Source organism: Alkalispirochaeta americana (genome assembly GCF_900156105.1).
GTDB lineage: Bacteria > Spirochaetota > Spirochaetia > DSM-27196 > Alkalispirochaetaceae > Alkalispirochaeta > Alkalispirochaeta americana.
The window spans coordinates 113,443-162,526 of record NZ_FTMS01000008.1 but is presented as its reverse complement, the minus strand read 5'-3'; the positions used below and the strand labels follow the sequence as shown (position 1 = coordinate 162,526).

General features: G+C 57.2%; 44 protein-coding genes and 1 riboswitch. Of the genes, 20 read left to right on the top strand and 24 right to left on the bottom strand.

Annotated features, from left to right (window positions below; translation table 11 throughout):
- Together BW950_RS07705 and BW950_RS07700 are read right to left on the bottom strand one after the other, a co-directional pair.
- Nucleotides 1–276 (bottom strand): PD-(D/E)XK nuclease family transposase (locus BW950_RS07705; RefSeq protein WP_200796803.1); only part of this gene is annotated, 276 nt, incomplete at its 3' end.
- Between the two features lie 224 nt (nt 277–500).
- Entirely contained in the window at nt 501–1,508 is a 1,008-nt protein-coding gene (locus BW950_RS07700) for an Rpn family recombination-promoting nuclease/putative transposase (RefSeq protein ID WP_076488702.1), read from the bottom strand.
- A 50-nt stretch (nt 1,509–1,558) separates the two neighbouring features.
- On the opposite strand from BW950_RS07700, the gene BW950_RS15510 reads away from it, so the two are divergent.
- Nucleotides 1,559–1,810 (top strand): putative PEP-binding protein, encoded by a 252-nt coding sequence (locus tag BW950_RS15510; protein WP_076488701.1) that lies wholly within the window; start codon nt 1,559–1,561, stop codon nt 1,808–1,810.
- 321 nt (nt 1,811–2,131) lie between these two features.
- Here the strand turns inward: BW950_RS15510 and BW950_RS07690 are convergent, their stop codons facing one another.
- Entirely contained in the window at nt 2,132–2,755 is a 624-nt protein-coding gene (locus BW950_RS07690; RefSeq protein ID WP_076488700.1) for a lactate utilization protein, read from the bottom strand.
- A 163-nt stretch (nt 2,756–2,918) separates the two neighbouring features.
- On the opposite strand from BW950_RS07690, the gene BW950_RS07685 reads away from it, so the two are divergent.
- The 4 genes from BW950_RS07685 to BW950_RS07670 all read left to right on the top strand — a co-directional run bounded on the left by BW950_RS07685 (nt 2,919) and on the right by BW950_RS07670 (nt 6,792).
- Entirely contained in the window at nt 2,919–3,530 is a 612-nt protein-coding gene (locus BW950_RS07685; RefSeq protein WP_076488725.1) for an NAD(P)H-dependent oxidoreductase, read from the top strand.
- A 167-nt stretch (nt 3,531–3,697) separates the two neighbouring features.
- Entirely contained in the window at nt 3,698–4,285 is a 588-nt protein-coding gene (locus BW950_RS07680; protein WP_076488699.1) for a PadR family transcriptional regulator, read from the top strand.
- Complete coding sequence (locus BW950_RS07675) at nt 4,282–6,009, top strand: NAD(P)H-dependent oxidoreductase (protein WP_076488698.1); 1,728 nt, start codon at nt 4,282–4,284, stop codon at nt 6,007–6,009. The genes BW950_RS07680 and BW950_RS07675 overlap by 4 nt, the downstream gene beginning before the upstream one ends.
- Before the next feature lie 108 nt (nt 6,010–6,117).
- Nucleotides 6,118–6,792: an OmpH family outer membrane protein gene (locus BW950_RS07670; RefSeq protein ID WP_076488697.1), complete on the top strand. Its 675-nt coding sequence runs from the start codon at nt 6,118–6,120 to the stop codon at nt 6,790–6,792.
- 93 nt (nt 6,793–6,885) lie between these two features.
- On the opposite strand, the gene BW950_RS07665 is transcribed toward BW950_RS07670, so the two are convergent.
- The gene (locus tag BW950_RS07665; protein WP_143559171.1) at nt 6,886–7,143 is read right to left on the bottom strand and encodes a type 2 periplasmic-binding domain-containing protein; all 258 of its coding nucleotides are present in this window, start codon (nt 7,141–7,143) and stop codon (nt 6,886–6,888) included.
- A gap of 173 nt (nt 7,144–7,316) precedes the next feature.
- On the opposite strand from BW950_RS07665, the gene BW950_RS07660 reads away from it, so the two are divergent.
- From BW950_RS07660 to BW950_RS07625, 8 genes are all read left to right on the top strand, one after another.
- Complete coding sequence (locus BW950_RS07660) at nt 7,317–8,819, top strand: cryptochrome/photolyase family protein (RefSeq protein WP_076488724.1); 1,503 nt, start codon at nt 7,317–7,319, stop codon at nt 8,817–8,819.
- Between the two features lie 172 nt (nt 8,820–8,991).
- Complete coding sequence (locus BW950_RS07655; RefSeq protein WP_159438756.1) at nt 8,992–10,023, top strand: alpha/beta hydrolase; 1,032 nt, start codon at nt 8,992–8,994, stop codon at nt 10,021–10,023.
- A gap of 83 nt (nt 10,024–10,106) precedes the next feature.
- Nucleotides 10,107–12,407 (top strand): histidine kinase dimerization/phosphoacceptor domain -containing protein, encoded by a 2,301-nt coding sequence (locus BW950_RS07650; RefSeq protein WP_234969056.1) that lies wholly within the window; start codon nt 10,107–10,109, stop codon nt 12,405–12,407.
- A 30-nt stretch (nt 12,408–12,437) separates the two neighbouring features.
- On the top strand, nt 12,438–13,085 hold the full coding sequence (locus BW950_RS07645) for an ankyrin repeat domain-containing protein (protein WP_076488694.1): 648 nt from the start codon (nt 12,438–12,440) through the stop codon (nt 13,083–13,085).
- 182 nt (nt 13,086–13,267) lie between these two features.
- On the top strand, nt 13,268–14,584 hold the full coding sequence (locus BW950_RS07640; RefSeq protein ID WP_143559170.1) for a hypothetical protein: 1,317 nt from the start codon (nt 13,268–13,270) through the stop codon (nt 14,582–14,584).
- Nucleotides 14,585–14,655: 71 nt separating this feature from the next.
- Nucleotides 14,656–14,874, top strand: a complete 219-nt coding sequence (locus tag BW950_RS15360) for a tripartite tricarboxylate transporter permease (RefSeq protein WP_076488692.1) — start codon at nt 14,656–14,658, stop codon at nt 14,872–14,874.
- Between the two features lie 290 nt (nt 14,875–15,164).
- The gene (locus BW950_RS07630; RefSeq protein WP_083943837.1) at nt 15,165–17,168 is read left to right on the top strand and encodes a methyl-accepting chemotaxis protein; all 2,004 of its coding nucleotides are present in this window, start codon (nt 15,165–15,167) and stop codon (nt 17,166–17,168) included.
- Nucleotides 17,169–17,199: 31 nt separating this feature from the next.
- On the top strand, nt 17,200–18,198 hold the full coding sequence (locus tag BW950_RS07625) for an aldo/keto reductase (protein ID WP_076488691.1): 999 nt from the start codon (nt 17,200–17,202) through the stop codon (nt 18,196–18,198).
- A 32-nt stretch (nt 18,199–18,230) separates the two neighbouring features.
- Here BW950_RS07625 and BW950_RS07620 read toward each other — a convergent pair whose 3' ends face one another.
- The 4 genes from BW950_RS07620 to BW950_RS07605 all read right to left on the bottom strand — a co-directional run bounded on the left by BW950_RS07620 (nt 18,231) and on the right by BW950_RS07605 (nt 25,867).
- Nucleotides 18,231–18,998, bottom strand: coding sequence for an EFR1 family ferrodoxin (locus BW950_RS07620; protein ID WP_076488690.1), 768 nt, complete (start codon nt 18,996–18,998; stop codon nt 18,231–18,233).
- Nucleotides 18,999–19,039: 41 nt separating this feature from the next.
- On the bottom strand, nt 19,040–20,851 hold the full coding sequence (locus BW950_RS07615) for a hypothetical protein (protein ID WP_076488689.1): 1,812 nt from the start codon (nt 20,849–20,851) through the stop codon (nt 19,040–19,042).
- A gap of 3 nt (nt 20,852–20,854) precedes the next feature.
- The gene (locus BW950_RS07610) at nt 20,855–23,611 is read right to left on the bottom strand and encodes a DEAD/DEAH box helicase (RefSeq protein ID WP_076488688.1); all 2,757 of its coding nucleotides are present in this window, start codon (nt 23,609–23,611) and stop codon (nt 20,855–20,857) included.
- Between the two features lie 138 nt (nt 23,612–23,749).
- Nucleotides 23,750–25,867 carry a methyl-accepting chemotaxis protein gene (locus tag BW950_RS07605; protein ID WP_143559169.1) on the bottom strand — a complete coding sequence of 706 codons (2,118 nt, stop codon included), beginning with the start codon at nt 25,865–25,867 and terminating at the stop codon, nt 23,750–23,752.
- 274 nt (nt 25,868–26,141) lie between these two features.
- Between BW950_RS07605 and BW950_RS07600 the strand changes: the two genes are divergently transcribed.
- A complete protein-coding gene (locus BW950_RS07600; protein WP_159438755.1) occupies nt 26,142–26,864 on the top strand; it encodes an AraC family transcriptional regulator in 723 nt (240 codons plus the stop codon).
- Here the strand turns inward: BW950_RS07600 and BW950_RS07595 are convergent.
- Nucleotides 26,804–27,256, bottom strand: a complete 453-nt coding sequence (locus BW950_RS07595) for a VOC family protein (RefSeq protein WP_234969055.1) — start codon at nt 27,254–27,256, stop codon at nt 26,804–26,806. The two genes, BW950_RS07600 and BW950_RS07595, sit on opposite strands and share 61 nt — an antisense overlap.
- Before the next feature lie 124 nt (nt 27,257–27,380).
- Here BW950_RS07595 and BW950_RS07590 point away from each other — a divergent pair, with 124 nt between their 5' ends.
- The 3 genes from BW950_RS07590 (at nt 27,381) to BW950_RS07580 (ending at nt 30,100) form a co-directional block, all read left to right on the top strand.
- Complete coding sequence (locus tag BW950_RS07590) at nt 27,381–29,105, top strand: M30 family zinc metallopeptidase (RefSeq protein WP_076488686.1); 1,725 nt, start codon at nt 27,381–27,383, stop codon at nt 29,103–29,105.
- 21 nt (nt 29,106–29,126) lie between these two features.
- A complete protein-coding gene (locus BW950_RS07585) occupies nt 29,127–29,507 on the top strand; it encodes a hypothetical protein (RefSeq protein ID WP_143559168.1) in 381 nt (126 codons plus the stop codon).
- Nucleotides 29,508–29,620: 113 nt separating this feature from the next.
- Complete coding sequence (locus BW950_RS07580; protein WP_076488684.1) at nt 29,621–30,100, top strand: GNAT family N-acetyltransferase; 480 nt, start codon at nt 29,621–29,623, stop codon at nt 30,098–30,100.
- On the opposite strand, the gene BW950_RS07575 is transcribed toward BW950_RS07580, so the two are convergent.
- The 6 genes from BW950_RS07575 to BW950_RS07550 form a co-directional block, all read right to left on the bottom strand.
- Nucleotides 30,097–31,140 carry a LacI family DNA-binding transcriptional regulator gene (locus tag BW950_RS07575; RefSeq protein WP_076488683.1) on the bottom strand — a complete coding sequence of 348 codons (1,044 nt, stop codon included), beginning with the start codon at nt 31,138–31,140 and terminating at the stop codon, nt 30,097–30,099. The two genes, BW950_RS07580 and BW950_RS07575, sit on opposite strands and share 4 nt — an antisense overlap.
- Before the next feature lie 55 nt (nt 31,141–31,195).
- Nucleotides 31,196–32,056 (bottom strand): carbohydrate ABC transporter permease, encoded by an 861-nt coding sequence (locus BW950_RS07570; protein ID WP_076488682.1) that lies wholly within the window; start codon nt 32,054–32,056, stop codon nt 31,196–31,198.
- A complete protein-coding gene (locus BW950_RS07565; protein ID WP_076488681.1) occupies nt 32,053–32,970 on the bottom strand; it encodes a carbohydrate ABC transporter permease in 918 nt (305 codons plus the stop codon). The genes BW950_RS07570 and BW950_RS07565 overlap by 4 nt, the downstream gene beginning before the upstream one ends.
- Nucleotides 32,971–33,097: 127 nt before the next feature.
- Complete coding sequence (locus tag BW950_RS07560) at nt 33,098–34,369, bottom strand: ABC transporter substrate-binding protein (RefSeq protein ID WP_076488680.1); 1,272 nt, start codon at nt 34,367–34,369, stop codon at nt 33,098–33,100.
- A gap of 215 nt (nt 34,370–34,584) precedes the next feature.
- Nucleotides 34,585–35,025 carry a hypothetical protein gene (locus BW950_RS07555; protein ID WP_076488679.1) on the bottom strand — a complete coding sequence of 147 codons (441 nt, stop codon included), beginning with the start codon at nt 35,023–35,025 and terminating at the stop codon, nt 34,585–34,587.
- Nucleotides 35,012–35,287, bottom strand: coding sequence for a helix-turn-helix transcriptional regulator (locus BW950_RS07550; protein ID WP_076488678.1), 276 nt, complete (start codon nt 35,285–35,287; stop codon nt 35,012–35,014). The genes BW950_RS07555 and BW950_RS07550 overlap by 14 nt, the downstream gene beginning before the upstream one ends.
- Nucleotides 35,288–35,413: 126 nt before the next feature.
- Here BW950_RS07550 and BW950_RS07545 point away from each other — a divergent pair, with 126 nt between their 5' ends.
- Together BW950_RS07545 and BW950_RS07540 are read left to right on the top strand one after the other, a co-directional pair.
- Nucleotides 35,414–35,896 (top strand): MarR family winged helix-turn-helix transcriptional regulator, encoded by a 483-nt coding sequence (locus BW950_RS07545; RefSeq protein WP_076488677.1) that lies wholly within the window; start codon nt 35,414–35,416, stop codon nt 35,894–35,896.
- The gene (locus tag BW950_RS07540; RefSeq protein ID WP_076488676.1) at nt 35,880–37,292 is read left to right on the top strand and encodes an MATE family efflux transporter; all 1,413 of its coding nucleotides are present in this window, start codon (nt 35,880–35,882) and stop codon (nt 37,290–37,292) included. Before BW950_RS07545 ends, BW950_RS07540 begins: the two co-directional genes overlap by 17 nt.
- Here BW950_RS07540 and BW950_RS07535 read toward each other — a convergent pair.
- The 7 genes from BW950_RS07535 to BW950_RS15470 form a co-directional block, all read right to left on the bottom strand.
- Nucleotides 37,263–38,162, bottom strand: coding sequence for an amino acid ABC transporter permease (locus tag BW950_RS07535; protein ID WP_076488675.1), 900 nt, complete (start codon nt 38,160–38,162; stop codon nt 37,263–37,265). The two genes, BW950_RS07540 and BW950_RS07535, sit on opposite strands and share 30 nt — an antisense overlap.
- Nucleotides 38,159–39,025 carry a transporter substrate-binding domain-containing protein gene (locus BW950_RS07530; RefSeq protein ID WP_076488674.1) on the bottom strand — a complete coding sequence of 289 codons (867 nt, stop codon included), beginning with the start codon at nt 39,023–39,025 and terminating at the stop codon, nt 38,159–38,161. The genes BW950_RS07535 and BW950_RS07530 overlap by 4 nt, the downstream gene beginning before the upstream one ends.
- A 67-nt stretch (nt 39,026–39,092) precedes the next feature.
- The gene (locus BW950_RS07525) at nt 39,093–39,869 is read right to left on the bottom strand and encodes an amino acid ABC transporter ATP-binding protein (RefSeq protein WP_094336491.1); all 777 of its coding nucleotides are present in this window, start codon (nt 39,867–39,869) and stop codon (nt 39,093–39,095) included.
- Nucleotides 39,853–40,695 (bottom strand): amino acid ABC transporter permease, encoded by an 843-nt coding sequence (locus BW950_RS07520; RefSeq protein WP_076488719.1) that lies wholly within the window; start codon nt 40,693–40,695, stop codon nt 39,853–39,855. Before BW950_RS07520 ends, BW950_RS07525 begins: the two co-directional genes overlap by 17 nt.
- A 107-nt stretch (nt 40,696–40,802) precedes the next feature.
- Nucleotides 40,803–43,871: an efflux RND transporter permease subunit gene (locus tag BW950_RS07515; protein ID WP_076488673.1), complete on the bottom strand. Its 3,069-nt coding sequence runs from the start codon at nt 43,869–43,871 to the stop codon at nt 40,803–40,805.
- Nucleotides 43,868–44,995 carry an efflux RND transporter periplasmic adaptor subunit gene (locus BW950_RS07510; protein ID WP_076488672.1) on the bottom strand — a complete coding sequence of 376 codons (1,128 nt, stop codon included), beginning with the start codon at nt 44,993–44,995 and terminating at the stop codon, nt 43,868–43,870. Before BW950_RS07510 ends, BW950_RS07515 begins: the two co-directional genes overlap by 4 nt.
- Before the next feature lie 147 nt (nt 44,996–45,142).
- Nucleotides 45,143–45,553 carry an energy transducer TonB gene (locus tag BW950_RS15470; RefSeq protein ID WP_076488671.1) on the bottom strand — a complete coding sequence of 137 codons (411 nt, stop codon included), beginning with the start codon at nt 45,551–45,553 and terminating at the stop codon, nt 45,143–45,145.
- 56 nt (nt 45,554–45,609) lie between these two features.
- Here BW950_RS15470 and BW950_RS15350 point away from each other — a divergent pair, with 56 nt between their 5' ends.
- Nucleotides 45,610–45,774: a hypothetical protein gene (locus tag BW950_RS15350; protein WP_234969053.1), complete on the top strand. Its 165-nt coding sequence runs from the start codon at nt 45,610–45,612 to the stop codon at nt 45,772–45,774.
- A gap of 205 nt (nt 45,775–45,979) precedes the next feature.
- Here BW950_RS15350 and BW950_RS15465 read toward each other — a convergent pair whose 3' ends face one another.
- Both BW950_RS15465 and BW950_RS07490 read right to left on the bottom strand, forming a co-directional pair.
- Nucleotides 45,980–48,001, bottom strand: coding sequence for a TonB-dependent receptor (locus BW950_RS15465; protein WP_076488669.1), 2,022 nt, complete (start codon nt 47,999–48,001; stop codon nt 45,980–45,982).
- A 197-nt stretch (nt 48,002–48,198) separates the two neighbouring features.
- Nucleotides 48,199–48,355: riboswitch (cobalamin riboswitch) on the bottom strand.
- Nucleotides 48,356–48,436: 81 nt separating this feature from the next.
- On the bottom strand, nt 48,437–49,048 hold the full coding sequence (locus tag BW950_RS07490) for a TM7S3/TM198-like domain-containing protein (RefSeq protein ID WP_076488668.1): 612 nt from the start codon (nt 49,046–49,048) through the stop codon (nt 48,437–48,439).
- Nucleotides 49,049–49,084 lie beyond the last annotated feature (36 nt).

Below are 49,084 nucleotides of genomic sequence, written 5' to 3'. Positions count from 1 at the left end.
GGCGAAGTTCTCGTCTCCGGCGATCTGTATCTCGACGTTGATCCAGCGGCCGCGGTTGTCCCGGGCTTTCACATCGAGAATGCTTTCCTTGGTTGCGCCGATAGATCGCAGATTGAAGGGATTGAGGAGTTCGATCTCGACGACCAGATCGTGCCCTTTCTGCGCAAAGACGGCGTTGATGAAGTCGATGAGAATGTCCTTGTTCTCTTCCGAACCCAGCAGATACCGGACGAAAACATCCGCCATGGGATTCAGCGGCCGCTCGATACGATCCATGGAGATATACTACTCCTGTTTCCTGGAGGTATCAACAGCAGGCACCGGAGATGGCGTGGGTATTCGCGGGTGTAAGCGTCCGCGCTATTTTATCACAGCACCCCGAGTTTGCAGGTGGGAATTACGCTATAAACCTGCCGGCTGTTCCGCTGTAAACGGGGGTGCGGCCGACGGGCCTTCCAGCCCCATCCCCGGTAAACTCACAGGCGCCCCGAGAAGGGGTGCTAGGTTGATCGCTCGAGATCCCCGATCTCCTGCTCGGAAAGGCCGGTAATCTCGGCGATGTCGGAAAGGGGGAACCCGCGTTTCAGCATCTTCAGGGCATCTTCACGACGCGCCTGCTGCATGCCCTGCTGCATGCCCTGCTGCATGCCCTGCTGCATGCCCTGCTGCATGCCTTGCTGCATGCCCTGCTGCATGCCTTGCTGCATGCCCTGCTGCATGCCCTGCTGCATGCCCTGCTGCATACCTTCTTGCATGCCCTCTTCCTTGCCGCGTTGCTCGGCGCTGCGTAACCGCGAGCTGACATCGCGTTGCCATTTCTCACGCGCCTCGGCGATGTCCATAAGCTCGTCGTCGGCAGTAAAGGTGCGGTAGACTCTGTGGGCCTTGCCCAGAGCAGGGTTGTCCTTCAGCAATAGCGTCATATCCTCCTCCTCCACGGTGCCTTCGTGTTCGAAGTAATAACACCATGTATCAAGTTTGTCCTTCACATCACCGGTGCTTTTCAGGTGGTTCTTGGGCAGTTCGATGAAATGGATCTGCAGGTGATCGGACAGCACATACTCCGGTGCATCGGCCTCGGTGATCTGGAAACAGCTATGATAGCCGGGAAGCTGGGGGAAGATCTCGAAGTCCAGCAGGTTGATACAGACCGAGGGGGTCAGCTCGATATAGTCGTCGCCTTTCTTTAGCTGCCCGGCGTAACTCCTGGCCCAGTAGTACAGGCTGCGGTGGGCGAAGTTCTCGTCTCCGGCGATCTGTATCTCGACGTTGATCCAGCGGCCGCGGTTGTCCCGGGCTTTCACATCGAGAATGCTTTCCTTGGTTGTGCCGATAGACCGCAGATTGAAGGGATTGAGGAGTTCGATCTCGACGACCAGATCGTGCCCTTTCTGCGCAAAGACGGCGTTGATGAAGTCGATGAGAATGTCCTTGTTCTCTTCCGAACCCAGCAGATACCGGACGAAAACATCCGCCATGGGATTCAGCGGCCGCTCGATACGATCCATGGAGATATACTACTCCTGTTTCCTGGAGGTATCAACAGCAGGCACCGGAGATGGCGTGGGTATTCGCGGGTGTAAGCGTCCGCGCTATTTTATCACAGCACCCCGAGTTTGCAGGTAACGAAGCAGCGACCAAGCTTTTGTTGGGCTTGGGATTAGATGAACTGAGTGTGAGTGGGCCATCAATTCCCGGTGTAAAATCGATAATTCGATCTACCTCTTATGTGGAAGCCAAGGCTCTAGCTGAGAAGGTCATGGATCTAGAGACTGCTGATCAGGTGGTAGAGTTGATCAAAGAATCGTAAGCGACAAAAGCACCCCACCTAACGTGGTGGAGCGACATAGCCAATGATCGGGATCTCAAGGAGTCCAAGAAAACGTCCTCATCCCCTTGTTGTAAACTATGCGCAGGTTGAAACAATCATCTATGAAGAACTGCAGCGGACCTGGCTCTTGAATGCGGACGTAGATGCGGTCCTTGAATCAGCAGCTCGTCGAATTGATGATGCGATGAGCCGCTGAAAAAGACGCCTCATGCAACCTGAACTACATCAGCTTGCATATTCCGCCATGAAAAAGGCCTGCGGTACGTTGATGGTGCCGCAGGCATTCCTGCAATTCCCCGTTCATAACCCGATTGATTCGTTTATTAAGACTATTCGTATTTTTCCTGCAGGAAAGCATTTGTCAATAATCGACCAGTAGTTGCATATCCGGTCTTCGGAGGTACAATCGCTGCATATTCCTGTTTCCTGACATGGAACAGACAAATCACTATTCCGTTTCGCATTGCGAGGAGCTGTGATTTTTTTGATCCTCCCGTAGGCTTGAGCCTTGTTCTTTACAATTTTATTCGTTCCAACGGTCAGTACTACACTCTTGGGCCCAAAAATAATACCGGCAATTCTGTTTCCGACCATGTCTAAATTCACAAGCTCGCCCTGCTCGGTGATTGCGTTCGTTCCTGCCATAAAAAGATCTGCCAGCAGGCCCTTTCTCGACGACTCATAGGTAGTATCAAAAGTCCCATCGACGATGGGCTCTATCATGCGAATCAATTTTTCCCGTCTTAGTTCATCGAGTATAAAAGTTTCCTCCAGCGTAAGTGAGTCTCCGTATGATATGGACGACGGGTTTATTTCGGGGATTATTTTCTCAAGTACAATTTTTTGTGCATCGACCGTGGTTTCGGCCATGTACACAAGGAATCCGTTTTTTTCAAGATTCTCGACAGTTCGTTTTATTTCCATGCTTTTGTCCTCGCGCGATTCAGTTGAACAAACCCATTCTCTCTCTATGCGGAGTCGGCGTCAATCCAGCAACGGCACCGCCGGTGTCGGAGGCGATTCCTTCAGCCTTCACCTCCTCCAAACTCGATTGCCCAATAAGAAAGTTCCCATCATAATGAGGATCATGAAAGCATTGGTAGTCCTCGCACACCCGAACGCTGGAAGTCTGAACCACGCTCTTGCCACAGAAGCTGCTTCAGTGCTGGAAGAACTCGGGTTTTCCGTCATCTTTCACGACCTCTACGCCGAGCGGTTTGATCCGATTCTCGAACACCGGGAGATCCCTCGCGACGCTCTTCAGGACACGGTGGTGGCCGATCATTGCGCGGAACTCCGCGCAGCGGAAGGTATCGTGATCATTCATCCCAACTGGTGGGGCCAGCCCCCGGCGATACTGAAAGGATGGGTGGATCGTGTTTTTCGGGCAGGAGTTGCCTACGGGAACGAGGATTCCGCCGGAGGAACCGTGGAGCATGGACTGCTCTCCACAGAGTTTGCTGTCGTTTTGAACACCTCCGAGACAAGCCGTGATGTGGAGGAAAATATCCTGGGCGATCCGCTGGAAACACTTTGGAAGAACTGTATTTTCCGGTTTTGCGGGGTAAAAAACGTCCACAGACGATCCTTCAGTATCGTCATGACCAGCACGCCGGAAGAACGGGAAGGCTGGCTTCGGGAAGCGCGGGCCCTGGTGACCCGGGCTGTTGAAAGCGCACAGGACCTGAATCAGAAGTAGCAAGAGCTCGCCTGAATCGCCTCGCTCAGGCTACAGCCTGGTCGCCGCCATCGGCCACGTTCAAGACCTTCCTCGACAGCCCGGGCCCAAGACAGGGAACCCCGAAGTTGACAAGCCGTTGATAAAGATCTATTCTACATGTGTAATAATAAACATATGGAGTATCTGTGTCACTTCGCTACGGCATTTTAGGATTGTTGCGTTACAGTCCCCAGTCCGGGTATGACCTGGTAAAGACCTTTAACGATTCACTGCGATTTTTCTGGCAAGCCACGGGGTCCCAGGTGTATCGGGAGCTGAAGCACCTGGAAGAGGCAGGCCTGGTCTCAGCCGAACGGGTCAGCAGTGAAAAGGGGCCCGACCGGCGGGTATATCACCTTGAGCCCCCGGGGCTAAAGTCCTTCCAGGACTGGATCACGGGCTTTTCCCGGGCCAGGCCCGAACCTGCCCGCTCGACCTACGTGATGCGCCTCTTCTTTTCGGCCGCTCTGAGCTCCCCGGAGCTGACGGCTTTCTTGCACCAACGCCGCCGGGAGGTCGAGCAGAGTCTGGAGGAGCTGGACGCGGCTGAAGCCCTGGTCGATTTCTATGCCCGGCACATCCCGGCGCCAGACGAAGCGCGAGCCTGGCGGCTCAGTATTTCCTTTGGAAGACATATGGCTCAGGCCCATCTCGAGTGGATAGACAGGAACCTGGATTCCACAGCCTCTGAAGAGACGGCCTCTGAAGAGACAGATCAGGGAGCGATACCATGAACATTTTGCTTTTGAACGGCAGTCCCCGGGGTGAGCAAAGCATAAGCCTCTCCCTGAGTCGTCACTTTCTGGAGGGCCTCCAGTCCCGGCGGGATCAGTTGGGCGAAGCCCCCGCCTCCATCAAGGAAGTCCATGTGGTAGAAGCCGACATACAATCCTGCCGGGGATGTTTTGCCTGCTGGCAGAATGGGGGGATCTGTGTGATCAAGGACGACATGGCTGATCTGTTGCCGGCCTACAGGCAGGCCGATTTGATCCTCTGGTCCATGCCTCTTTATCATTTCGGAATGCCGGCTATCATGAAAAAATGCGTGGAACGCACCCTCCCGGAACTCCAGGGAACAATCATTCCCGATGGGGACGGGGGGTTCAGCCACCCGGTTCGAGCATCAAAACCCGCGACAAAAGGGATGCCCCGAAATCTTCTGGTAAGCACCTGCGGCTTTCCCTCCACCAGGAACAACTACGAACCCCTTCACGCTCATCTGGATCTGCTTCTGGGGCGGGACCAGTGGGAAAAAATTGAATGCGTCCAGGCAGAACTTCTGAAGGTTCCGGAGCTGCGCTCCCTGGGCGATGCCTATTATGGTACGGTTCGGCAGGCTGGGGAGGAATGGGCCCAGGCACTCTTCGAGGAAAAAGCCTGGGCGGGGTTTTCCCCGGATCTTCGGAATCAGCTGGAAACACCGCTGATGGAACCGGAGCGCTTTCTTCGTCTGGCCAATGCCAGCTGGAGTTCTCCCGGTCACGACGAGACGGGGGGCCCCAGTCCGGAGGAGCGGGCTGAAATCCTCCTGAACCAGATGAGCCTCATGTACAACACGTCAAAGGCTCCGCCCCGGAGAACCATTCTTGAAATGAACTTTCAGGATCTTCAGCGGAGTTTCTATCTGGTGATGGATAAAACATCCTGCACCGTTGCTGATTCTCCTGAGGATCTGAACCTCGAGGACGGGAAGTCAGACTGCACCATAACAACAGACGCTTCCCTCTGGGCCGCCATCGCCCGAGGCGAGCTGGATGGTACTGAAGCCCTGATCACTGGTCGGTACAAGGTCACGGGTGATACCAGTCTGATAATTCGCATGGGAGATGGCCTCTTCGACGGTAGTTCTGAGAGCGCCATTGGACCACAGGAAGGGAAGGGCAGGGGGGGCGCCCCAAAAAATCCTTCCGGGAACCCCCTGTTCCTGGGGCTTCTGCCCTGGATACTCTGCTGGGTTTTCTTGCCCCTGGGGCATGTGTTGGACCACAACCTGGTTCTGCTTCTGGCCCTGGTTCTTTCCAATGGAATTCTTTGGATGTCGGGTCGGAACAACAGGGCAACCTGGTACGAGTACACGAATCCCCTGATTCTGGGACTCCTTCTGGGTGTGAGCCTTGTGTTTCCGGATTTTTTTCCCAAGGCAGGCGTGGTTCCAATGTACCTGGCCGCATCAGCCCAGTGGGCCTTGAGCTGCCTGCAAAGGCCGCTGACCTCGGACTATTCCGGTCGCTCCTACTCCCCGGCCATTGTTGCCTCGCCTTTGTTCCGGCAAACCAACCAGATCATGACCCTCTTTTGGGCAGGAGTCTATATGCTGATTGCCCTGTTCGTCCTGGCTCTGGACCAAAGTCTCCTGAGGCCTTTCTCGGGGTTGATCGTCCAGGTTCTCCTCGTTCCTGCCATGGTTTTTACCCGGTGGTTTCCCCGCTGGTATAGCGAGAGGAGCTTCAGCGGTTGATTAGGGGAGCCCCTCGCCCCGGTTGCTTTGAGCCAGGATGTGCAAAGAGGAGTGGGCTTTCAATGACATCTGTTGCCGGAATGCTGTATACTTGAGTCGGAGGTTCCTATGTCCACAGCGCTCGAGCCACGGGTTTCGAATCTTGAGTTATCTCTGAAAGAACTCGCCTACGCGCAGTTACGCACCGAACGGTCTTTGGAAGAACTCTCGAATGAACTGAAGGATTTCAAGAACGAGATGAAAGAGTTCAAGGATGAGATGAGAGAGTTCAAGGATGAGATGAGAGAGTTCAAGGATGAGATGAGAGAGTTCAAGAACGAGTCCCGTCGTCAGTCTCGAGAGATGAACAAACGCTGGGGAGAGTTGGCCAACCGTCTGGGAACAGTCATCGAAGATATTGTGGCACCCAACATCCCTGGAATCATGGCCCGCTATTTTGGGGTAGACGAGCCTGACCTGCTGATGGTGCGGCCCCGCAAGAAGCACCCCCAGGACCCGGGACGTCGACGAGAGTTCGATGTTCTCGCCGTGGCGGGTAACCGGATTTTTCTGAATGAGACCAAATCAAAACTCAGGGAACAGGATGTGCTCATCTTTGCCGAGAGCTATCAGGAAGTAACCGACTATTTTCCTGAATATTCCGGCCACGAGATCATCCCGATCATGAGTTCTCTCTACCTGACAACCGATCAGGTGGAGTTGCTTACCCGCCACGGGATCTACGCCCTGGCCATGAGCGATGACTCCATGGATCTTCTCAACATTCGGGAGTTAGAGCGATAGCGCGGGCAGGGCCCTCGCTATCTGATGGGGGGAGCCCTGTTTGATCCGCCACACGAATCAACCCGGACAAAAGCTCCCCCAGTGCCACCGTAGTTACGGTGCAACCCGCAGGATTTCATCCAGCCGTCCATCAGCCTGCAGCTGACGAACCCCCCTGTTAAAGGACAGAATGATCTCCTCTGCTCTGGGGTGCTGTCTGGAAACCAGAAGGTAGTATGGATCTGCTTTTATAGGTTTGGGATTGTAGGTGATAAGATCTCCAAGGCCCGTCTGCTTTGCATCTCGAAGCCCTACCAGCCTTTCTTCGAGAACGGCATCGATGCGCCCGGCAACGAGTTTGCGATAGTTCAACTCACCGGAAGTCACCCTGTCCAGAGTATAGCCACTGTCTTCCTGGACAACGCCATAATCATACTCCAGGACACCACCGAGGATATTTTTGACGTGCCTGTAATCTCTGTGTATCTTGAATCCCGAGGGACAAAATGAGAACCGCCTCCGGCCCGGCCAAAGAAAACCTCCCGATGATCAGTGCCGCTCTTATTTATCCCCACCAGCTCTACGATCCCCGGCACCACCCGGTACTGAGATCGGATCTGCCGGTCTATCTGGTTGAGGAACCCCTTCTTCTGACCCACAACCCGGTCCATCGGCAGCGCCTGTTGTTGCACCGGCTCTCCATGAAGGCCTATGCCAGGCGGCTGGAGCAGCTCGGCCACGTTGTCCGGTATCTGGATCTGCGCAGCATCGACAGCACCGACGCGGTCTGGCAGCAGCTCACGGCCGACGGCATTACCTCCATCCATGTGGCCGACACCACCGACGATTACCTCGAGCGCGCCCTTGCCTCGGCAGAAACCCGGCACGGCATCGGGCTCATACGCTACGAAAGTTCGCTCTTCCTGCTCCCGAAAGCCCAGGCGGTTCAACGCTATCTCGATTCAAAAAGACACATGGCCCGGTTCTACCAGCGCCTGCGCAAGGACTGGCACATTCTGATAGATCATAATCAGGAGCCCGTCGGCGGCCTCTGGAGCTACGATCAGGAGAACCGCAAAAAATTGCCCAGAAGCCTTGCTCTCCCGACCGACATCCAGCCCTGGAAACCCCAAAATCCCGAGGAAGATCAGGAGATCGCCCTGGCCCGGTCCTGGCTGGCCCAAATCCCCGGCCGACACTACGGCAGCAGCCAGATTTGGTGCGGCTGGACCCCGGAACATGCCCGCCAGGCCCTGCAGAACTTCCTCTCGGAGCGGCTTTCTCTCTTCGGCAATTACGAAGACGCCATCAGCCAGACCCATACCCGGCTATTCCACTCCGCCCTGTCGCCCTATCTCAACATCGGTCTTCTGTCCCCCCGTGACGTTCTGGACGCCCTCCTGGCCCACGCCGGGAGCCACAGTTCGCCGATTAACTCAATCCCGATTAACTCGCTGGAAGGATATATCCGACAGCTGACAGGCTGGCGAGAGTTTATACGTGCCGCCTACGAGGAGGACGGCCGCGCCCTGCGCACCCGAAACTTCTTTGGTCACACCCGTCCTCTTCCCGCCGGCCTGTGGAGCGGCGACACCGGAATTCCCCCGCTGGACACCGCCATTCAGCGCAGCCTGCGCTGGGGCTACGCCCATCATATCGAACGCCTGATGGTCACCGGCAATTATCTTCTGCTTGCCGGAACCCACCCCGACCAGGTCTATGAATGGTTCATGGGAATGTACGTCGATGCCTTCGACTGGGTCATGGTGCCTAACGTCTACGGCATGAGTCAGTTCGCCGATGGCGGGCTTTTTGCCACCAAACCCTACATTAGCGGCAGCAACTACCTGCGCAAGATGTCCGATTATCCCCCCGGCCCCTGGCAGGACGACTGGACCGCCCTGTACTGGAACTTTATTCACCAGCACCGGGCGCTCTTCGCCGCCAACCATCGCATGTCCATGATGCCGCGGATGCTCGATAAAATGGCTCCCGCCACCCGCCAGGAGCATCTCCAGCGTGCTGCCCGGCTCTTGCAACGCCCCTGACACCCGCCGTCTCATACATCCTTCGAGAATCCGGTCTTGAACTTTCCGTAAATCTATCCGACAAATAGGTGGAGTCTCTTTGCCCCTTCGGGGGTGAGATGCGGGGCATGAGGAAGAGGATGAATTCATGCAGGACTTCATGCGATTTTCCTGGCAGGTTTGGGGAACAATTATGAGAGTCTGTGATCACCGCTCTGAACTGGCCCGGAAACTGAACCCCTACGACAAGGCTGTCTACACAGAACTCCAGCAGAAAAAACACCAGGGCCTCAGTGCAACCGTTCCCGAAGATCCCCACTGGAAGCGGTATCGGCGCAGTTGTGCGCTTCCACAACGGGGCCTGGCCTACAGTTTTTCCTGGAACTTTTGCGACACCAGCCTGGCGGTGCATCTTTTTGAGAGCCCGGGCAAAGGCGAAATCAGGGGAACCCTTTTCTTGCTCCATGGCTATCTGAATCATACCGGCAGCGGGGCAGAGCTTATCCGGTTTCTTGCCGGCGAGGGATACCGGGTCTTTTCCCTGGACCTTCCCGGACACGGACTCAGCCAGGGTCCATTGCATGACATCGATGATTTTTCCCGCTACAGCGATCTCTTTGTCCAGTTCAGCCTCTGGCTGAAAAGGAACTGGCCAGCCCCGTACTTCTTTATCGGTCATAGCACCGGGTGCTCGGGTTTCATTGACGCTTGTCTGGCATCGGGTAACGCGGGAATGGTATCAGGCCAGCCCTCGTGGCACATTTTCCGCAGGTATATCCTCCTGGCTCCCCTGGTCAGAAGCGCCCAATGGGATCTTTCCTATCTTGGTTTTGATCTCCTGGGGGGCTTCGTGGAAACGTGCATGGGAGGGAAGGTCCCGAATCTTCTGGGGAGTCCCCCCACCCGGGACAGGACGATCAAGGAGCGGCATAAAAAGGACCCTTTGCGGGGCAAGGAGACTTCCTTGAGCTGGGTAGAGGCGCTGCGTAGCTGGGATTCCCGGAACCGATCCTATCCTGCGAAAGACAACCTGAGCCCCCTTGTCTTTCAGGGAACCGGCGACTCCGTGGTGGACTGGAAATACAACCTGAAATTTCTCAAAGAGAAGCTTCCCGAAGTGAGAATCAAAACATACCCCGGCGCCCTGCATGGCCTCCACTATGAAGCCAGGTCCATCCGCAAACAGCTCTTTGCCGACATCAGGGACGAGCTGACCGGCCTGTAACTGTGCCTTTCCCATTCAGGAGGCGCCTCTCTCCGAATGGAATCTGCAACAGGAATGATCTACAATGAGTGCGGAGGGTGGTCGTGTCCACAGTGCCCGCACCGCGTGTATCGAGGCCCGGATTTTTCCTGAACGGGCCTGGCCTGGAGCCGGTGCAAACCAGGCGGTATCAGGAAAATCCTCGCCGCCGGAACAGTCTCGCCCTGGGGCTCTCCTTCCTGGTACTGGGCCTGGGGCAGACGCCTCTGGCAGCCGATGTACCTCGTGATATTCTGGTCCTCCAGAGCTATCACCCGCTGATGCGCTGGGGCGAAGAGATTCTCCAGGGCGTTGCCGACGAGTTTTCCCGTGAAGCCGCAGCCGAGACGCTCTATGTGGAGTACCTGGATACCAAGCGCTGGGATCCCGAGGAGTTGTTTCCTGCCCAGGCTGACTTCCTGCGGGCCAAGTACGCAGGGCGGTTGCCGGAACTCATTATCGCCACCGATGATAACGCCTTGAACTTCCTGGTGAGCTATCGCGAAGAGGCCTTTCCGGAAGTTCCTGTTCTCTACACCGGTATCAACCGCAGTAAGGAGGAAGTACAGACTCTCTCGCAGGGGTGGGCAACGGGTATTATCGAGGAGGTTGATTTTCTGGGTACGATTGACCTGGCTCTGAAAATGTTGCCCGATCTGAGCCGCCTGGCGGTTGTAACCGATGCGACTGTGACAGCCGATCTGAACAGGCGTCTTCTTCGGGGCCTGTTGCCGGAGCGCCCTCTGGGGATCGATTTCTTGCCGGATCTGCCGACGGCGGAGTTGCAGTTGCGGTTGCGGCAGTTGCCCCCGGATAGTGCGGTTCTCTATGTGTCCTACATCAGGTTGAGTTCGGGCGAACTCTACAGTTACACCGGGGGACTGGAACGTGTGGCTGCCGTCTCGCCGGTGCCGGTCTTTGTGCTCTGGGATTTCCTCCTTGGCAACGGTCATGCCCTGGGGGGGCGGGTTCTGCGCGGACGGGATCAGGGTCGTGCTGTAGCTGGAATCGCTCGCAGGTATTTTCAGACCGGTCAGTTTCCCCGGGCTGATTCAGGCTTGTATCCCACATCGCGGGTGATGCTGGATTATCGGGCCGTAGACGAGTGGGGTCTCATATCAGCGGTCAAGGATGCGCAGCTGGATGTGGAATGGTTGAATCGCCGCCAGACCGCATGGGATCTCTATCGCCTGGAGATTCTTGTTCTGGTGATCCTGTTTTCAAGTCTGTTCCTTTTGCTGCTCATGGCTGCCTGGGGTCGCAGGCAACAGAAAAAGCAGCACAACTTATTGATGGAGAGCGAGCAACGCTGGCAGTTTGCTCTGGAGGGCGGTCGCAGCGGGGTCTGGGATTGGGACATGGTTCAGGATTCTCTTCTTGTATCGGATCGCTGGTACTCCATGCTGGGGTATTCAGTATCGGCCTGGATCTCTGCAGTAGACGATTCCCTCCAACTGATTCATCCTGACGATCTCCCCAGGGCAGTATCGTCACTGGACGAGATGAGGGCAAGCCGCAGCAGCCACTACGAGTTGAGCACCCGCAAGCGCTGCGCCGACGGAACCTATCGCTGGATGCTGGATCAGGGAATGGTGGTGGAGCGGAATGCCGCTGGTACACCGGTGCGCGCCATCGGCACCCAAACCGATATTGATGGACTGATCTGTCTGCAACAGCAGCTGAAAGAGAGTCTTGGTACCAAAGATGTCCTGATCAGGGAGATTCATCATCGGGTTAAAAACAATATGCAAATTGTTGCCAGCATGCTCAGTCTGGAGATGTCCCAAGGCGATCACAAGGACTTTACGGTGCTTGCAGAGAAGACCCGGTTGCGTATCCACGCTATGGCGGCCCTGCACGAGCAACTATATGCTAATGATACTGTAGCGCTGGTACCTCTTCAAGGATATCTCTGCGATCTGATTGGGCAGTTGCATCAGCTCTGCAACGCACGAATCCTCTTGCGGACTGCCGATAACATTCCTGATGTGAACCTCGATATAGATGAGGCGTTGCCCCTGGGCCTGTTAATCAACGAGCTGGTCAGCAACGCCTGCGAGCATGCCTTCGAACCTCCCTGTCCTGCATCGGTCGATCCCCAGGTCACAATAGGTGTGGCCCTGGAGCGCCAGACCATGACTGTTCAGGTTGTCGACAACGGCTGCGGAATGACTCAAGCAGACTATTATCACCACATCCGGGAGCGATCCTCTTTGGGGCTGGTTCTGATCGACAGCCTGGTGCAACAGCTGGAGGGCTTGCTCACGATCGAATCCCCCCCGTCGGGTGGTACCGTGGTTCTGGTCAGGTTTCCTCAAAAACAGGGCCGCGAGCCGGAGCCTGCGGGTGAGGCCCTCAGCCTGTAGAATGTTCCGGGATGTGCCGAAACAGAGACCATGAAGAGCTTGATTCTTGTTGCCATCCTTGTTCTGACAACCCTGGCAATCGGGGCTGATCCCCGGGATATCCTTGCAACGGGTACTCCGGAGGAGATAAAGAGTCAGCTTGGATCAATCCGGAACGCCCTGGAGCGGGACGCTTTCCACTGGACGCCCCTCATGCTCGCGGCAGCGCAAAACCACCACCCCGAGGTAATCGTCTTGCTCCTTGAGCAGGGAGAGAACCGGGAGGCTCGCAGTCTGGACGACTGGGACGCTCTGATGTTTGCCGCAGCCTTCAACCCCAACAGGGATGTTCTGGCGGCTCTTCTCGAGGCCGGAGCAGATCCCGACCGTCGTACCAGGGATGCCTGGGTGGCCGGCTATGGTGTCGCACGGTTCACCGGCGGCATGGTTCAGTTTGACGGGCTTGGATTATTTCAGGAAGCTGCCCCGGAAGAGGAGCGTGAATACGGCTGGTCTGCACTCTTTTTCGCCGCCCGGTACAACGATTCTCCCGGAGTTTTGGAGGAACTCCTCCTTGCCGGAGCAGATCCCCGGCTCCGGGATGAGCATGGCCTGACCGCCCTGGACTACATCGTCCAAGCGGGCCAAGGCCGTGGGGAGTTCCGCAAGCTCCTCGAAGTGTGGACACCCCCGGAGTAAGGCCCGCAGGGTCGGTCCTGCAGACACCTTTCACGGGCTACATTTAATTTTAATTTAAGAGTAGGTGTGTATACTCACGAAAAAGAAATCGGCAAAAGGAGAAACACCCGATGACGACAAAAAAAACATCTGGATTGGCAACACTGATTCTCGCAGTTTTCCTTCTGGGTAGCTGCGCTCATATGTTTACAAAAGGAGGCGGCGCCTTCCGGGCCGGCGACAGGGCCTTCGAGCAGGGGAAGTACGCCGAGGCCGTTGATCACGCTCTCAACGCCCTTGAGACCAACCCCGATTTTGAGGAAGCCCGGGAACTGCTGGGAAAAGCCTTCCGAACAGGTACCACCACCTATGAAGGCTCCATCGCACAAAAAAAAGCCTCTTCGGAACCTTTCCGCTGGGATGAGATCTGGAAGATCTACGCAACCCTGGAGAAGATGCACCAGGCCGTGGCCGCTTCGCCCTATAGCAATGCCTTCGATACCAAGTCCTACGCCGAGCCTCTTGCAGAAGCCCGGGAGACCGCTGCCGCTGAACGGTACGCTGCCGGCGTTGAAGCCCTGGGCAAGGGAGGATTCGGGAACGCCCGGATTGCCATAGAACACTTTGAGAAAGCCGCTGAAGCCATTCCCGGGTACCAGGATCTGAACGACCAGATGGCTCAAGCCAGAGAGCAGGCAGTATCCAGGGTCGTCGTCACGGCCAACAGCGATGCCCTCGGTGAGTTGCTGAAACAGGTCGAGGGTACCTTGTCCAGCCAGGAAACCTATGCGGCTATCGATCTGGTCCAGGCGAATCACTCCCTTTCGGAAGCACGGGAAAGGTTCAGTTCCAGTCACGATTTTCTGATCTACCTGGATGCAGAAAAGAAAAGCGAGAGCATAGTAGATAACTCTGATGTCCCCATGGTAGAGGGCGGGAAAACTGTCAGAAGAGAAACCCGGGGCTTCACACACACCTACAACGTTACAGCCACGCTCATTGACTTGAGCAACGGTAGCGTGATCGCGTCTGAAAACCACGAAAGCACAAACACCCATACAATTGCCTACAACTTTCTGTACAACGAACGGGAAGAAAACCTGAATCTCGATGGGTACGGGGGATCTCGCGAGTACCGCATTGTGGATATGACTGCCCGCGAATACGAGGCGATGGGGCCTGTCATGGACAGGACTCTTAGTTTTATCAACCAGACAACCGACGACGATATTACAAGCATAGGAACCTTCGCGGAACTGAAGCAGAAAATAGACAATATCCTCTTGATCCGGGGGCCCCATCTTATTGCCCGTCCCGGAGCGGACGGTACTATGGGTTATTTCCCGCCCTTCACGATGGATTGGGATGAACACCAGAGGTTGAACCGGAACGCCAGCAGGCTTGGTGTTGCTATCAGTAATCATGTCCGGGCTCTGAGGGATAACGAGATTGGTGATTTCTCCGCGGAGCGCTCCGCCGCTGCCAGGGCTGTGGCAGCGGCCATGAAGGGCAAATTGTAAACCTTCAGCTCTTTTGCGCTGTCAGAACGCGCCTCCCCGAGGGGGCACCCGCATCCTTCAATGGGTGTGAGGTGGCCCGGGGGAGGTGGCCCTCGGGAGGGGCCTATATCCCCACCATTACCCTGGGTATTCCCGGGAACACCGTGACCGCTGTAATTCTTGCAGGGCTTATAACCCACGGAATATCTCCGGGGCCGTCGCTCTTCCGAAACGAAGTTCAGCTGGTGTATGCAATATTTATCGGGCTCTTTGTATCCAATATTTCATGTTTATATTGCAGCACACCGTGATAAGTCTTGCCCTGACGGTTCTCTTTAAACGGCTCGAGCAGAAAACGAAATTGATACCTCCCGGGCCTGTTCCCGGAGATAGTACCGAAGAAGGATGAGCGACCCCTTATCTGACCCGGATGGTCCACGCCCGCTCGCTGCCTGTGTGGCAGGAGCGGGTGATCCTTTGACCTGAACCCCGAGCTGCTGATTCAGTTTGCATTTTAAAATTTTCCTGCTTTTCCTGCTTTTCCTGCTTTTCCTGGCATACCCCTGCTGTATCGCGTACTATTTTCATAGAGGGTAACGGAATGAATACAAAGAAGATGGCGGGCTTCCGGTCTCTTCAGGGACTTTTTATGACTCTTTTTGGAGGGATCTCGATCGGGCTCCTGATGCTGGTCTCGCTGTTCATGGTCTGGCAGGTCGCCAAAACCCAGCAAGAGACCGTGGAAGAGATGGCAACGCAAATTGTGGAAGCACGAACGGCCGAGGTGGGGCGCTGGCTGGCCGGTCATGTAGAGAACGTCCGCACCATGAGTCAGCGGGTGATCATTTCTGATGCCGATTTCGATGTGATAGCCCGGGACTTGAGGTTGCGCCACGATCAGATACACCCGGACCACGAGAACATCTATTTTGTGAATCTCGAGGGCGATTTCATCACCAGCGGTGGCCTCACGGGAAACCTTATGCACCGCGACTACGTTCAGGCGATCTTTCAGCGGGGTAACGCCTCGTCGGTTAGCGACGGGGTGATCAGTGCCGCCACAGGAAACGCCATCGCTCCCGTGGCCCACGAGGTGCGAAACCGCGATGGTGAGGTTGTGGGAATCATGGGTGCTTCGGTCACGCTGACTGGTTTGAGTGAGCTGGCGGGAGAGATGCGGTTCGGTCGTGACGGCATGGGGTCTGTCGTGGATGGGTCCGGCCTGGTCATTGGCGATTCCCGAGCCGAGGTTCGGATGAACCTTAACCTTACCGACGCCCAGGGGTATCAGGGAATGGATGCGATCGCCCGGGATCTTCTGGCCGGCCGTGGGGGAACAAGGGATTATACCTCACCCCAGGGGCAACGCTTTCGGGCGGTTTATCGTCCAGTTCCGGGTGGGTCCGGGTGGTCCGTGGCGTATCTTTTACCTCATGCCGATATCAACGCTCCGGTGGTACGGCTCGTACAGATTATTGCACTCAGCATCTTGGTCGCTACCGGTGGTATCCTGCTGGTGATCCTGGTCTTTTCCCGGCGTTTTGTAACGGTTCTGCGTGACTACGTTGCCCAGGCCGAGGAATACGCTTCGGGAGACATGACCAGAGACTTGACAACCGAGTATCAACAGAAGTTTTTGCATCGCCGCGATGAGCTTGGCGCGCTGGCGCGGGCTTTCGAGAAAATACAGGACAACATCCAGTCTGTGGTGGTGGGGATCAACCAGGGGGCGGTGGAGCTAACCGCTACCAGTCAGAGTATCAGCCTGTCTGGTCAGGAACTTGCCCGAGGATCCAGCGCCATATCGGAGATGTCGCAACAGCTGTCTCAAGGGTCTACCGAGCAGGCTGCCTCGGCCGAGGAAGTTTCCGCCTCGATGGAGGAGATGGCTGCCAGCGTGCAGCAAAGTTCGGATAACGCCAACGCCACGGAGCAGATTGCCCGACAATCTTCAGCGAACGCCGAGGAAAGCGGGCATGCCATGCGGGAAACCGTGGAGGCGATGAAGCAGATCGCTGAAAAGGTGAGTATTATCGAGGATATTGCCCGGGAAACGAATATGCTTTCCCTGAATGCTGCAATTGAAGCGGCCCGGGCCGGCGAGCACGGCAAGGGGTTCGCCGTGGTCGCCTCCCAGGTTCGCAAGCTGGCAGAAAACTCGGCGGCTGCCGCCAGGGAGATCAGCGAGTTGAGCGGGCGTTCGGTGCAGGTAGCCGAAAAGGCCGGTGGCAAACTGGACGAAATGGTTCCAAACATCCAGCGTACGGCCGAGCTGGTCCAGGAGATTGCCGCTACAAGTCGGGAGATGAATACCGGGACGAGTCAGGTGAACGCAGCAGTGAACCAGTTGGACGAGGTAATACAGCAGACTGCTGCATCTTCAGAAGAGCTGGCTGCAACAGCCGAGGAACAGACAGCCCAGGTCGAGGGTCTTTCCACGGCAGCAGACGAGCTTCTGGAGCAGGCCCGTTCACTGGAGCGGTCCATTTCCTACTTCAAGCTTCGGGAGCAACAGGAGGGGAAACTCGAGCCAGCAGATCGAAACGCTTCCCAAAAGGTTCTGGGAATTGCTCTGGCTCGTGACGAAAATTCCGACAGCAGGTGATGGATCTCTGCGTTCCGGGTATCATGGGGCTATGAAGTACAGAACACTGGGAAAAACAGGCTACACCGTCTCGGAAGTGTCCCTTGGAACATGGCAGGTTGGTGGTGGCTGGGGCCAGGCCTTTGATGACAAGGTGGCCGAGAACATAATCAATGCCGCAATCGACGAAGGGGTGAACTTCCTGGACACTGCCGATGTCTATGACGACGGAAAAAGCGAGGCCGCCGTAGCCCGGGTGGTCAGGCAGCGAAACAGGGGCGGGAAGGAAGATATACGGTTTGCCACCAAGTGCGGGCGGCGGATTGATCCCCACACCGACGAAAATTATACTCCCAAAACGCTCCGGCTTCACGTTGAGGAGAGTCTCAGAAACACCGGTCTGGAAACACTCGATCTGATCCAGCTCCATTGCCCGCCCACTCCGGTGTACAGCCGGCCCGAGATATTCGGTTTGTTTGAGGATTTGCAAAAGGAAGGAAAGATCAGAAACCTGGGCGTCAGCGTCGAGAAAATCGAAGAGGCCATGACGGCCGTGCAGTACCCCAACGTTTCGTCGGTGCAGATTATCTTCAACATGTTCCGCCAGAAACCGGCAGAAGCGTTTTTCCAGGAAGCCCAAAAAAAGGATGTCGGAATAATTGTGCGGGTTCCCCTGGCCAGCGGTCTTCTTGCAGGAAAGTATACCGCCCGGACCAGCTTTCACCCCCAGGATCACCGGTCCTTTAATCGTGATGGCGCTACCTTTGACAAGGGGGAAACCTTCAGCGGGGTAGATTACGACATAGCCCTGAAGGCTGTGGAAGAGCTCAAGAAGGCGTTGCCCCAACGGGAAGATCTCGCCGCAGTTGCTCTCAGGTGGATTCTCATGTTTGATCAGGTTAGTTGCATCATTCCTGGAGCATCAAAGCCCGAGCAGGTTCAGCGAAACGTCCGGGCTGTTCAGGCGGAGCCCCTTGCTGCGCAGGAGATGGAGGTGGTAGCGGGGATATACAATCAGTATATCCGGCCATCGATCCACCATCTGTGGTAGAAGGCGCAGGGTAAGGGGCCGGGTATTCCCGATCACTCAGGTCCGTGGTACTGCCGTCGAACGGGGCTGTGCCACAGGACTGTAATTGCCATCTCGGGGCACATGTTTACGCAACGGTAGCAGAGGGTGCAGCGCCCTCGCTGGTCCACCCTGGCAGGTCCAGAATCGGTGGTCAGGAAGAGGTTCTCCCTGGGGCAGACCCGCACGCACAGTCCGCAGCCGGTGCAGGAGTTCGCAACGCGAACGTCCTGGCTTGCTGCATCCTCAATGCGCTGGAACCACAGGCGCTGGGTCAGGAGCCCCAGGATGCGTGATGCCCCAGAGAAGCCTCGTCTGCGAACAACGCCTGATTCCAGACACTCCACGGCGCGGGTCACCCGCTTCTGTGCCGACCGTAGCCGCCGGGCGCAACGGCTCGCGTCTTTTGCGGGAAAGAGAAAAAAATTGCAGATATTATTGGGCATGGTGATGTGATCGGCGTAGATGATCTGGCAAGGGGTTCCCCGAAGCAGGTCGGTAAAGGCCCTGGCCCCATCGCCGGAAAAGAGAAACTGCGTGGCCAGGATCACCAGCTTTTTCTCCTCCAGGGACTCCCGGTGGAGCAGAACGAAGTCGCGCAGGATCGGGGGTACGCAGGATCCATAGACGGGGTAACAAAAGCAGATCGTCTCCTGCCGGGCCAGGAGCGACGCAAAATGAAGAGGCTCTTCTATGGAGTGACAGGCCCCACCGGTCTGCCGGGAGAAGGTCTCGGCAACAAAACGGGAGTTGCCCGTCCCTGAAAAATAGAGCGTGATCATGCCTGGTTCAGTCTAGGGAAATCCCGGGGTGAATACAACCGCTACAAGGGCGGCAGGTACCCCGCATCCTGGATCAGCTTCAGGAACTTCTTTATCTGGCTCTTGGGAACAGCCAGGTGGCCCTTCTCGGCCCGAAACGCCATTGACGAGAGTTTCCGGTCTGTCGAGAGGAGTCTTCGCAGATCAGGATCGTCGGGCAGGGAGAAGAGGGTGCATTCTTCGTGGTCGGAGAATGCCCGAGCCCGTTCGAGAAGGTTGACAAAGAAGCTTTCCCAATGGGGAGCCGGCTCCTGATCAATCAGGTGGTGAAAGAGGTCTATTCTTTCCCGAATATCTGCGGTGGATGTGCATTTCCCGATAAAACTACCGGGGGTGATCCGGTAGCGGTCTTCTCCCAATTTTTCACCGATGTCGTCCAGGAACAACCGGCGTTCCAGCGATGTTCCCTTGAGTGTAACAAGAAGTAAATCCCGGTCGGCCAGAGCCTCGAATTCGGGGCGTGCGATTTCCGGTCTTTCATCCTGTAACCCCAGGCACCAGCGGCCAAAATCAGTTACCCTGATGGCCTTGAGCGCGTCATAGGGACTCACCGGGAGCATCTTGTCCCGGTGAGTCACCGGGCGGGCGGGCGTTGTTTCGGCTATCTCCAGAACTCCCAGGGTTGCCATAAGGTAGCAGTAGGCCTTCATGGCGGGGGCGTCCAGGAGATGGCGCTTGAAAATCTGGTAGGGGTGAAGGTAATGATAATAATCCGGTGATGAGAGAGTGTAGTTCCTGATATTGATCGCTGTTGCCTTGTAGCGGAGGGTTTGAAGGACGTCCGCCGGGAGGCAAGATATCTCAAGGTCTTGCATTTCCATGCCCAAGAGAGTCTGTTCGATATCATGCCACTTTTGTTCTTTGGCGATGGTGAGTAGAAGCTCGTGAGTGTAGTGTCGTGAGGGCGGAGAAAACCATAGATGACTGGGGTATACCGGTTTTCCGGTCATGCGTGACAGGTGTGAGGTGATCACGTCGTATTCATACATACCGCTGTGGTGGTAGGCCAGCATGGGATCGGCGTCTTCCGGTAGTTGAGTTGCAAAAAAGTTGTTCACCAACTGCTTGATTCTGTCCTGAATGCGTTGTGGTCGTGTCGCACTATCCCAATCAAAAAAAGGAAGGAAGCGGGCCAGTACATTGATTGGATCCAGGTTGATCGTCTGGCCTTGGGGGAATGGCCTCTGGGCGCAGACAGCCCGTACCGACTTGATCTGGCTTTTGTTCAGGCCCTTTCGGCAGACCTTCTCCAGATCCTCCTGTTCCTGAAGGTATTTGTCCAAGGCCTTGAACAGAAGGGGGATGGACTCGCCCAGAGCATGTTCGTTGGACCAGACAGATTCAGGGGACTGGTCTTCCTGCGGCCGTAGTGGAAACTGCTCAGGTTTGGGAAGCCAGTGCATGAAGATCGCTCTGAGCCCCGGTTTCAGCCCGATAAAGGCATCTGTGCAGGGGGTGAACATGCCCAGGGATAACTTGGGGTTCATCTCGTAGCTGGTCCTGTAGGCATCACGATGAGTGATCACATCGATCGAGCGAAGCTCGGGAATATCGTGAATAGCGATATAATCCCGGAAGGCTGCCTGTTCCAGAGCAGCCTGAAAGTATGTGGGGCTGCTCTTGAACCAGGAGTTAAAGACTTTTTGGGAATCTTTAAAGGAGAGGAATTCCAGCAGTCGCTCGAGCAACTCCTGCTTCGTTCCTTTTCCGGGATGTCCGGTCAGATCGGTACATATGGTTTTCAGTTCCTGTACCGTGAGGGTTCTCTCAAGGACAGGAGCCTGGGCTGCAATCCAGTCTGCTATTTCTGCCATAAGTTACTCCATCAGGAAGGCAATGTCGTTTTCGGTCAGGCTTTTTATGCCGTCGCTGTCGGCGGAAAAGAGCGATGCCGTGAGCTGGCTTTTGCGCTTTTGTAGTTGAAGGATCTTCTCTTCGATCGTTTCTTTGGCGATCATGCGATAGCAGAAGACCGGATTCACCTGTCCGATCCGATGGGTCCGATCGATTGCCTGGTTCTCGGCTGCCTGGTTCCACCAGGGATCGACAATAAAAACGTAGTCGGCTGCTGTCAGATTCAGACCGGTCCCCCCCGTTTTGAGGGTCATCACGAAAGCTGCTATGTCGGGATCACTCTGAAACCGTTGCACCAGTTCCTGGCGGCCGCTGGTAGCACCGGTCATAACCAGGTTTCCTATGTTTCTGCTGTTCAAATCTTCCGAAATGAGCTCAACCGCTGTGAGATGGTTGGTGAAGATCAGCGATTTGTGACCCGTTTCGCTGATTTCGCTGATCATATCCAGCAGATACTCACGTTTTGCTGAAATTCCACCGTACTCGGCATCGGCCTCGGGGATACTGGCCAGGCGGCGGAGTTCGTTCAGGGCCTGGAGGATCATGAACATGGATTTGTGCATACCATTTTTCCTGATCTCTCCCTGTATTCCCTCGGAGAGCATCTTTCGCCGACGGTGGTAGGTGGCAAGGTGGGCTGAATCCAGCTCTATCAGGGCGGTCTGCTCTGTTTTTTCGGGTAGATCCTTCAGGACGTCGCGTTTCAATCGCCGGAGGATATAGGGGTATATGCGGGTTTTCAGGTCCTGCAGAGCGTCGGCATCGTCTTTTTCCTGAATGGGCTTGGCCCAGGTTTTCATGAAATGGTTCTCGCTACCGAAGAAAGAAGGGTTCAGAAAACGGAAGAGGCTATAGAGTTCACCCAGATGGTTTTCCACGGGCGTCCCGCTGAGGGCAATACGATGGTCTCCCTTCAGGCTCAACACCGCTATGGTTGTCATAGCGGCGGTATTCTTGATGGCTTGCGATTCATCCAGGATGATACTGCTGAAGCAGATCTCCTGCAGGCTGGTGATATCGTTGCGGATCGTGGCGTAGGTGCTGAGAATGATTCCGTTCCAGGTTTCGCTGATTTCCTGGCTGGTCCGGCCGGGGCCATAGTACATGTGCACGGGCAGTTCCGGGGCGAAGCGCTGGATTTCAAGTTCCCAGTTATACAGGAGCGATTTGGGACAGATGATCAGGGTCGGTCCGTAGGGATCGCCCGAATACAGTACCCGCAAGAGGGCAATGACCTGTACGGTTTTTCCCAGACCCATATCGTCTGCCAGACATCCTCCCAGCCGGTGCTCGCGCAAATGCTGGAGCCATTGAACGCCGTATTTCTGATATTCTCGCAGGCTTCCCTGGTGCAGTGGAAACGTGGCGGGGGTCTCGTTGAGGCTGTTCAGGTTCCTGTAGAAGGACCGGATGCGGTTCATCAGATCGGGAGGGGCTTCCACGCCGGCGGTAATATCCAGCATGGCCAAATCAAAGAAGGAGAGGTGTACTTCATCGTCCGTTCCCGAGGGCTTGCGGTTCAAAACCCGGGTGAAGCGGTCCATCTCCCGCTTTTCAGGAAAGAGCTTGTCTCCGTTATCGAGCTTCACGTATCCGGACTGACGGTATTCGTTCAGGAAGTGACCGTAGGAAAACTCCTGGCCGTCTACTTCCACGGCAGCGCGGCCCTCGAAGTAGTCCAGGCCACTTCCCAGGGAGAGCCTGAGCTTGGGCTTGGCGTAGCGAATGCGGTATCGCTTCAGTGTCTCGGCATGAAAGAGTTCAAAGTCCCTCGCCAGGTCGGTCATGTGCTCCGACAAGAAGGGTTCGGCGAACTCGGGGGGGAGGATATAGCGGCCGTTCTCTGCGTGGACATGTTTTTCGGCGTCTTTTCTGAACTTCTTCAGTATTGCCAGAAACCGCTCCTGGGGGGAATCGGCGTAGATTATTTCGGCGATTTCCAGATGCCGTTCCTGATAATGTATTTCGGCAATTTTCAGGATGTCCTGTTCCTCGAAAAAACCGGGAGGATAGCCGTCGAGGGTTGATACGGGCTGCAGGTGGAGATAATTGTAGGCATCGATCTCCTGGAAAACGAGAGCAGCGCGCAGGGTGCGCGGTTTGCCGTAGACCGTCTCGCACTGTTGGAAATCGACTTTCAGAAGAGGAAATCTCGACAGAGTTATCGAGAGAAATATGCCAAGATCGGTTTTGTTGATTGTCGAGCCCAGGAAATCGGCTTCAGCCCAGTAACTTCCCAGATCCTCACAGCAGAAGAGATATTCCCCGGCCATAATGTGGCTGGCAGAAACGGAATGAAATGGCGCCTCACTGACCCGGGACAGCACCTCGGGATCACCCTCTGCTCCGGCAACAAGGCGGGGTCTAATGGTGAGCGCCTCGCCTTTTCCTTCCCTGATCGATAGTTCCAGATAATAGGTGCCGGGAGCGAGGTTCAACAGTTTGCCTGTGCTGTCACAGAGCAGACCGGACCGTGCTGCCAGTTGCAGAATGCGTGGCCCCGGATACTGCAAACCCTCCGGGAGGGGTTCCTCGCTCGTCCAGTTTATCTGTTCCTGTTGGCGATGCATCAGGAGAGCGTATTCGCGCAGAGCGATTCGGGCGTCGCCGGTATAGCGGCGATACTCCGAGTCCGCTGGACGGCCTTTTGAATCAGCCAGCTGCAAGGTGCTGGATGTTCCTGCTTTCTTCAGATACAAAAGAAGGGGTGGTCCGGGCATTACGGTTATGGCTCCTTCGGGGGGAGGGTACCATAGGTATGGTCTGCGCGAAAACGACCCATGCAGAGACGTGAGGAGACCCCTTTCAAGTTACGGTGCTTTATGTGGTATTTCCCTTTAGTCTTTGCTCCTGCCCCTCTATTTTTCTGGAGGGGTGTCCTCGTCCAGGGTGTCATCATCAATCTTGAATCGCTTGATCTCGTTCAGAAGCGCATCGATACTTCCCTGGTTTTGCTTGGTCATCTCGTCCACAAACGAAACGGCCTGGGTGATCTCCTGAACGCCCTGGCTCATTTCGTCCATGCTGTGAGTGATTTCCTCGGTTATGCTCTTCAGGTTTTTGCTCTCCTTCGTAACTTCTTTGCTTCCCTGGAGCATGTCCTGGGATCGATCCTTCACCGATTCGGTGATATCCGTGAGCTCGCTGATCGCCGTATAGACCTCCTGGCTTCCGGCGTTCTGCTCTTCCATAGCATTTTTGATCATCTCTTCCTGGTGCGATACGGTCTTTACCTCGGAATAGATCTGTTCAAACTGGGTCTGGACCTCCCCCGTCGCCGTTGTGATGCCGTCCATGGCAGCCTTTATTTTTGTAAGCACGGCGGCGATTTTCTTTGATTCCTCACCGGAGGTCTCGGCGAGTTTTCGTATTTCTTCGGCCACCACGGCAAAGCCCTTGCCCGATTCACCGGCGTGGGCCGCCTCAATGGCGGCGTTCATGGAGAGGAGGTTGGTCTGGCTCGCGATATCGTGAATCACCTGGCTGATTTCAAGCAGGCTGTCCGAATCCAGTGCTACAGCCTTGATATCGGCGGCCATCTCTTCCAGAGCTTCCCGCCCCCGTTCGGAGCGGTCGGTCAGATTCCGGATGGCCTCGCTGTTCTTTACGAGCGTTCCCGTTACAGACTGAATGCTGGAGAGCATCTCCTCGATTGCTGCCGAGGACTGGGTGACGTTGCTCGACTGCTGCTCTATCTGGCCATTGAGGTTCTCGATCGAGCCGGTGATGGCCTCCGTGGTTTGGCTTGTCTGCTCCACGCTGGCCGCCTGGCGAAGGACCTGGTTTTTGACGCTCTGGATAGTGGCGATCACCTCGGTTATGGCCGCTGCTGTCTGGGTCATGTTCGAGGCAAGATCGCCTCCCAGACCGGACAACGTGTTTGCCTGGACTTTTATGATTCCCACGAGATGGCTGAAGGTATCGAGGGTCTGGTTGAATCCTTCGGCCAGTGCTCCTATTTCGTCGGTTCGGTTTGTTGCCAGGCGTCGAGTGAGATCGCCCTCGCCCTCGGCGATATCCTGGAGCATCCCCCGCAGGGTTTCCAGACCGCGGAGCCTGGCCACAATCAGCAGGTAGGTGAGCCACGAGGCGGCCATAACAAAGATGACCATAAAGAGCAGCGAGAGGCCGGCAAAATCCAGGAAGGAGGGGACGAACTCTTCCTCCGGTGCCAGCAGGATCATCCGGTAGCCGGTGTCTTCCAGAGCCGACTCTGCCATGATCGTGTTACCCGAAGCGGTGGAATGATACCGCCGGATCCCGGGATGGCCCGGAACGGCCTGGCCCTCCGAGGGCAGGTACTCCGAGATCGAGCTGTCCAATGCGGTGGTATCGGAAGACACCAGAATTCGCCCGGTTGTGTCTACAAGATAGAGGACACTTCCGGGGCTGGGGACAGCGTTCTGGAAACTCTCTACGGCCTCGTCGATAGACAAGCCGATTCCGGCAATACCGATCCGGTTTCCTTCCCTGATAACGGCAGCGTTAAACCAGAGGAGAGTTTCGCCCAGTTCGGGGTTGTAGTCGAGGTTCAGCATGACCTCCTCGGTGGCTCGAAGACTGTCAAAGAACCAGCTGTCGTCGGACCGATTGGGGTCCAGAACATTCAGGACCCGATCTCCCACGCGGAAGTTCCCCGTGCTGCCCGTGGCCGTGAAGCCCGACATCACTCCCGGGCGATTCATCACCTCCAGGAGCATGGCTTCTATGCCCTCTCCAAGAAGCTGGTCCGTCTCGGCTCCCTCCATCCAGTCTATGAGAAAGGGGTTTCGCGAGATCGAGAGTGCAATATCCCATCCCCGGGAGAGTTCGCTTTGAATATCAGCCTGGGATGCTCTCAGAATCACCGGGAAGGTTCGGTAGGACTGGTCCGCAAATTGCTGTCGTGCCGGAACCAGCCCGATCAGGAGAGAGGCAATCACTCCCACGAGTAACGAGAAGATAACCACTCCGGGGATGGATCGTTTCAGTTTCACAGGTTCTGTCTCCCTTTTTAACTCTTTCTGTCTTTTCCTGAGTTCCTCGCGAGCCGGCTCCGGCGGGCTTCCCGGATTTTCCTCGAAAGAGATTCTCTTCCTTAAGTATATTCCCGGAAACACGATTTTCCAGACCGGGGGGAAAAATCCAGAAAATTCGGATCGTTCGATTATTCCCGACCCAACCAGATATGGCCCGACCAGGCCGGACCGAACCTGCGGAAAGCGGGAATGCAGGTTGTCCCGGGACCTCAGGGGGGATAGGATTATGGGAATGAAGGCCTATCCGGGAGAAACGTCCTGGCACAATAGTGTTGTCTTGCAACGGTGGACATATCACACCACCTCTGCCGGTGATGTCCGCATTATCCCCGACGGGTGTCGGGATCTGCTCTATTGGATGATTCCGGGCAAGAGCCCTGTCTGGTCAATCTCTCATCTGCAGGATACCATCATGGGTGTAACGATACCCGAAGGAACCCGTCTGGCAGGCTACCGTCTGGCTCCGGGGGCAGACGTATCGGATCGGGTTCTCTTGGAACTGCAGGGGTGCCCCCGGGATGATCCCGACGAGAGTGTCTCCCGAATTCTGGGGCTGATCAGGGAGAACCACAGCGTAGCCGAGGCGCTTTCGGCGGTGGCGACGATGCCGGCCAGTGTTGCCGGTGCAGCAACCCTCCTGGGTATCTCTCCCAGAACACTGGAACGTTTGTTGATGCGTCACACCGCACGGCCCCCCGTCTTCTGGGCCCAGCTTGTTCGTGTGCGGACTGCAGCCAGATATCTGGTGGCAGGCGAGGGCTGTGCAGAAGCGGCTCTCCGGGCGGGCTATGCCGATCAGGCTCATCTGTCCCGCTCTGTGCGGCGCTGGTTTGGCGTGAGCCCCAGGGAACTGGTTCACCGCCCGGATCTGGTGAACCAGCTCTGTTCTCCTGGTTACGATGCAGCTACGGGAGAGCAGATTTCTACCAGATACCCGTCGGGATCGCTGACGTAGGAGGTGGTCTGTCCCCAGGCTTCCTGCTTTACCTCTTGCACCAGGTTTGCTCCGGCCCGAAGCGCTCGATCAAGAACCGCCGGGACGTCGTCAACTTCAAAGGCAATTTCAAAGACCGGGGCCGAGGCGGTGGGTCGTCCCGGGTTCTTCCCCAGCTCTTTCATCAGTTTCAGTGATGAGAAGGAGAGCGAGGTTTCTCCCGACGTCATTTGCCCGAAATCGCCGCTTTCGACAATGAAACTGGTGGCAAGGCCGAAGGCTTCGGCGTAGAATTTCGTCGACCGTGGCACGTCTTCAACAAAGAGAATCACGTATTTAAGTTTTGCTTCCATGGGAAGAGTATTGTCGGAAATCATGATTCCCGTCTTGAAGATTTGCGACACCCCAAACATGTTGTCGTGAAAGATCTGCTGAAGACAGATTGAGCAGGAGGAAGTTTTTTGTGTAAAAGGTTATTCTGAATAATAGAATCATTTACCGGGGAAAAATCCGGGATTCACAAAGGAGCAATTCATAATGCGCAGATATATTGGGTTTTTGGTCATTCTGGTGGGACTTATGGCCCTTTCGGCCTGTGATTCCATGTTTGGCAGCGACAAGAAAAGTTCCCGCGACAAGGGCACGACCCTCTCGTATACCCTGGAGGACACTCAAGGAAAAGAGATCTACTTCGTCTTCACGAACTACTCGATCTCGGCACGAAGATCTTCCCCGTCGATCGTTCTGTCTGAAGGGAGTGTCTCCTCCCGTGGATCCCGCAGAGTGCGAACCACATCGCTACAACCGACACCGGTTGCACAGAGGGGAAAACCGGAGATCACCGCCTGGAACCGCGAAGCCCCGTCGAGGATCAGAACCGATCTGGTTCGGGGATTGTCAGGTCCTGCTGCTCCTCCTCCCGCGCGCAGTTATACTCAAGATACTACAAGGTTTGACTTTCAGACCTCGACCAACTTGTCTGCTGGCGCTCCCGCTGTGGGTGCTACCTTGCGGGGAATGGTAGAAAAATCCGATATTTCGGTTGGAGATGGAACAAAGAACAAACGGCTCCTTGTCTGGGTTGCTGATGATTGTTGGGGGGAAGATAGCCAGAAAGCACACAAGATCACCTCCCAACTGGTTGATGATCTGGCCGGGGCCTTTCTTGATCCAGCTAAACCGGCAATTTACGAATGGATAACCGGTGTTTTTGGTGAGGAGTGGGGGCCCTCTTCTTATTCAAATCTTCTTCACGAAACCAACGATATTCATATTTTGCTCTACGACATAGACGCCGACAACAGCGCAAGCGGCGGTGTCCTGGGATACTTCTGGGCCAAGGATAATTTTACCCAGGACAGCGATTCAAACGAGAAGATCATGTTCTACCTCGACGCAGTGATGTATGCAGCGGGGGTTCAGAACGGCGTGAACTGGACCGACGAGATCATATCGACCCTGGCACACGAGTTTCAGCATATGATCCACTTCTACCAGAAGGCCATTGTCAACGACACCGATGGGTCAGATACCTGGATCGACGAGATGTGCGCCATGATAGCCGAGGATATCGTTGCAGACAAGCTGGAAATCGAGGGGCCCCGAGGGGTTCCCCTGTCCGGTGGCTCCTTTGTTTATACTCCCGAGGGAACAGGATTGACCGGTGGCCGCCTTCCCCTGTTCAATTACGTGATCGAGCATCCCCTGGCCTACTGGGACACCGATAACCCCGATGTTGATTACTCCCACTCCTATGCTTTCGGGGCCTTCCTTGCGCGAAATTACGGTGATTTTACAACACTCTTCGGGGGTATTCTGCAGAATCAGTGGACCGATTATCAGGCAGTTGTGGAGGCTGTCCGGTCTTCCCCGGGGAGAGGCGACATCTCTTTCCGCGATATCTTGCGTGAATGGGGGGCGGCGGTGGTGCTTTCCGACAAGACCGACCTGACTGCTGATGATTTCAGGGTTCTTCACGTTTCCCGCCAGGGCGGGAGCTCTCCGGGAGAGATTGGTGCCGGATATAACACCGGTGAGGCCATTACCAGCGGTGGCTACTCCTTAGGTTCGATTGACTTGTACAGCTACAGCTACAGCTATAATGGCCAGAATGGGCCGTATTTCTGGGATTCGGGAGATGTGTTGCCTCAACTGAACCCCAGCTCAAATCTCTACGTCCACATGGGAACCGCCGGGAGTGATAGCGTGACCTATAGTGTTTCTCTGGCCGAGAACGTGGACTGGACAATAATTGTGCGATGATGATTTAGGGAGGTTTCGGGGATGCTAGCGAGACAACCCGGGCGTCCCAGGAGGGGCCGGGCGGTACAGGATTTCAGAACAATCATTTTCCCCCTGCTCTGGGCCATGTTCTTGGGGGGCTGTGCCGGAGGTGACTCCGGTGCCACCCCTCTTCCGACAGAGAGCAGATCAGTGGTGATCACCGGAGTGGTCTCAGTCAAGGGCAGTTCACCCCAGGCGGTACTGGTGATTACTACCAGGGAATCGGGGAGTTACGAAATAATTGGAGAGATAACCCGAGACCTTGCCAAAAACTACCAGGGAGCAGTGGTCACTCTTGAGGGCCGTGTGATCAGGGAGCCAGCGCATCCCAGGCTGGGTTGCTTCATGGCCAAAGGCATCCGTAGCGAGGAACCCTTCTGATCTCTTTGCGCTGTCCCTGGTTGTCTCCCGGTCTTGTTATTTCTTGACATCTTTTGTCAGACGACCCTATGCTTTTCCCGGGAGCTTGTGGAGGTTTCCCAGGAGGTGTTTCAGTGGAACAGACCCGAATAATAAAAATGGAAGAGCGTCATGTAGATGAGGCAGCCTGTTTCATCGCCCGGGTTCTGGACGAGCCAAAGGAGGTCACCTGCCAGGATCTTGAGGATTTTCTGGATTGGGACGATGAAGAGGTTCTGCTGCTTGTGGTCGAGACCGGGGATGGCCGCTTTGCGGGGGTGGCCGGTGTGATCTACGAGGAGTGGAACGATACCAGCACTATCGAGTGGATCGGTCTGATTCCGGAGTTGCGGGGTCAGCGCATTGGAACGGACCTCCTTGATCGAATGATCGAATGGACCCGTGCCCAGGGGGGGCGCAAGATATACGTCGATACCGGGGTGGAGGAGGTGAAAGCTCTGGCTTTCTACGAGAAAAAGGGCTTCTCCCGGGAGGCCCTGCTCAAGGACTGGTATCGCGATGGGGACGATGCCGTGCTTCTCTCGTTGCGGGTCACGGAGCCGCGATCGGGCTAGATCACTCGTCGCACTGTTTCCCGTAGCAGAAGGCGGCCGTGGAGGACCTGCTCGGGGTGAACCGCTTCGCCCCGAATGATTTTCATCAGCGTCTCTGCCGCCGCACGGCCCTTGTCCTGTCCGGGTTGGGAGATCGTGGTGAGCCGGGGTCTGGTGATCGTCGATTCGGGGATATCGTCAAAGCCGACCAGACTGAACCGGTCAGGGATGGTGATGCCAATCTCGGCAAGCCGATCCATCATCCCGATGGCCACGATGTCGCTCATGACCGCTGCGGCGTCGGGAAAGATATCCAGGGTCTGCAACGTGTCGACCAGCTCTCTCCCTCCCTGGAGAGATGTCTGGCAGGACAGCTCAATCAGCCAGGGATTGCCGCTGTTCCGGGACTCTCCGGGATGGCCAAAGTGCTCCTCAAAGACCCCTCGATATCCCGCCAGCCGTTCGGACCGCACATGGGAGCCGACACTCATCTCGCGGGCATCCACCAGAGAGACCAGGGCGATCCGGCGGTGCCCTGTTTCTATCAGGAGGGACATGGCTTCCCGGGCCAGATCGCGGTCGCGGATACCCACAACGGGAAATCCGTTGCCTGCTTTCCCATCGATCGAGACAAAGGGCAGGGATCGTCGCTGGATAAGCTCCACAGCCTCGTGTTCGGGTTCAAGTCCCAGGGTGATCAGCCCGTCCACGGCTGCGTTCTGTACGCCCAGCAGGAGCGATTGCTTGATGGGAGGGATAAGGGTCAGGGTGTGGCCTTCCTGCTCGCAGACCTGGCCGATGCCCTGAATAATGAGGGACAGATAGGGGTTCTCCAGCGCTTTGGGGATGACCTGGGGCAAGAGCAATCCGATAGTTCCGTAGCTTCCCCTGCTGAGGTTGCGTGCCCCCGGGTTTGGCACGTAGCCCAGTTCGGTCGCTGCGGCGAGGATTTTTGCCCGGGTCTCCTTGCCGATCCGGGCAGGGTCGTTGAAGGCAAAGGAGACGGTGGTTTTTGAGAAGCCTGTTGCTTCGGCAACGGCCTGGATTGTTACTTTTCCCATCTGCTGTGTCACATCTGTCTGTATTCTGTAGTACGCGAATTATAGGGCAGGCAGCCTATTTTATCGAGCCCGATATCATTCCCCGGATAATTTTTTTCTGGGCAAAAAAGAAGAAAACCAGCGCGGGAAGCATCGCCATGAGGATCGCCGTAAGGATCAGATCCCATTGTTTCACAAAGGCCCCCGCATAATTGGCTACTGCCAGGGGAAGAGTCTGCAGACGGTTTCCCCGTCCCAGTATGAGCAGGGGCAGGAGAAAATCGTTCCAGATCCACAGGCCATGCAGGATCGCTATGGTGGCATGGAGGGGTGTGAGCAGGGGAAAAATGATCCGGCCGAAAACCTCGGGGAGACGGCACCCGTCGATAATGGCGGCTTCTTCCAGCTCCAGGGGGATTCCCTTGATGAAGCCGTGGTACATGAAGACCGAGAGAGACAAGCCGAACCCCAGATAGGAAAGGATGATCCCCTGGTAGCTGCGGAGCAGACGGAATCCCGTTACCTCGAAGACCAGGCGAAACCACGATACCAGGGGAAACATCACGATCTGGAAGGGAATCACCATGGCTGCTACAAAGGTGAAGAAGATGATCTGGGAGAGTCTGGTCTTGGTTCGCACCAGAACCCATCCTGCCATGGCGGGGAAGATCGTGACCGCCAGTAGCGACGAGAGGGTGATCACCACCGACGAGAAGAAGGAAGAGGAATACCGGACACTGGGGCTCGTCCAGATTGTCCTCATGTTGATAAACAGCTGGCCCCAGTTGTTGGGAAGGGCCAGGGGAAACTGGGTTGCGCTGAAGGAGTCCTTGGCGGAGTTTATCAGGACGATCGCGAAGGGATAGAGGAAGAGGATCAAAAGGAGCCCCATGAGTGTTTCGAAAAGGATCTGGCGTTTCCGGGTATAGCGGCTCATAGTTCCAGCTCCTTGCGCTTGTTGATTCGTACCTGAAAGATCGAGAATGCGACGATCACGATGAAGAATATGACTGCCCGGGCCTGTCCTGCTGCCAGGTTGTTGCCCACGAAGGCGGTGTTATAGATGTTCATGGCCAATAACTCCGTGCCAAAGATTGATCGTCCCATAAAGGTTGTTGCCGGTCCGCCGGCGGTGAGAGAGTAGTTCACATCGAACTGCTTGAAGGAGTTCACCATCGTAAGAAACATGGTGACCGTAAAGGCCTGGGCTATCATGGGGACGGTGATGGTGCGGAAACGCTGCCACTCCGATGCCCCATCCAGGGTTGCTGCTTCGTGCAGTTCGCCTGGTACCGCCTCGATCGCGGCAACGTAGATCATCATGATATAGCCTGCGTACTGCCAGCTCCCCACGATAACCAGTGCCAGAATCGAGGAAGGAACCTCTCCAAGAAGAAGGTTTTCCGGACGTGCCAGGGCGCCCAGAAATGGAACAATCCGGCCCGCCGCAGGAAGGGCGTTGTTGAAGATGAATTGCCAGAGGTAGCCCAGAATGAGCCCTCCGATGAGATAGGGCATGAAAAAGCCCATGCGGTAGACCGTGCGTAGCTTGAGCTTGCTCGTGACGGCCAGGGCCAGGACTACCGCCAGGGTGTTGATAAACGCCACGTTTACCACGGTGTAGATGGTCGTTATGAGGAAGGAGTAGAGAAAACCTGGATCCCTGAAGCTGGACCGGTAGTTTGCCAGTCCCACAAAAGAGATTCCCTGGCCTGCCCGGGCCGTGGCGTTCCAGTCCGTGAAGGAGTAGTACACGCCAATGCAAAACGGGATGAGGACAATCATTACGAAGGCAACCAGCACCGGGGCAAGAAAAAGCCAAAAGGTCGCTGTGTGTCTGTTTCTGGTCATGGTATCTCCGGAATGCGGGGGAACCCGGTCAGGCAATCCCGGGTATCCCCCTCAGCTTTGAAGCTGGTCTCTGAGACCAGGTACACGTGAGCCGTGCACCTGTCGGGTTTGTCTTTATTTTGGGGGATCAGGGCTCCCGGGTTTCAAAGGTCCAGGTCAATTGACGGACGAACTCGTCCCGGTTGATCTGGCCTGTGGCAAAACGGTTGTAGATTGGCGCCAGGCTTTGATCCCGGAAATCGTTGCTGAAATGGTACTGATTCCAGGAAAAGACCTTGTCCCGGGCTGCCCATTCCTGAACCGATTGCGAGAGTTGTCCTGCCGGACTCCGTTCGATGTTGGAGAAGGCGGGAATCATCCCTGCTTCTTCCACCATGAACTGCTGTCCCTGGTCGGTGTAGACTTTATCGCGCAGAAACTGCTTTGCCGCCTCAATGTTGGGTGATTCAGCGTTGACCACGTAGAACGAGGGGGCTGACACAAAGATTCCCTCCGTATCGCTGTGCTGTGAGCCGTGGGGCGCGAAGGCCCGGGGAAACTCAGCTCCGGCTGATTCCAGATTGGGATCAACCCAGTTGCCCTGATGCAGAAAAGCGGCACGGCCCGTGGCGAAGGCACCAACCTGGGTGTCGTAGTTGCCGGTGGTCAAAACGGTTCTGTCGGCGTATTGAAAGAGCAATTCCACCCAGTCGGCGTATTCCTCCAGGAGTTGCTGGTCCACCTGGCCGTTCAAAAGATCCTCTACCACCGAGAAATCTCCGTAGGGCAGGCCGTTGGAGAGCAGGGAGTTGAAGTTGTGGTGGGCTGTAACCCAGCCCATGTCAGCCGAGGCAGCCATGGAGACAACCGAATCGATGCCCAGCTCGGATTTCATGGAATCCAGGCGCTGGAATGCCCGTCGATAGGCGTCATAATTGACAAGCTCTCGGGGATCGATCCCGGCTTTTTGGAGAAGGTCGGCGTTGTAGGCCATCCCCCATCCCTCCAGGGCAACGGGAAACCCATAGACCCGGCCTTCCAGGGTAAAGGCCAGAGATGTATCGGCAACCCAGGGTTCATCGGAGAGATCCAGAATGAGGCTCTCCCATTCCCGGTAATCCTCAGGACCAGCGATAATAAAGATGTCAGGCATCTCCCCTGCTGCGTAATCTGCGCGCAGCTGTTGTCCCAGGGTGGCTCCGGTTCCGCCGCCTACGGATTTTATGGTAACGCCGATGCCGGTTCGTTGCGACCAGTCTGAGCCGTAGCGTTGCAGCATTGCGTCGATTTCAGGCTTGTTTTGCATGAGCGTTACGTGCTCTCTGCCGTCGTCTTTGGAACATCCCGAAAAAAGCACCGTGGCGCAGAACGCTGCGACACAAAGGACCGCCAGAACAGCCGGAGCGGTTTGTTTTTTCATACGTGACCTCCTTGAATGATGCGGCTTTGAGGCAGGCCGGCTTCAATCGGGGTGTCGGTGTTTTATCCCCGATGGTGGCTCAGCACAGTCCTCGTCCGCGTGTATAAACAAAACTAAACCGGTTTAGTTGCGCTGTCAACAATTTTATGTGCCCCCTTCGGTTTGCCCCCGTTATGCCCGGCCGCTCTGTGCGCCTCTTTTCTCATGGTGGTGAGTCACGGCTGATCATCCTGGATGTGGCGCTTTTCCCAGAGTCGGGTGATCGACACATAGGAAGAGAAAAGAATCACCACGATAAGGTAGGTAACTCCGAAGATGCCCAGACTGTGAAGGATGCCCTGATACGCTCCCAAAGGAAAGAGCGATGCCACGGCAATTGCTGCTGCTGCCAGGGGGGCCACCCCCAGGAAGAAAATCTGCTCTCTTCGGGAGGTCTGCACGGGATATGTGAGAGGAATTCCTCGGGATGCCATGAGGAAGAACTCTGCCAGCCCCGATCCTGCCCAAAGGAGAAAGAGATCAAGGGTCTCCAGGAGATTCTGCCTGAGCAGTATCCATCGGTAGAGGAGCAGGGCGAAAAGCCCCCATTTGAGAACATGGCAGATGATGCTCTCCACCTGACGGTTTTCCTGGTTGAGTCGTTCATCGGTTATCATGGTTTTTCCCTCCTGTGAGATGTCTTTCCTGAGTTGTCCCGGGGTCGTCAAGGCTGTCGGGCCAAAACAGCTGGTCCAGCGTTTTACCCAGAACACCACAGAGCTTGAGGCACAGATCCAGGGTGGGGTTGTACGTCCCTTTTTCTATGAGACCCACCGTTTGCCGGGTGATTCCGGCTTGGTGCGCAAGTTCTTCCTGGGTCATTCCTTGCTCTGTTCGGCTTTGGCGAACCTGGTTTCTCGAGTTTTGATTCTTCAGCATGAGACCAGTGTAATCTATGCATTGCATTTTGTAAACTATATTTTGCATTTTGTGGCGTCGGAGGGTTGACAAAACACAGTTGCCACATTAATGGTTAAATCACTTAATCATTAAAGAGGTTGAATTGTGGATGATCTGGTTGCCCCTGCTGATGCATCGATAATCATGGAAATGGTCAACGCACTCACACTTTTTACGCGGCAGACCGTGGTAAGGTGGATGCCGGACCTGGCCAGGGAGCAGGGCCTCACGGCCGAGCGGTACATGATGCTCTTTGAGCTTTCCCTGAGCAGAGACATCAGTCTGAAAGAGCTGTCACGAATTTATGGTGTTTCCTCTGCGGCTGTGTCAGTGATGGTTCACTCGCTGGTAGAACAGGGGCTGGTTAATCGTTCTCAGGACAGAAAAGACCGGCGTCGGGTGGTGCTGAGCCTTACAGAAAAGGGCCAGGAGACGCTTGGTCGGCTGGAGGAACGGTTGACCGCACAGTTTCAGGTATATCTTGAGGAGATTCCCGCCGATGCCCGAAGGGAGTTTTCCCTGTTGTCGAGGCAACTGGTGGGGTCGGTACGACGAATAATGGATCAAACCAATGGAAACGATGGATAGACTGGCCCCACTTCAGATAGATCCTGCCGAGGGTGCGGCCCGCCGGGAGTTTCTCACCGAGCCTGTGGGAAAACTGATAGTTCGTCACGGCTCTCCAGCGGTGATTTCCATGGCCTTTCAGGCGCTCTATCAGATTGTGGATGGAATCATGGTGGGCCGAAGCCTGGGGCCCGAGGCAATGGCGTCGGTAAACGTTCTCTATCCCCTGGTGGCGCTTGTGGCGGGGCTGGCGGTGATGATTGGTACAGGAGGAAACGCCCGTACGGCGATTCTTCTGGGTGAGGGAGACCACCGGAGCGCATCCCGGGTTTTGGGAACGATTCTTGTCCTGGGGTTTCTCCTGGGTATCGTCGGTGCGGTGATCACCGCAGCTTTGACGCCGCAGTTGCTGGCGTTTCTGGGGGTGGGCCAGGTTCTCTCGGGGTATGTCCGGGACTATCTTCTGGGGTTGCTTCCCTTCTTTTGGGGGATGATTCTGGTCTTTATCCTGGAGCAGTCTGTTCGGAACGATGGCAAGGCCGCTCTGGCGAGTCTTGTCATGGCCGGAAGCGCCCTGGTGAATATTTTTCTGGATTATCTCTTTCTCTTTGTGCTGGACTTCGGAATTATCGGTGCGGCCTGGGCAACGGGTATCTCCCAGACCGGGGCAGCCCTGGTTTTTTTCGGCTATTTTCTGGTCAAGACTCTTCGTGGAACGCCGGGGCTTTCCCTGGGGCGTCCCGTGAGGGATGCCCGGACTCTGATCACCATCTGCAGAAACGGCGCCTCGGAGCTGCTTAATTCTCTCTCGGGAGGGGTCACCACGTTCCTGTTCAACCGGGTTCTCTTGAGCTTTCTGGGTGCCCTGGGGGTTGCTGCATTTACCGTTGTTCAGTATCCGGTGATGCTGGGGGTGATGGTTGTGCTTGGCCTGGGGAGCGGTGTTCAGCCTGTTTTCAGCTACAACCACGGAGCGGGGGAGGTTCTGCGGGTGCGCCGGGCCCTGGAAATCACTCTGGTTGTTTCCTTTCTGGTGGGGGTTCTTCTCTGGTTTTCTTTGGGGGCCCCGGCCCGGATGATTGCCGGGGTCTTTCTGCCCGGCCATGGTGAGGCCCAGAGGGTAGCCGCTGAGGCCGCATCGTTTTTCCGCTGGGTGGCGCTGTGTATGCCCCTGGGTATTATCGCTTCGGTCTATTTTACTGCCCGGGAAGAGGCCGGAAAATCTCTGGTGATCGCCCTGGCGCGAGGGCTTGTGTTGCCTGTTGCGGGGATTCTTCTTCTTCCCCTGTGGCTGGGGGTTCCAGGGATATGGCTCACCCCGGTTATTGCCGAGGTAGTGGCCTGTGTTATTGCTCTGGGGCTCATAAAATCCTCTGGAGAGGGAGGGTCATGTCGCAACGGTGCGGTTCAGGCGTAGTTCCATTCGGTGGGCCGTCCAGGAGCAGAGGGAACTCAAGAGAAAGTACATCACGGCGATGGTAATCCAGATCTCGAAGGTGCGGTAGGTTCCTGCCATTACTTCCAGCCCCTGGAAGGTGAGTTCCGGAATAGAGATGACCGCCACGATGCTGGAATCCTTGATGACCGAGATAAACTGTCCCACCGCAGCGGGGAGGACAACACGCCAGGCCTGGGGAAGCACCACGTAGCGGTAGCGGTCAATCCCGGTGAGCCCCAGGGCCTGGGCTGCCTCGTTCTGGCCTCGTGGAACCGATTGAATTCCGGCACGGATAATCTCTGTGAGATAGGCTCCCTCAAAAATTCCCAGGGTGATCACGGCCGAGACAAAGGCCGGGAGCTGTCGGGGTGGTGCTGCGAGAATGCTCACCACCCTGGCTCCCAGGGGTGTGAGCTGCGATGCCCAGCGTTCAATTCCCAGAATCGCGTTTATCTGCTCTCCCAGAAAAAAGTAGAAGAGGAAGACCAGCACCAGGGGAGGTGTGTTTCGGGCAAACTCCACGTAGGTTCGGGTGATCATTCGTGCCAGAAGACGCTTCCGGGTTGCCAGGATTCCCATGGCCAGACCGATCACCACAGCCAGGATCGCTGACCAGATGGAGAGTCGCAGGGTTGTGAAGAGCCCCTGGAGTAATACATTGGGAACCAGTCGGCCTGCGGGATCGCGCCGCAGGGTGTAGCGGCCGATCACGGACCAGTCCCAGCGGTAGCCTCCCCCGCTGATGAGGGGGAGGCCGATCCGAACCGCCGCAACTGCCAGCAACGCCAGGAGCAGCAGATCAAGCGCGGAAACTCGCCGGGATGGCCGGGCTGCGTAGGGTCCGATCAAAGTTGTTCAGCCCAGTCGCGGGTTTCAAACCAGTAGGCCTTGCGCTCTGCAAGCCAGCCTTCGGCCTCAACCACGGTGATCCAGCTGTTCACAAAGTTCAGAATGTCCACGTCCCCCTTGGGCAGGGCAAAACCGATCGGTTCCCGCGTGAAGGTTCCCTGGATGGGCAGGAAGAGCCGGTCCGGGTTCTCCACCACCTGGAATGCCGGAAGCGGCGCCGAGGCAACCAGGGCGTGGGCCCGGCCATTGAGGATTTCCTGGACGGCCCGGGACTCATCGTCAAAGAACCGGTGCTGCGCCCTGGGGAAGGTTCGCTCGGCCGCGTCGGCTGCGGTGGTTCCAATGCGGGCGGTGATAACCACCTCGGGATCGTTAAAATCTTCCAGGCTGTCGAAGCCTGCGGCCATCTCCGTGTGGGCGGCAATGGCCATGCCCGAATGATCGTAGGGGATGGAGAAGTTCACCGAGAGGTTTCGGGCCGGGCGGATTCCCATGCCTCCGATAATCATGTCGAAACGTCCCGTCAGAAGGGCGGGGATGATCCCCGACCACTGGGTGGGAACAAACTCAATTTCTACGCCCATATCCTCGGCAAGGCGACGGGCCACGTCGATCTCGAAGCCGATCAATTCGTCCTGGGCATCGCGCATGGCCCAGGGAACAAAGGTGGACATTCCAACCCGCAGGACTCCCCGTTCCTGGATCGCCTCCAGAAGACTGGTCTGGCCGGTGGCCGGCCCTCCCTGGGAAGTTCCCTTATCCTGTCCGGCGGGTACGCAGGCCAAAAGCAGGGCCAGGGCAAGGGTTGCCAGGATCAGCCAGGCGGGTCTCCCGATTCGTCGTTGATTCTGTGTCTCGATCATCTGCTGTCTCCTTTGTCTTGAACTCGTTGTCCTGAACATGTCCCTTCGGGGATGTGTTCAGGGTCGGTTATAAAACTTTGCTCAGAAAAGCCCGGGTCCGAGGCTCCCGGGGCGCGTCAAAGAGGTCCTGTGCCGGAGCGATCTCAACAAAACGCCCCTCGTCGATAAAGACAGCCCGGGACCCCACCTCGCGGGCAAAGCCCATTTCGTGGGTAACCACCACCATGGTCATCCCCTCCCGGGCCAGATCTCGCATCACGTCCAGGACCTCGCCGATCATCTCCGGGTCCAGGGCGCTGGTTGCTTCGTCAAAGAGCATCACCCGGGGACGCAGTGCCAGTGCCCGGGCTATGGCTACACGTTGTTGCTGGCCTCCTGAAAGCTGGCTCGGGTAGGCCTCGACGCGGTCGGCGAGCCCCACTTTTTTCAGTAGTTCCAGGGTGGTTTGTCGGGCCTCACGAGGGGATGTTCCCCGGACCCTGATCTGGGCAAGGTCGATGTTCCTGCCAGCGGTCATGTGGGGAAAGAGGTTGAACTGCTGGAAGACCATCCCCGCTTCGGTGCGGATTGCCCGGCGATTTCGGGGGTTATCGTCCAGGGGAATCCCGTCTACCACGATCGTTCCGGAATCGGCGCTCTCCAGACCGTTGAGGCAGCGCAGGAAAGTAGACTTGCCCGAGCCCGAAGGCCCCACCAGGACAACCACTTCGCCGCGGTGTATCTTCAGGCTGACCCCGTCCAGGGCCCGCACTCCGTTTGGAAAAGTTTTGGTCAGCCCCTGAACCTGGATGATCTCTTCCTGCGGGAGAGGGCCGGTTTCAAAGGTATCAGCTATGCTGCTCATGGGGATCTCCCAGGGTGTGTTTCAGCAGCGATACCGCTACCGAGAGTGAAATAGTGATAACCAGGTATATTCCGGCTACCACAAACCATATTTCGAAGGCCAGAAAAGTTTGAGCCACCACCACCTGGCCGCGCATGGTGAGATCGTAAATTGCAATGGTGCTTACCAGGGCGCTGTCCTTGATCAGGGAGATCGCTTGCCCAACCAGAGGCGGCAGGATACGCCGGAACGCCTGGGGCAGGATGATAAAGCGCAGGGCATCGCCCCGGCTGAGTCCTGTGCTGTAGGCCGCCTCCCACTGCCCCCGGGGCAGGCTCACAATCCCCCCCCGGATGATCTCCGACGCGTAGGCGCCCTCAAAGAGGCTCAAGGCGATCACTGCCGAGGTCCAGCCGTCCATCCCGATCAGGGGGGCGATCACGAAATAGGTGAAAAAGAGCTGCACGATCAGGGGGGTATTGCGGATTACCTCCAGATAGACCCGGGCGATGCCTCTGGCCAGAACCGACGAGGAAAGCCTGAACAGGGCTGTAACCATGGCAACACCCAGAGAAAGCACCAGCGATACTGCCGTGAGCCGCATGGTAACGGCCAGCCCCTGAAGCAAGGGGCCTGCCTGCCACCCCCGGTCTGTCACGGTATAAAGATAGCGAGGCACCCGGTGCCATTGCCAGCGGTAGCCCAGGGCCGCCGTGTTGTGAGCCATAAGGGCAGCCACAACTGTGGCGATCACCAGGAATGCTGCCAGATCCGCCCAGGGGGAACGGAGCCACCGCCTGAGCCGGCGGGGAGCGGGAATGGACAGCAGGGCATCAGAGAAAATCATTACCGAAAAAATAAGGGATCGGATGGAAAAAGGTCCAGAAAAAGAGCGATAAAACTCCCGAAAACCGAAAGAAATCCGGCTTCGGGAGAGATCCGGGCCGGGATCGGTCACGCAAGCCGTGATCCGCCCCGACGATCATAGAAAAATCCGTAGAGACAGGGCATCACCAGCAGGGCCGTCACGGTGGAGAAGAGGAGCCCGAAGACGATCGTTCCCGCCATGGGCCCCCAGAGGGGAGACTCCCCAAAGAGCCCCAGGGCGGTGGGCAGGAGTCCCCCTATGGTGGTGAGCGATGTCAGCAGAATTGCCCGAAACCGTGTCCGGGCCGCTCCGGCCACGGCATCGGCCACGGAATCGCCTTGACTGCGCCGCTCGTTGATAAAACTCAGGAGAACGATGCTGTCGTTTACGGCGATTCCTGCCAGGGCAGCTCCCGCATAGATCACTGTCGAAGAGAGAGGAACAGCCGAGATAAGCAAAAAGACGATCACCCCCACAAACGCAAAGGGTACGGAGAAGAGAATCAGAAAGGGTTGCGTATAGGAGCGGAACTGTGTGCCCAGGATTGCGTAAATGAGAAAGATCCCCACCAGAAAGACCCGCAGGATATCCAGAAAGATAGTAAGAATCTCGGCAAAACGCCCCTCCAGGGTCAGGGAAAGGCCGGGAAAGCCCGGAGAAATCTCCTCCTGCCAGAGCCGGTCAAGATCACGGTTGATCTCTCCCAGGCGGTCGGTAGTTCGCGCTTCGGCCGTGACCGTTACTTCCCTGGTGCCGTCAACACGGCGGATCAGGGAGATTCCCTGGTCTACCCGGGCTGAGGCAACGCTGGAAAAGGGGATCATCCGTTCCCGGGGGCCGGCTATCTGGACCTGCAGGGCCTCTTCCAGGGTGATATCTTCGGGCAGGTTATAGCGAACCCGGAGATCGGTCTCGCGGTTGCCCAGAAAGACCGAGCCGGCCGGGACGCCCTCCAGAACGCCCCGGAGAAAATCTCCCGTTGCCTGAATGCTCAAGCCGTAGCGGGCTGCCGCCTGGTGATCGACGGTGATGCGAACCTCCGGTGTTCCCCGGTCAAAGTTGTCGGTGATGTTATAGAGCTCGGGGTATTGTTCCAGGTGGAGGCGAAACTGCTCGGCTACCTGGCGAAGAGCCTGGAGATCGTCGCCGAAGAGCCGGAACGAAACGGGCGGGTCCCGGGGCGGGCCGCTGGGTTGCTCCCGGAAGACCACAACTTCGGGGCCGGCGATATGGGCTGTTTCCTCTTGCAGATCCTCCATGACTGTCTGAAGAGAGGCGGTTCTTCCCGCCTGGGGAGTGCGGAGCTCCACCGAGATCTGGGCCAGGTTGCTCCGGCGCTCTCCCGAGCGTCCTCCGCCGGAGAAGCCGACTGAAGAGCTCACGGCCCGGATATCATCGGTGCGGGAGGAGTCAAGCAGCCGATTCTCGAAGAGCTCTGTGGTGCGGGAGGTCCGTTCCAGGGAGCTGCCCGGGGGCATCTCGATCTCGATATAAAAAAGAGAGACCTCCTCCGAGGCAAAGAGATCCAGGGGAACGCGTCCCGCCTGGGAAAAGACTGCTACCATGGCCAGGAAGATCACCGTCAGGGTGATGCCTCGTCTGCGGTAGAGTCTGCGCAGGAGCACCTCGAACCGGTCCTGCAGCGCCGTAATGAGTCTGCGGCGGGGAGCTTTCTCCCTGCCGGGCCAGTCGGCGTAGTGCGAGGGGAGAATGACCGACGCTTCCAGCGCCGAGGCGACCAGGGCGATGGAGACGGTAATGGGGACAACTCGCAAAAATCGCCCCACCACTCCTGGCAGAAAGGCCAGAGGCAAAAAGGCAGCTACCGTGGTGGCCGTGGCCGCAAGAACGGGCAGAATCACCTGATTCGTCCCCGCCACGGCGGCATCGCGCCGGGAGAGGCCCTGTTGCTGGAGGCGGTAACTGTTTTCCACATTGACGATAGCGTGGTCAACAATCAGCCCCAGGACCAGGACCAGCCCGAAGAGGGTGTTGCTGTTCAGGGTCTCGCCCAGAGAATCCAGGACCAGGAAGGTCATGGCCAGGGTGAGGGGGATGCCCAGGGCGGTCATGAGGGCGTTGCGCAGCCCCAGGAAGGCGTAGAGCACCAGGACCACCAGAACAAGCCCCAGAAGCGCGTTGGAGAGAAGCGTGTCCAGGCTGTTGTTGATCGGCACGGACTGGTCGCTGAAATAGTCCAGGGTGATATCAGCGGGCAGAGCGTCTTCCAGAGATGCAACCCTCCGGTGGATCGCGTCGATAATCCCGATGGAGCTTGCCCGGGGCAGTTTGGTTACCCGCAGGCTTACGGCGGGTTTTCCGTTGAACCGGGCCATGGTCCCTTCCCGGCGGTATTCCTCGCTCACCCTTCCCAGGCTGGAAAGCTGAAGGCTGTGGCTTCCCGTTCCCTCAGGACCGCGCACCACGGTATCCTCCAGTTCCCGGACAGAACGAACTGCCCCCACGGTGCGCAAGAGGTATTCCCGATCTCCCGTGGTGAGAACTCCGCCCGGTACGGTGGCGTTCCGTTGTTGCAGGGCCTGTACCACCTCAAAGAGCGAGACCTGATACGCCTCAAGAAGGTCCTGATCCAGGCGAACCGTGATCTCCCGGTCCCTGACTCCCACCAGTTCGATCCGGGAGACGCCACGGATGCTTCTCAGACGGTCCCGGAAGGCCTCTGCCGTCTCAACCAGTTCTCCGTAGGGCGCTTCTCCCGAGAGGACCAGCTCAATAACGGGCAGGAAATCGTTGGAGGAGAACTCCTGAATCGTCTCCTGCTGGACCCCTGCGGGCAGGGAGACCCGGTTGAAACGGTTCTGAACTTCCTGAAAGAGCCGGTCAAACTCCCGGCGAGACACGGCCTGGTCAAACTCCAGGGTCACCGAGCTGAAGCCCTCCCGTGTCCGGGATCGGATGCGGTCCAGCCTGTCCAGGTTTGCCATCTCGTCTTCCAGGGGGATTGTGACGGACCGTTCCACGTCTTCGGCTGCCACGCCGGGGTAGGGGACGCCGATGGTAATGAAATAGAAGGGGACCTCGGCAAACTGCTCCCGGGGGAGTCGCTGATAGCTGAAAAGTCCCAGAACAAGGATGACCACGGTGAGAATGTTCACAAGGACCGGGTTCGACACTGATCGTCCGGCGATGCTCACGGGGTACCCTCCTGGAGCGCCGCGATAACCCGGTCATCATGCCGAAGAGCCGAGAGGGCGCTCACCACCACCAGATCGCCCGGGGCTATCGCTCCGGCCAGGGCGGCTCGGTTGGCAAGGGTGGCCACCACCTCTACTTCCTGCAATACCGCCCGGTCTTCCCGGTCCAGACTGTTATCTTTCAGGAGAAAGAGGAATGTGGCGTCTCCCCTGCGGATGATTGCCTCCGTGGGGACCACCAGGTGATCGGGTGCTGCCTGGGGAACCAGACGTACCTGGACAGACATTCCCGCCCGGGTGCGCAGGGGACAGGGGTTCTCCCACTCCACACGAAGGGGAAAGGATCCTGTTCGGGGGTCCGCAGCGGCCCCCACGGCAGAGACCCGGGCGTCTCTCCACAGATCGGAGCAGGCCGGGACACGGACCTGGGCCTCGGAGCCTACCCGGACGTGGGCGATTTCCCGTTCTCCCAGACCAATCTCGGTGCGTAGCCGGCTGGTATCGACGATGCGTGCCGCCTGAACACCCCGGCCCAGGTAGGTTCCCTCTTCCAGATCTATGGGCCTGGCGGCGATCCTGCCCGAGATGGGGGCCCGGACCTGGCGATCGTTGTACCGCTTTTCTGCTGCTGTGAGGCGTGCCTCGGCTCCGCTCAGGGCGGCCCGGCGGCGGGCTGCCTCGGCCCGGGAGACGGTGCCCCGATCCTGGAGCGATTCTGCAGCAGCCAGTTCAATTCTGGCCAGGTCCAGATCTGCCCGGGCCTGGAGGACCTCGGCTGTCTCGCGCTCGCTGTCAAAGGAGAGAAGGATCTGGCCCTGGCGCACCTGGTCTCCCAGGTCAAAGAAGACCCGCTGCAGGGGGCCTTCTGTTTCGGTTACCACCGAGGCTTCCCTGATTCCCGAGACCATGCCGGAGCCCCGTATGGTTCGGACCAGGGGGGCCTCTTCCACGGCCACGACCAGCACGGGCCGGGGTTCCTGTTCCGGGGGTTGCTCCGGATCTGGGGCGGAGCCTCGCGGGGGGCCGGGCCGGCAGGATGCCAGGGAGAGGGTTGCCATGGCCAGGCCCAGATAGAGGGCCAGGGTCAGGAGGAGGGGGCGAAGGGGATGGTGGTGTGTCGGCATGATCGACCTCCCTGATGATGCTCCGCGTTTTTTATCCTGTGCCCTCAAGTATACTCATCGAGGCCGAAAAAGGTCGAGGAATAGTGCTGATCGGGGAGCGTTTTGCCGGGAGATGGGTCATGTGGCGGGAGCTTGAGTCAGGAAACGTCAGGTTCCGGGAACATTCGAGAGGGTGAAGACGATGCGTACCTGGAGATCCATCTCCGAGGGCGTATCATCGATGGTTCCCGGGTGAAAGTGCGCTGACTCAACTGCCTTCAGGGCAGCTCGGGTAAGGCTCCGGCTTGGACCGGGTTGGACAATTTCTGCCTGCAGGGGGATTCCCCGGGTAGAGATTACCACCCGAATGATGACTTCTCCTTCAATTCCGCGACGCCGGTCTGCCAGGGGATAGGAGGGAACAATTGGCTCGACCGGGCGGGGTTCGTGGACGCGCAGGGTAGCAGGCCCTCTTTCATGCGAAGGCTTGACTGAAAGGGGAGCTGACCCGGCTGGGGACGGTGTGCTCGGGGAGTCCCTGAAGTCCCGGGCGGTGGCGTTCCGGCTTTCCGGAATCAAATCGGAAGGTTGCGGAGGTGGTGATGGTTCCGGGATGGTTTCCGGCAGGGCTAAGGATGATTGATGCTCTGTTTGAGGTGTCTCCTCCTCTTGCTGTGGCGGCTGCGGTTTTGCAGGGAGAGATTCCTCGGAAGGTTGCACCTCAGGATCAGACCGTGGCTGTGGTGATTCGGAGGATTGGCCTGGTTCGGATATCGCTTGAGGAACGTCACGGAAGCTGACTGTTACCGTTGTGGGAGAGGCCGGGTCGGAGGGGGGAACAGAAACGCCGGGGATCAGGGGCGCCCCGGCGAAAACGAGAAAATGGAGAGCCAGAGAGAGTCCCAAAGCCGCCGTGAGGCGACGGCTCTGGGGAGAACCCGGTCGTTTCGGGGTCTGCATCGCTTCTCGCTCTCCTCGTTTCTTCTTTCCCTGCCGGTCTGCCCGTCAGTACCGGTAGGACGCAGCAAGGCGGAAGGTCCGCCCCGGGGCGGGGTAGTAAGCGTCCCAGTTCACGAAGGGCGCGTAGGTCTCGTCGAAGATGTTTTTCACCTCGGCGCTCACCGCCAGATCTCCCGGGAGTCCCCGGGGCCGCAGCCGCAGAAAGACATCTGTCAGGAGGTACTCATCAACCCGGTCCTCGCTGTTGGCATCATCCCCTCCCTGGTAGGACCTGCTGCGGAAGGTGAGGGCCGGACCGAACTCCAGGCCCAGCTCGGGGAGGAGCCGCACCGCCAGTTGGGCGTCCAGGCTGTGGTTGGGAACCAGAGGAACCTCCTTGTCCTTGTTGTCTCCCCCAGCAAAGGTGGCCATAATGTAGCTGTAGCCTGCGGAGATGCGGAGTTGTTCCAGGGGTTCGCTCTGTATCTGCAGGTCTCCCCCGAGCCGGCGGGTCTTGTCGAGGTTTCTGTTTTCGCCTTCCCACGTAACAGGATCAATAGTAAACCAGGCGATCTCGTCTTCCATCTCCATCCAGTAGAGGCTCGCGTTCAGCCGCAGGAGCGCCCCCAGATAGAGCCCCCCTCCGGCTTCCAGAGTGAATCCCTGCTCCGGGTCCAGATTGCTCATGAACTGGTCACCAAAGCCTTGCACCGAGGCCTGTTCGTCCAGGGCCGGATAGCGGAAGAGCGTTCCCCCCGAGACAAAAACCTTGGCGTATTCCAGGGGACGGTAGACTGCGTTCAGGGCAAAGACCAGGGCCTGATGGGTGGTGTCGCTATCGATTCCCTCGTCGTCCTTTTCGGCCCCGATGGTGCTGCGGTCGTAGCGCAGGGTTCCCCCCAGATCGAGTTGCTCCGTCACGTAGGCCGTGGTGGAGGCCACTGTTCCCAGGGTCCACTGGGAGAGATCGGCCCGGTAATTCTTTGTGTTGCGGCTTGAGGTCTCCCAGGCGGTGATCTCCTGGCGGGCCCAGGACCAGTCCAGCCCCAGGCGGGTCCGCAGGGGCACCGCTCCCAGATCCCAGTCCAGAATGAGGGCCGGTGAGGCCGTGAAGGTATGAAGATCCCTGTCGGTGTACTCGTTAGGGGGCCAGAAACTTTCCATATCGGTCTCTACCAGCTTTGCCGCGTAGCCCAGAGCGATCTCGGCCCGGGCAAGCGGGGTGGGGTACCAGACCAGATCCAGGTCCAGGCCAAAGTGATGTTCGTTGGCTTCGTCATCAGTGTTGGTGGCATCGCTTGGGTCATCCTTGTACTGTGCTCTGGTGAGCCCTCCCGGCATCTCGTAAAAGATATTGCTGTAGCGACCGCTTAAGCCCACTTCCAGGGTATCGGAGAGATCAAAAAGAGCACCCATGGAGAAGTTGAGAGCCCGGTAGGCCGAACGGTCCCGGTGGCCATCGGTGGAAAAATGCTCGACCGAGGCGCGCAAACGGGACCGCTCCCGGGCCAGGGAGAGGTTCAGCCGTTCCTGGTTTTCCATGTTGCTTCCCAGTGCGAGAGACCCCGTCAGTTCCAGGGGGACCTCTGGCGAGGGAGTTCTGGTGATAATGTTGATCACGCCGCCCAGGGCGTGGTTGCCGTAGAGCGCGCTGGCGCCTCCGCGGAGTATTTCGACCCGTTCTATGGAATCCAGGGGAATCCCCAGCCAGTTAATTCCCGACATATCGGGGTTATTCTGGCGGCGTCCGTCCACCAGAACCAGAACACGCATGCCAGACCCCTCGCCAAAGCCTCTCATGTCTACTGTGGCCTGGGGGGCATTGGAGTAGCTCCGGAAGGAGACCCCCGCCTGGCGGTCCAGCAGTTCCGGCAGGTTTGTTGCGCCGGAGCTGCGGATCTCCTCTTCCGTTACAACGGTGACGTTTGCGGCGGTAGAGACTATTTCGGTGAGTATCCGGTCTGCTGTGACAACCACCTCAAGGGTGGCAGGTTTCTGCTTTTCCTCCCGGTCCTTCTCCTGATTTTGCGCGTAGAGAAGTACCCCTGGCGCTGCCAGGAGCACCAATCCCACGAGATATCGTTTCATGGCTTTGTTCGTTCCTTTTCGTTTTTTGCTGTGTGGTGTTTGTTCCCGTTGTGGACGGGTCCCTCTCCGTGGTTTCTGTAGTGGCAGTATCATGGCTAATGCTACCTGCGTACCTCCCCTCCGGCACAGGGCGAGGGTACACACCAATCATGAGGGTCTGTGTAGAGTTGTCGCGTCACGCCTTCCTCCGAGGCCGTACGGTGTTTCGCGATTGGGCAGGTCTCCTGACTTACGGGTCTTTGTCGGTTGGCGCCTTCCCTTGCGGTGGCCTGTGCCAACGTTCTCACCGAACACAGTAGCGGGGACTGTCCCGGATTCTCACCGGGTTCCCTGACCTCGTATCGCGTATACGGATCTTGTCTGACGATACCACGGGCGGAGCGGGCCGTCAATTCAACCTGGATTTTCGATTCGCGCGGCTCTTGTTCCCGAAACTCAGGACCGCCAGGTTCGCTGGCGGGAACGGGCGGTGGTTGTCTTCAGCTGCACCACCACCCCGGCAACACCCAGGGCCACCCAGCATCCCAAAAGCACATAGAGCAGACCCTGGTCGATCCGGAGGAGCGCACCCATATCAGCAGGATTTACCCGACCCGTGACAAAATAGGCCGTGCCAATGACAACGCTCCAGGAACCGGCAAAACTGGTGGAGAGAATGATCATGATCCGCTGCAATACCACGGCAGCGATCCCTGTGGCAGCAGCCAGGACAAGGAGAACCACCGGTTCCGGTGCAAACCCTCCCAGGGCAGAGAAGGAAACCCCCAGGACGGCTCCCAGAAGGGCCCCGATAAAAAAGACCCCCAAGACATAGAGCCCCAGCATGACCGCTGCTCCGGCAACACCACCCACCGCACCGGCCAGGAGGGCTGTCGTTTCTACCTCGGTTATGGCGAAGGTGATGGATCCGGCTACCAGCCCTCCTGCAAGAAACCCCGTAACGGCCAGGACAACTTTGAAGATCCGGTATCCCAGAAAACACTGCACCGCCCCAATCAGGATACTTGCCCCCACCAGGGCGCTCATCATTTCCTGTGACACATTCATGGGCTCCTCCTCAGGGGTACCAGTCTAGGTCAGCTT

Bases quoted from the DNA above. Each gene is read 5' to 3' on its own strand.
- BW950_RS07610 (WP_076488688.1), bottom strand. From the start codon at position 23,611: ATGCCCGGACCACCCCTTCTTTTGTATCTGAAGAAAGCAGGAACATCC.
- BW950_RS07670 (WP_076488697.1), top strand. From the start codon at position 6,118: ATGTCCACAGCGCTCGAGCCACGGGTTTCGAATCTTGAGTTATCTCTG.
- BW950_RS07595 (WP_234969055.1), bottom strand. From the start codon at position 27,256: ATGTTTGGGGTGTCGCAAATCTTCAAGACGGGAATCATGATTTCCGAC.
- BW950_RS07690 (WP_076488700.1), bottom strand. From the start codon at position 2,755: ATGGAAATAAAACGAACTGTCGAGAATCTTGAAAAAAACGGATTCCTT.
- BW950_RS07675 (WP_076488698.1), top strand. From the start codon at position 4,282: ATGAACATTTTGCTTTTGAACGGCAGTCCCCGGGGTGAGCAAAGCATA.
- BW950_RS07655 (WP_159438756.1), top strand. From the start codon at position 8,992: ATGAGAGTCTGTGATCACCGCTCTGAACTGGCCCGGAAACTGAACCCC.
- BW950_RS07615 (WP_076488689.1), bottom strand. From the start codon at position 20,851: ATGGCAGAAATAGCAGACTGGATTGCAGCCCAGGCTCCTGTCCTTGAG.
- BW950_RS07585 (WP_143559168.1), top strand. From the start codon at position 29,127: ATGCTAGCGAGACAACCCGGGCGTCCCAGGAGGGGCCGGGCGGTACAG.
- BW950_RS07625 (WP_076488691.1), top strand. From the start codon at position 17,200: ATGAAGTACAGAACACTGGGAAAAACAGGCTACACCGTCTCGGAAGTG.
- BW950_RS07700 (WP_076488702.1), bottom strand. From the start codon at position 1,508: ATGGATCGTATCGAGCGGCCGCTGAATCCCATGGCGGATGTTTTCGTC.
- BW950_RS07510 (WP_076488672.1), bottom strand. From the start codon at position 44,995: ATGCCGACACACCACCATCCCCTTCGCCCCCTCCTCCTGACCCTGGCC.
- BW950_RS07560 (WP_076488680.1), bottom strand. From the start codon at position 34,369: ATGAAAAAACAAACCGCTCCGGCTGTTCTGGCGGTCCTTTGTGTCGCA.
- BW950_RS15465 (WP_076488669.1), bottom strand. From the start codon at position 48,001: ATGAAACGATATCTCGTGGGATTGGTGCTCCTGGCAGCGCCAGGGGTA.
- BW950_RS07590 (WP_076488686.1), top strand. From the start codon at position 27,381: ATGCGCAGATATATTGGGTTTTTGGTCATTCTGGTGGGACTTATGGCC.
- BW950_RS07550 (WP_076488678.1), bottom strand. From the start codon at position 35,287: ATGCTGAAGAATCAAAACTCGAGAAACCAGGTTCGCCAAAGCCGAACA.
- BW950_RS07630 (WP_083943837.1), top strand. From the start codon at position 15,165: ATGAATACAAAGAAGATGGCGGGCTTCCGGTCTCTTCAGGGACTTTTT.
- BW950_RS07555 (WP_076488679.1), bottom strand. From the start codon at position 35,025: ATGATAACCGATGAACGACTCAACCAGGAAAACCGTCAGGTGGAGAGC.
- BW950_RS07565 (WP_076488681.1), bottom strand. From the start codon at position 32,970: ATGACCAGAAACAGACACACAGCGACCTTTTGGCTTTTTCTTGCCCCG.
- BW950_RS07540 (WP_076488676.1), top strand. From the start codon at position 35,880: ATGGAAACGATGGATAGACTGGCCCCACTTCAGATAGATCCTGCCGAG.
- BW950_RS07575 (WP_076488683.1), bottom strand. From the start codon at position 31,140: ATGGGAAAAGTAACAATCCAGGCCGTTGCCGAAGCAACAGGCTTCTCA.
- BW950_RS07645 (WP_076488694.1), top strand. From the start codon at position 12,438: ATGAAGAGCTTGATTCTTGTTGCCATCCTTGTTCTGACAACCCTGGCA.
- BW950_RS15510 (WP_076488701.1), top strand. From the start codon at position 1,559: ATGGCGTGGGTATTCGCGGGTGTAAGCGTCCGCGCTATTTTATCACAG.
- BW950_RS07640 (WP_143559170.1), top strand. From the start codon at position 13,268: ATGTTTACAAAAGGAGGCGGCGCCTTCCGGGCCGGCGACAGGGCCTTC.
- BW950_RS07490 (WP_076488668.1), bottom strand. From the start codon at position 49,048: ATGAATGTGTCACAGGAAATGATGAGCGCCCTGGTGGGGGCAAGTATC.
- BW950_RS07685 (WP_076488725.1), top strand. From the start codon at position 2,919: ATGAAAGCATTGGTAGTCCTCGCACACCCGAACGCTGGAAGTCTGAAC.
- BW950_RS07520 (WP_076488719.1), bottom strand. From the start codon at position 40,695: ATGATTTTCTCTGATGCCCTGCTGTCCATTCCCGCTCCCCGCCGGCTC.
- BW950_RS07530 (WP_076488674.1), bottom strand. From the start codon at position 39,025: ATGATCGAGACACAGAATCAACGACGAATCGGGAGACCCGCCTGGCTG.
- BW950_RS07570 (WP_076488682.1), bottom strand. From the start codon at position 32,056: ATGAGCCGCTATACCCGGAAACGCCAGATCCTTTTCGAAACACTCATG.
- BW950_RS07525 (WP_094336491.1), bottom strand. From the start codon at position 39,869: ATGAGCAGCATAGCTGATACCTTTGAAACCGGCCCTCTCCCGCAGGAA.
- BW950_RS07600 (WP_159438755.1), top strand. From the start codon at position 26,142: ATGAAGGCCTATCCGGGAGAAACGTCCTGGCACAATAGTGTTGTCTTG.
- BW950_RS07660 (WP_076488724.1), top strand. From the start codon at position 7,317: ATGATCAGTGCCGCTCTTATTTATCCCCACCAGCTCTACGATCCCCGG.
- BW950_RS15350 (WP_234969053.1), top strand. From the start codon at position 45,610: ATGATTGATGCTCTGTTTGAGGTGTCTCCTCCTCTTGCTGTGGCGGCT.
- BW950_RS07620 (WP_076488690.1), bottom strand. From the start codon at position 18,998: ATGATCACGCTCTATTTTTCAGGGACGGGCAACTCCCGTTTTGTTGCC.